Origin of the sequence: Novosphingobium sp. SG751A, from assembly GCF_013149295.1 — a bacterium.
Classification (GTDB): domain Bacteria; phylum Pseudomonadota; class Alphaproteobacteria; order Sphingomonadales; family Sphingomonadaceae; genus Novosphingobium.
Genome location: NZ_JABGCB010000021.1, coordinates 1 through 57,671 on the forward strand (window position 1 = coordinate 1; position 57,671 = coordinate 57,671).

Below are 57,671 nucleotides of genomic sequence, written 5' to 3' on the forward strand. Positions count from 1 at the left end.
CGGATGACCCTTGACGGCAAGGCGCAGAATATTGCGCCCGATGCCGAATATCCCCGGCTCTACGCCCGTTTTGCCAGCCTGATTGATGCGGGGCAGCCACCATTCCCTCCCCCCTTTCGAGTTCTGAGGGAGCAAAACTCCGGCCGATCATCGGCAATGGCGCGCCACGTTCCTTTCATGATTGTGATTCATGACATTATGCCAACTTTAGCGCATAGCGAAGGGAAGCATCATGCCCTAGAGTTCAATCTAGGACATGACAGGAGCGTGCCCGCGCATGATCGCGCAGGCGCGCTTTATGGTGTGGGTGCGCCGGGTTGACGCGCCCGTCGCGCCCAGTTGGAGACTATTTCGATGAATGCCATCGTTCGCTTGGCCTTGGCGCGCCCCTATACGTTCATAGTCATGGCCATGCTCATCACGATTGCAGGCATGCTGGCGGCTCTGCGCACGCCCACAGATATTTTTCCCAATATCCGCATTCCCGTGATCGCGGTGGCCTGGACCTATAACGGCCTTTCGCCCGAGGATATGTCGGGCCGCATCAACCTGCCGTTTCAGCGCGCTTTGACCACTACTGTAAACGATATCGAGCACATCGAAGGACAGTCGCTGACCGGAATCGGCATCACCAAGATCTATTTCCAGCCCAGTGTCGATATCCGCACCGCCAATGCGCAGGTGACGGCGATCTCGCAGACGATCCTTCGCCAAATGCCGCCCGGCGTCAATCCGCCGCTGATCCTGAACTATAACGCCTCAACCGTGCCCATCGTTCAGATCGCGCTGGCCGGGCACGGGCTTAACGAACAGCAACTCTACGACTTCGGTTTCAACTCGATCCGTTCGCGGCTGATTACGGTTCCGGGAGCGGCCATCCCCTTCCCCTTTGGCGGCAAGGTGCGCCAGATCCAGGTCGACCTTGACCCGCGGGCCATGCAGTCGCGCGGCATTACCGCGCAGGACGTGGGGGCCGCTCTGGCCAGCCAGACCCAGATCACGCCCGCAGGCTTCGTCAAGATGGGCGAGTTTCAGTATAATTTCCGGCTGAACAACGCGCCTTCCTCGATCGAACAGCTCAACGATCTGCCCATCCGCACCATCAATGGCGCGGTCATCCGCATGCGCGATGTGGCCCATGTGCGCGATGGTTCGGCGCCCCAACAGAACGTCGTCCATGTCAACGGCCAGCGTTCGGCCCTGCTTACCGTGCTGAAATCAGGCGCGACTTCGACCATTTCGGTGGTCGAGGGCATCAAGGCGATGCTGCCTCAGGTGATGACCGGTCTGCCCCCGGCGTTGACCGCCACGCCGGTCAACGATCAGTCGATCTTTGTGAAGGCCGCCGTAACGGGGGTGATGCATGAGGGCCTGATCGCGGCTGTGCTGACCAGCCTGATGATCCTGCTGTTTCTGGGTTCGTGGCGCTCGACGCTGATCGTGGCCACCTCGATCCCGCTTTCGGTACTGGGGGCACTGGCCGCGCTCTCAATGTTTGACCAGACGCTCAACGTGATGACGCTGGGCGGGCTGGCGCTGGCGGTCGGCATTCTGGTCGATATGGCCACGGTGACCATCGAGAATATCGAATCCCATCTGGAAATGGGCAAGAGCGTGCGCGGCGCCATTCTGGACGGTTCGCGCCAGATCATCATGCCCGCCTTCCTCTCGCTGGTCTGCATCTGCATCGTGTTCGTGCCGATGTTCTATCTGCCGGGCGTGTCGGGCTATCTGTTCGTGCCGATGGCGCTCTCGGTCATCTTTGCGATGATCATGTCCTATATTCTCTCCTTCACCCTTGTGCCGACGATGGCCATGTCGTTGCTGCGCCAGCATGCTCCGGATGACCATGCGCCCAAGGCACCGCCGCGCCTGCTGGCCCCGCTGGTCGCGTTTCAGGCCGGGTTTGAGCGCCGCTTTGCTTCCTTCCGCGACCGCTATGGCCGGGCGCTGACCGCCATTCTCAACCATCGCCACATGTTTGCCACGGGCTTCCTCTGCTTTGCTCTGGCCAGTCTGGCACTGATCCCCTTCCTTGGCCGCAACTTCTTCCCGCTGATCGATGGCGGCTCGATCACGCTGCATGTCCGCGCGCCCACCGGCACGCGCATCGAGGAAACCTCGTCCCTGTTCCAGCAGGTGGCCAAGGCGATCCGTCAGGAAATCCCGGCCAGCGATCTTGAAGCCATCGCGGATAATATCGGCCTGCCTACCAGCTCGATCAACGTGGTCTATAACGCCACCGGCACCATCGGCCCGCAGGATGGCGACATCATCGTCACGTTGAAGGAAGGCCACCGCCCGACCGAAGGCTATATCCGCGCCCTGCGCGCCAAACTGCCGCGCCTGTTTCCTCAGGCCGGCTTTGCCTTTCTGCCTTCCGACATCACCAGCCAGATCCTCAATTTTGGCGCGCCCGCCCCGCTCGACATTCAGGTGACGGGCCGCAAGCCCGCCGAAGTGCGCGCCCATGCCGAACGCATCCTGCGCGCGATCCACGGGATCGACGGGCTGGTCGATGCGCGCATTCAGCAGCCCGCTTCCTATCCCGAATTGCGCTTTGATGTGGACCGCACCCGGATCAACCAGCTTGGCATGACCGAGGCCGACATCACAACCAGCGTGGCCACCTCAATCGCCGGTTCCTCGCAGGCCGCGCCGGTATTCTGGCTGAACCCGGAAAACCGCGTGACCTATCCGGTGGCGATCCAGATGCCCGAATATCGCGTCAATTCGCTTCAGGATATCGCGGGCCTGCCGATCCGAACGCGGACGACCACCCCGCAAGTGCTGGGCGCGCTGGGCACGATCAGCCGGGGCACCACTACGGCGGTTGAAAGCCAGTATGACATCCTGCCGCTGATCAACGTCTATGCCGGGGCCGACGGGCGGGATCTGGGCGCGGTGGCGGGCGATGTGCAAAAGGCGCTGGCAAGTCTTGAAAAGGACAAGCCCAAGACCGTCACCGTCACCGTGCGCGGCCAGTATCAGTCGATGAACACCGCTTTCACCGGCATGGGCTTTGGCCTGCTGGCGGCGGTGGTGCTGATCTATCTGCTCATCGTCATCAATTTCCAGAGCTGGGTCGATCCTTTCATCATCGTCTCGGCGCTGCCCGCCGCTTTGGCGGGCATCTGCTGGATGCTCTTTGCCAGCGCAACGCCGCTCTCGGTGCCCGCGCTGACGGGGGCCATCATGTGCATGGGCGTTGCCACGGCCAATTCCATTCTTGTGGTCAGCTTTGCCCGAGAGCGGCTGGAGGAGCATGGCGATGCGATCAAGGCCGCGATGGAAGCGGGGGTTTCGCGCCTGCGCCCGGTGCTGATGACGGCGCTGGCCATGATCATCGGCATGGCGCCCATGGCGCTGGGCCTTGGCGAAGGCGGCGAACAGAACGCCCCGCTGGGTCGCGCGGTGGTGGGCGGTCTGGCCTTTGCCACCTGCGCCTCACTGCTTTTCGTCCCCACCCTGTTTGCCATTATCCACGGAGCGCGCGCGCATCGCAGCGATGCTTCGAAGGGAGTGTCTGCTCATGTCTGATTTCGCCTCCAGCTCCCCTTCGTTTCGCAAGCCGCTGCTGGCCGGGGGCGCGGTCTTTGCGCTGATCCTCGTGGCGGGCACGGCCTACCGGTTGCAGCAGCGTTCGGGCCTTCATGAACAGAGTGAGGCCGCCGCGATCCCTTCGGTCGACGTGATCCATCCGGGCGGAGAGGCCAGCAACACACTGGTCCTGCCGGGACGGTTGCAGGCATGGTTTCAGGCGCCGGTCTATGCGCGCACGAATGGCTATCTGCGCCGCTGGTATGTCGATATCGGCCAACCGGTGCAGGCAGGGCAGGTTTTGGCCGAGATCGACACGCCCGATGTGGATCAACAGCTTTCCGCCGCCCGCGCCGCGTTGGCCACCGCCAATGCCCAGCGCAGTCTGGCCCAGACCACGTCGAACCGCTGGGACCGACTGGTCGCGCAAAACGCCGTGTCGCAGCAGGATGCCGACGAAAGGCGCGGCAATTTCGCCGCCCGCGAAGCGATGCGCAACGAAGCATCGGCCAATGTTCAGCGCTTGCAGACGGTTTCGGGGTTCAAGCGGATTGTGGCGCCGTTTAACGGCATCGTCACCAGCCGTTCGACCGATATTGGCGCGCTGATCGTGGCGGGCACATCGACAACGCAGCCCTTGTTCACCGTGTCGGACGTCACGCGCCTGCGCATCTATGTCAACCTGCCGCAGGCCTATGTCGCCCGGCTGCGCGACAATACGACCGCAGAATTTACTGTGCCCGATCAGCCGGGCAAAACCTTCCAAGCGCAACTGGCCCGTTCGTCGGGCTCGGTCGATCCTGAATCCGGCGCGATGCTGGTGCAGCTTGTCTATGACAATCACGCGGGCCTGCTGAAACCGGGCGCCTATGCGCAGGTCACTTTCGATTTCGGCAAGGGGCAGCCTTCGGCAGCGGGCGCGGTGCGTATTCCGGTCAGCAGCCTGCTGTTCCGGCATGAAGGATCGGCGGTCGCACTGGTCGATGCGCAGGGCCGCGTGAGGATCAAACCCGTCACCATCACCACCGATTTCGGCAATGAACTGGAGGTGATCGGCCTGCAACCGAACGATCAGGTGATCGACAATCCGGCCGATGATATTCGCACCGGCGACAGGGTCAAGGCCACGCTCCAGCGGAACAATACCCATGCGTAAGCCCCGGTTTCTGGCAGCGTTGATGGCGGCTTCGGCGTTGACAGGGGGCTGTTCGATGGCGCCCCGTGCCGGAACGCCGCCGGTTGCGCCCCCGCCCGCCGCGTTCAAGGAAACCGGCCTGTGGACCCCGGCCATGCCCGCCGATGCCGCGCCGCGCGGGGCGTGGTGGCGCATCCTGCCCGATCCGGTGCTGGATGGGCTGGAACAGCGGATCGAAAAGGACAGCCCCCGTCTGGCCGCCGCCCTTGCCCGCTATGATCAGGCCCGCGCGCTGACCCGTCAGGCCCGCGCCGATCTGTTGCCACGCGTGGATGCCAGCGGCCGGGCCATGAGCGCGCGCGCTATGTCGCCCGCCACGGGCGTCCATTACGAATATGACGATTATGCCGTAGGCGGATCAGCACTTTACGAAGTCGATCTGTGGGGCCGCATCCGCAATCAGGTCTCCGCCAGTCAGGCCGAGGCGCAGGCCAGCGAGGCCGATCTGGCCGGCGCGCGCCTGAGCCTTCAGGCAGAGTTGGCCGATAATTATATCCAATTGCGCAAGCTCGATGCCCAACTCGACCTGCTGCGCCAGACCAAGACGGCCTATGCGGCCGCCGTCGATCTGACCACCAAGCGCTTTGCAGGCGGGGCGGCCAATGAGGCGGATGTGACCCGCGCGCGCACCCAGTTCAAATCGGTGCAATCCGAAATGGCCCAGCGCAGCGCTGATCGGGCCATCCTCGAACATGCCATTGCCGCGCTGGTGGGTGAGCAGGCTTCGGGCTTTGCGATTGCGCCCGTGCCGGTCATGCTCGCCCCGCCGCAGGTGCCCGTTTCCGCGCCTTCGATGCTGTTGCAGCGCCGCCCCGATGTCGCCGCAGCGGCCCGGCGCGCGGCGGGGGCCAATGCCAAAATCGGCGTAGCGCGGGCGGCTTTCTTTCCTCAGGTCACACTGGGCGCATCGGGCGGATTTGAAACGACGGCTGCCTCGCTGTTGACCGCAGGCAGCAGCGTTTGGGCGCTGGGGCCGGTGCTGGCGGCTATGCCGATCTTTGATGGCGGGCGCAGGCGAGCAGGCGTTGCCTATGCCCGCGCGCAATTTGCCGAGGCTTCGGCCAATTACCGTCAGGCCACGCTCAACGCCTTCCGCGAGGTTGAGGACCAGCTCGCTCTGGTCAATCGCCTTGCCGAGGCATCGGCACAGCAGAGCGAGGCCGTGGTGGCCGCCATGCGCACCAACCAACTGGCCAATATCCAGTATCGCGAAGGGGCCGTCGATTACCTTCAGGTGGTCACCGCGCAGGCTGCTGAGTTGCAGGCCCGAGAGGATCAACTGGCGCTGGAAAGCCGCCGCCTGATTGCCAGCATCGGCCTGATCCGGGCGATGGGGGGCGACTGGCGCGGGTCCTAGGTCGGGTGATTATGGAGCGTTTTTTCAAGGCTCTGCCGCAGCCTTAAGAGGCGGATATCGTTGATGGCGGGCTGGTCGAGTTGCCTCAGAGCGGTTTGCGCCGCCTCGCGCGTGCCCAGCGCCAGCGCGCTTTGGGCCAGCACCAGCGCGTCGCGCGGCTCTTTCATCCCTCCCCAATTGGCCAGAGCGAGGCGATAGGCCGGGCCGGGCTTATGCTTGAGTTCCAGCAGAAAGCGCGCCTCCTCGCCCCGGTGGGGCACTTCGCCGCGTGCGCGCACCGCATCGAAACGCGCGGCCAGGCTCGCCTGAAGCCGGGCGCCCTTTTCCGCCGGGCAGCCATGACCCGACAGATGCGCGCAGGCGATGGCAAGCCGCAGCAGCAACCCATCGGAGGACTGACGCGTGTCGAGTAAGGCGATGACCTCACGATCACGGCGATGGTCGAGCAGGAAATCGGCATAGGCACCCAAAGCATAGGCATCAGGCCCGTCCGGCATGGTGGCAAGCGCGGAACGGAACCATGCCCCCGCCTTTGCCGCATCATCGGAGCGTTCATATAGCCCGGCCATCACCAACCGGCTCCACGCCAGCAAGGCGGGCGTGGCCAGATGGCCCACGCGCCTTGCGGTTTCAAAACCGATAGCTCGCTCCAGCCCCGCGCGCGCCGGGGCGGCATTGCCGCCAAGGCCCTGAATTTCCGCGGCGCAGGTCAGGGCGGGCAATTGGTTGGGCTGGGCCAACAGGTTCTGACAATAGCGCATCGCCTGCCCATAATCGCCGCGTATCCTCAGGATCGAGGCGGTCAGCAGGTCCACCTGAGGATCGTCATAGCCCGCCCGCCCCAACGTTTCGAGATCGGTCAGCGCGCCGTCGAAGTCATGATAGAACTGGCGAATGGTCGCGCGGCGCAGGATGATTTCAGGCGGGGGATCGGAACGGGCCGACCATGGGGCGATGGCGAACTGGGCATAGGCATAAAAGCGCGGATCGGCCTCTTTGCGGCCAAGGCGCAGATAGGCATCAGCCAGTTGCAGCGCGCCATCGAGATCGCCGCGCCCACGCAATTGTGACAATTGCTTGCGCTGGGCCGCGATCCCGCCCGGCAACCGTTCGAGCACCACATTAGGATCGGCGGGGCGGCGGGGAGCGGCGCGGGCCACATTAGCCCACATACCAAAGAAGCTCAACGCCAGCATCGAGCATCGAGCAAGTATCGCCAAGCGAGATACGTTTTTAAACGTAGCATTTCCTGCCGATACCTGCATCCAGTACCTTCATTAAAATAATGTTATCGAAATGTTTTAGCAAAAATCATGGACAAAGTACAATGATTGTGTGATGAAGAAGCCAACAGGATTCGATAAAACAATAAAATCTTTCACTCGCCTTTTAGGCGACGTGTAAAAATGCGCTTATTTTAGGTGGGGACCGAAAATGCGCAGTATCATAAAAATGCTTATATGCTTGTGCTTTACATTGGCGGCAACACCTATGGGCGCGTCGGATCATGCCGATCCGGCATGGCTGTCAAACGGCAGGCAGGAAGCTAATCTGACCGGGCTGTTCTTTTATCCCAAAGATGATCGCTATATCATCATTCTGGATACACGGCCCACATTGACCGCGGCCCCACCTTATAATCTGGCGCCCTATGTTTTTACGGTCAATATCGACACACATTCGCAAATACGCTTTAAATCCAGCGAAGATTTTCAATGTAATGTCATGCCGCCCAGCCGCGGTAATGCAGATGTTCAATTGCAAAACGGAAATTACTGTCGCTATGGCGGAACAGTGGTCGAACCCACCGGAATCCGGCCCGATATTTCCTTTGTGATGGCGCTGGACAACAGCGCACGGTTTTTTCCCGATGCGATGCAAACGGGCAAGCTGAAGATCGTCGGCGCGGGGTTTGACCACACGCTGCCGGTGCAGATTTTTGACGACAACACCTTGGGCAGACAGGCCCGCGATCCCAATGCGGTCTGGGTCTATGCCGGGGTGCGCGATGACCCCTTCATTTTTCCCAAGTTCTTCAACGCCAATATCATCACCATGGTCATCAGTCTGCCCAAGACGGCCATCTTGAGCCGCCACCCGGACTGGCTGCTCTGGGCCAATTCGAAATATGCCGGCAATGGCGAGCAGATCGACCATGTGGGCCGGTCCAACCGCACACAGCTGGGCCGGTTCGACATACTCAACACCAAGGAACCCAGCCAGCATCTGCGCGCCCTGCACGAGGCGCAGCGCGGGCGCGAACAGGTGCAGGATTTCTTCAAGGAAGTGGCCCGCCCGCTGGGCAATCTCAATCAGTTGAGCGGCTTTGTCCTGCGCAGCTATGACTTTGCGCCCGATGTGATGATCTTCACCACGCGCTATCCCCCCGGCTTTCCCAACGGGCGGCGGCTGGAGGATGATGTGGCGGAAACCACATGCCAGTGGGGCGATTGCCCGCTGCATGAAAATTCATACATCGACAGTTCCACGTTCCAGCGTGCCATCGTGAACGACAAGCCGTTTCTGGAGGATTTCCCCTATCTGGCCGAACATTGGCCATGGCGGCCCCAGCCCTTTGTCGGCTCGCCGTGGCACTGGTTCCGCACGCATCTGCTCTGGCCGATCGTGGTGCTGTTGGTGGGCCTCTATCTGCTGCGCCGGGCGTGGCGTCTGGCATGTGTGCGGCTGAGGGCGAAGAGATCGGATTGAACGATACGGACGTCATAATTCAACGTATTGAATAGCGGAGAATTTTCTCATGCCATCATTGCGCTTTGGACGGTATCGCTGGCTGCTGGCTCTGCTGGCCGTGGTGGGGATCATCTGGATCTATTACGCATGGACCGCGCCCTCAGTGCCCGCCTGGCGCAAGGCCTGCGGCAAGAGCAGCGGCAAGGTGGTGGACGAAGCGGTCTGCGCCTATCGGCAGAGCACAGAGTATAAACCGGCCGAAGGCAAGAAGACCGATGCCGATCTGGTCGCGGCCAGCTGGAAACCGGCCGACGAGGATTACTTCGCCGATATGGACCGCGCGGCGACCAAGGATCCGGCCGTGCTGCAAAAGGATCTGGCGCCCTTCGTGCCCGGCATAACGCCCGAGAATGCCCATAAGGCCGCCGTGATCGGGCGCAACAACTGGATCGTCTGGACCGCAGGCAATGATCGGTTCTGGGACGTGCTGGCCACCAAGAGCTTTGGCAATGTCGATCTGCTCAAGACGGTTTCAAGCTTTCCGGGGGCCAAATTCGGGCGCGACAATCGCTGGGAATATCTCGGACTGGTCAACGAACCATGCTTTGAAAAGGCGCCCGGCCCCGACCCGGCGCGCTTTGGCCTCTATCTGGACAGGCGCAAGCCGGGGTGTCAGGCCGATCCTTTTGAGAATGAAACGAAATACCCCGGCGTAAAACTGGGCGCGCGCGGCCAGACGATCGACAAGGACGGCACCAAACTGCCAGTCGGATCGCTCTATGGCTGGGCCTCGGGCGTGGTGGGATTGCGACTGTTTCCCAATCCCGATTTCGATGCGGCGGCCAAGGCCAAGTGGGACTGGCGGCGCTATTACACCGACCCGGCCTATTACAATGACAAGAACCTGATCCGCCCCTACCGCGTGGGCATGGCCTGCGCGTTCTGCCATGTGGGGCCCAGCCCGACCAACCCGCCCAAGGACCCGGAAAATCCCGAATGGGCCAACCTCAATTCCAATCCCGGGGCGCAATATTTCTGGATCGACCGCATCTTCGGCTTCGATCAGGACTATTCCAATTACATCTTTCAGCTTTATCACACATCGCGCCCCGGCGCGCTGGATACGTCGCTGGTTTCCAGCGATTTCATCAACAATCCGCGCACCATGAACGCAATTTACGCGGTGGGCACCCGCGCCCGGATCACCCTGCATTGGGGCAAGGAAAAGATCGCGGGCGCCGAAAAGGGCAACCGCCAGTTCAACGAATATCTGCCCGCCAATTCGCCGCTCAACGCTTTCTACAAGGCGCCCGATACGGTCTTTACCCCGCGTGTGTTGAAGGACGGGTCGGATTCGGTGGGCATGTTGGGGGCGCTCAACCGGGTTTACGTCAACATCGGCCTGTTCAGCGAGGAATGGATCACCCATTTCAACCCGGTCGTGGGCGGCACGGGCATTTCGCCGATCAGCATCGCGGTGGGGCGCAAGAATTCGGCCTATTGGGTGGCCAATGAAAGCCAGACGCCCGAAGTCGCCCTGTTCTTCCTTGCCACAGCCAAGCCTGATTATCTCTCGCTGGCGCCCGGCGGCTCGGCCTATCTGTCAACGGACAAGGCGGGCATCGAACATGGTAAGGAGATCTTTGCCGGCAATTGCGCGGCCTGCCATTCCAGCAAGCTGCCTGCCAAGGCGCAGAGCTTCTTTCCCGACAATGGCTGCAACGGCAAGAATTACCTGACCTGTTGGAACAATTACTGGCGCTATACGCGCACCGATCCGCAATTCCGGTCAGAGATGACGCAAATCGTCAAAAGCCCGGATTTTCTGGACGACAATTTCCTCTCCACCGACCAGCGCGTGCCCGTGACCTTGCTAGAAACCAATATCTGTTCGCCGATTGCCACCAATGCGATCAAGGACAATATCTGGGACAATTACTCCTCGGCCAGTTACAAGGAACTGCCCTCGGTGGGCGAAATGGATCTGCACGATCCCTATACCGGACAGGTCAGCCAAAAGTTCACGCTGCCTGGCGGCGGGCGCGGTTTCACCCGGCCTGCCTCGCTGATCAGCCTGTGGTCGACCGCGCCCTTTTTGCAGAACAACACGGTGGGCCCGTTCAACCCCAGCCCCTCGCTGGAGGCGCGCAATGCGGTGTTCGATGTCTCGATCCGCCAGATGCTGTGGCCGGAAAAGCGCGGCGGCAATGTGATGTTCCGCACCGCATCGGGGGCCATGCTGCCCGGACAGGTCGATGTGACCACCAAAGTCAGCTATATCCGGCTGCCCAACGGCTATCTGCCCCGCTTTGCCGCCGATGCGCTGAACTGGTTTGCGGGCACCCATTTCATCACCGATCAGGGACTGCGTATCGGGCCTATCCCTGCGGGTACGCCGGTCAATCTCTTCTCGAACCTCGATTTGGATGTTCCCGAGGGTTTCTGGGCCAAGATCTCACATTTCTTCAGCACCGCTTGGACTGTGCTGCGCCTGACATGGACGCTGCACCAGATCGACGCCGATGATCCGCCCGCGGTTCAGAGCGCCACCTTCCGCAAGGTCGCACCCCGGTTGATTTCGGCCAGCAAGTGCCCGGATTATATCGTCAATCGCGGCCATTACTTCGGCACGCAATATCTGCATGACCCGGCAGGCGCCCCGGTGGTGGGCCTGAGCGATGCGGAAAAGGAAGACCTTATCAAATTCCTCAAAACCATGTGAACAACCAGTCGCAAGGCGATCTGGGGGGCATGAATGATCGAGAAGGGTTGAGCATGAGCGAGGAAACCCATAATTTTATTGATAGTTTTGACTATATCGTGGTCGGTTCGGGCGCAGGAGGCGGCACGCTTGCCGCGCGTCTGGCCGAGGGCGGCGCGCGGGTGCTGGTGCTGGAGGCAGGATCCGACCCCAAGAACCCGCCCCCGGGCACAGGCACGACCGACTGGCCCTTTCCCAAATCCGACCGCCTGCCCGATGATTATGACGTACCCACCTTTCACGCGCTTTCTACCGAAAACGAAGCGATGAAATGGGACTATTACATCCGCCATTTCAGCGATCAGGCAACGCAGGAGAGGGACGACAAATTCGTCGCCCGCGAAAATGGCATCCTTTATCCACGTGCGGGCTGTCTTGGCGGATGTACCGCGCATAATGCTATGATCACGGTCTATCCCCACAATGCCGACTGGGACAATATCGCCCAGTTGACCGGCGACAGCACATGGCGCGCGGGCCATATGCGGCGCTATTTCGAAAAGCTGGAGCATTGCAACCAGCGCGCGGCGCCCTATCGCTGGTTGGCGCGGATCGGCATCAATCTGACCCGGCATGGCTGGGACGGATGGCTGCATACCGAAAAATCGCTGCCGGTCTGGGATTTGCTGCATGACAAACGCCTGGTGCTGACCATCACGATTTTCGTACTCAAAGCCTTCTGGCTGCTGCCAGGCAAGTTCATCCGCTTCTGGTGGTTTCTCATCGCGCGACTTGATCCCAATGACTGGCGGCTGGTCCGGGCCAATGCCTACGGTCTCCATTATCCACCGCTGGCCACGCGCCATCATCGTCGCACGTCCACACGCGAAAGGCTGCTCGACACTCAGGCCAATTATCCCGATAAATTGCGCATCGAACTCAATGCGCTGGTGACGCGCGTATTGTTTGACGACCATAACCGCGCCATCGGGGTGGAATATGAACGCGGCAGCCGGTTGTATCAGGCCCATGCCAACCCTAACCCCGATCCCGCCCCCAGGGTCAAGGTGGCTGCCAGACGCGAGGTCATCCTGTCGGGCGGTGCGTTCAACACGCCGCAAATGCTGCAATTGTCCGGAATCGGCCCCAAGGAGGTCCTGGAGGAGCATGGCATAAAGCTGCGTGTCGATCTGCCCGGCGTGGGCCGTAATCTACAGGACCGCTACGAGGTCTGTGTGGTCAATGAAATGGACTTTCCCGCGTGGAAAGCATTGGAAGGCGCCACCTTTACCCGCGACGATCCCCATTATCGGGAATGGCTCAACGAGGCACAGGGCGTCTATACCGGCAATGGCGCAGTGATCGCCGCAATCCGGCGCTCCTTGCCCGAACGCCCCTTGCCCGATCTGTTCTGCTTTGCGGTTTTGGCCGAATTTTACGGCTATTTCCCCGGCTATTCCCAGCTTGTCGTCGATCATCTCAACCGGATGAGCTGGGCCGTTCTGAAAGCTCATACCAACAATCGCGGCGGATGGGTGCGGATCCGATCCGACAATCCGCGCGAACGACCCGAGATCAACTTTCGCTATTTCGAGGAAGGCACGCCGGGCTATGAGGAGGATCTGGCCTCGGTGGTGGCGGGACTGCGTTTTGTTCGCGAATTGACCAAGCCGCTGTTTCGCCTTGGCATTGCCAAACGGGAATTGCGCCCCGGACCCGAGGTTGAGACCGACGAACAACTGACCGATTATGCCCGCACACAGAGCTGGGGCCATCATGCCTCCTGCACCTGCGCCATCGGCAGCGATCATGATCCCAATGCGGTGCTGGATGGGAATTTCCGTGTGCGGGGCGTGGGCGGGCTGCGGGTGGTGGACGCCTCGGTTTTTCCCCGCATCCCCGGCTTTTTCATCGTCAGCGCGATCTACATGATCGCGGAAAAGGCTGCCGATGTGATCCTTGCCGATTTCCACGCCGACGATCCCCCCATCCCTGAAGCATCATGGTGGGAGAAAGTGTTGCGGTTTTGCCTGTTTTGCCGCTCCTGATCCGGGGCCTGATGTTGGCCATGCTCGCGCTGGCCCCTGCAGGGGCATTGGCCCATAAGGCCAGCGATGCCTATCTGACGCTGCGTTTGCGGGGGGCCGATGTCTCGGCGCAATGGGATATTGCACTGCGCGACCTCGACTTCGTGCTGCAACTGGACGGGGATGGCGATGGCGCGATCCGCTGGGGCGAGGTGACGGCCCAGCGCGCGACCATCGAGGCCTATGCCCTTGGCCACCTGCGCGTGGCGGGTGATGGGCGGGCCTGCCCCCTTGCGGCACATGACCTGTTGATCGACGATCACAGCGACGGGGCCTATGCGGTGCTGATGCTGGCGGGCCGATGCGCCACACCGCCGCAAAGGCTCGATCTGGATTACACCCTGTTCGACCAGACCGACCCGCTGCATCGCGGCCTCGTCCGGCTGGAAGCGGGCCAGACCAAGGCCACGCTCATTTTGGGCGGCGACGGGCCGCACAGGAGCATCGCCTTGCAGGGCCGGCTCGACAGAGATCAAGGCCCCTTCACCCAGATCCGCGATTTCATCGAAAGCGGCATCTGGCACATCTGGACCGGCTTTGACCATCTGCTGTTCCTGATCTCGCTGCTGCTGCCTGCGGTCCTCCGGCGCGAGGGGCGGCACTGGGTGGTTCAGGAGAGTTTTCAGGCTGCCCTCATCGATATCATCAAGATCGTCAGCGCCTTCACCCTTGCCCATTCGCTGACCCTCGCCATGGCGGCGCTGGGCGTCATTTCGCTGCCCTCGCGGCTCACAGAGAGCATGATTGCGGCCTCGGTCGTGCTGGCCTCCCTCAACAATGTTTGGCCGATGGTCACCGCGCGCCTGTGGGCGGTCGCGTTTCTGTTCGGGCTGATCCATGGGTTTGGCTTTGCCAATGTGCTGCGCGATATGGCGCTGGGCCGGGGCGGACTGCTGCTCACACTCTTCTCCTTCAATCTGGGGGTGGAACTGGGACAGATCGCGGTGGTCGCGGCGGTCATGCCGCTGGCGTGGATGATGCGGGCGCGGCCTGTTTACCGGCGCGGGGTGATGCTGGCCGGGTCCGGCGCCATCGCGGCGGTGGCCATGATGTGGCTGATCGAACGCGCCTTTGATGTGTTGATCGTGTGATGGAGCCTTGCCCATGAGTTTTGAGATCGGCCTGTCGTGCTCGGGCGGCGTGTCTGCCGGGGCCTATATCGCGGGTGTGCTGGATTTCCTGTTTCAGGCGCTGGATGAATGGGAGAAAGCCAAGAGCGATCCTCATGTCGATGTCCCCCGTCACAGCGTCACCATCAAGGTGCTGACCGGCGCATCGGCCGGGGCCATCTCGGCGGCGGTCAGCACGATGGCCATTGCGCGCGGCGATGCGCCCCGCGCCTTTGCCGCGCCCCAGCCCGGCAAACAGGCCTATCAGGCGTGGGCGCCGCTGCTGTATGAAACCTGGGTCGTGTGGCCCCGACTGGTCGCACCGCCCACGGTCGATCCCGATATTGCCGCGATGCGTAACCCGCCCGTACCGCCCTCATTGCAGAACATAGACTTTCTGACCGACAGCGACCTTACATCGGCAGCAGGCAAGGGCAGCCTTGCCGTCTCGCTGCTCAATTGCCAGTTGCTCAACTATATCGCCGCGCGCGCGGTCCAGCCGTTGGGCGCCGCACCGCGTGTGCGGGCCTATCTGCCGCAAGACCTGCACATCTATCTGACCACCACCAACAATCGCGGCATCCCCTTTGCGCTCAAGCTGCAAAATGGCGACTATCCCATGGTCAATCATGCCGACCGGGCGCATTACCGCTTTTCCGGTCTGGGCACGGCGGCCACGGTTTCGGAATTTGGCCAAAGAGATCCCGCGCAATCGCTCTATGCGGCGCAATTGACCGGCCCCGTCCAGACGCAATTGCCGGTGGAAAGCCTGTTGCTGCCGCCGGGATCGCCATGGGCGGACTGGTATCGGTTCGGCAATACAATTTTGGCCTCGGCGGCCTTTCCCATTGGGCTGGCGCCGCGCTCCATCGCGGCCACGCGGGGCGATTATGCCGGGCGGCTCTTTCCCCAGATGAGCCTGCGCTCCAGCCTTATCGCCCCCGTTTTCCCACCGCCCGATCAGAACGCCGACTACATCGCCTCCGATGGCGGGGTGATCGACAATGATCCGATCGAGTATGCGATCGCCGCCCTGCCCGCCCCCGATCAGCCGCCATCGGCCAATGATCTGGCCCATGCCACCCAGGCCGTCATCATGATCGCGCCCTTTCCCGATGCGCCCACCTATCCGGCATCCGACGCGCAGAAATCCGATATTCTCCACCTGGCCGGTCAGTTCTTCACCTCGCTGCGCCAGCATGTGCGCTTCAAGCCGGACCTGCTGCTGGCGGCAGCGGATGAAAATGTCGGCAATCGCTTTATGGTCGCCCCGCGCCGAACCGCGCCCGGCGCCGATAAGGCCGAACCCTTTCCTCTGGCCAGCGGGGTCCTGGGCGGCTTTGGCGGCTTTATCCACCGGGCCTATCGCGATCATGACTTCCAGCTTGGGCGGCGCAATTGTCAAAAGTTTCTGATGACATCATTTATGCTCAAAGCGGAAAACCCGGTGTTCGAACCGGTCGCGGGGGCGGCGGAACGCTGCATCATTCCCCTTTGCGGCAGCGCCAATGATGAGGTGCCCTTGCCGGTCTGGCCCAAGATCACGCCGACCGAGTTTGACACGCTCAAAGGCCGGATCGACGGACGTATCGGCGCGCTGCGTGGGAATATCGCGGGCAATCTGGGCGGCAACTGGCTGCAACGGCAGGGCATTTCCGGTTTCATCAGGATCTTGCAGGCGCTGTTCATGGACAAACTGTTTCGCGGTATCGAAAGCGGCCTGAAGGATCGCGGCCAGCTTTAAAGCGCATGGGGGAGGCTTAGGGAAGCCCTGCGCTAGCCCCGACACCTCCTTCCATGATCGCCCCGCCCCCGCTTAAAAACAGATAGGTACGTGTTTCAAAGACCTCCGTCCGGTGGGCGCTCCTTCGCGCGCCCTTGCTTGACATGGCGACGCCAATTCTACAAATGTAGATGTCAAATGAAGAATCAAAGGCGAGCCACAATCGCCAGCGAAAACGGAGGGAGAGATTTCATGGGATTCAGCACATTACGGGCCGGCCTGATGCTGGGATGCGCGCTGACAGGGGTACAGGCGGCCCACGCGCAGTCCGCTTCGGACAGCCCGCCGCAGGCCGGTTTGCAGGATATTGTCGTCACCGCCCAGCGCCGGATCGAAAGCGTGCAAAAGGCGGCCGTGGCCATCACGGCGGTTTCGGGCACCGATCTGATCCGCACCGGGATTTCCGATACAACCAACCTGCAAAGGCTTGCCCCCGCCCTCTCGGTTCAGCCGTCGGGCGGCACCACCAGTATCTATGTGCGCGGCGTGGGCACGCAAGCGGGCAATTCCTATGCCGAAAATGCGGTGGGCTTTAATTTCAACGGCGTGTTCATTGCTCGCCCCACCGCGCCTTCGGGCGTCTATTACGATCTTCAGCGCGTCGAAGTGGTAAAGGGCCCTCAGGGCACGCTTTACGGCCGCAATGCCACGGGGGGCGCGATCAATGTGCTCCCCAACCGCCCCAAGCTGGGCGAAGTGAGCGGCGATGTGAATGTGGAACTGGGCAATTATCAGGCCCGCAAGGCCTCGGCATCAATCAATCTGCCGCTTGGCCCGATCATGGCGCTGCGTCTCGCCGGTCAGGTGGTTGATCGCAATGGCTATCTTTCGGATGGCTATGACGATGACAAGGGTGAGGCGGGCCGCGCCTCGCTGCTGATCAAGCCTTCGTCGGATTGGTCGATGACCTTGGTGGCCGATTATTATCACCAGCATGGCAAGGGCTCCGGCAATGTGCTGCTGCCCAGTTCGGTGGCCAATGCTCCAGCTTTGTCGGCGCGCATCGGCGGGTCCGATCCGCGTTCGGTCGCCGCGCTGCAATCCTATGCCACCGGTGTTGCCGGTCCGCCCTTCTGCGGCGGAATGGGGCAACTGATTACCAGCGGATGCGTGATGGCGCCGCGCGGCGATGGCTATATGGACGGCGATTTCTGGGGCATCAGCGCCCAGACCGAGGGCGACCTCGGCTTTGCCACGCTGACCGTTATCCCGGCCTATCGCAGCAGTTCGTCCAATTACCGCTCCTACCTCCCCGGCTTCATGCTTCAGGTCAGCGATCGGGCAAAGCAGATGTCGCTGGAAACCCGGCTTGCCTCGAAGGACGCAGGCTCGCTGCGCTATGTCCTTGGCGGTTTTTACTTTTCCGAGGATCAAAGCGCGACCAACTATTTCTCGCAAGGAAATCTTTCCACCACGCTGTTCAACCCGCAATTGCGCACCCAAAGCATCGCCGGTTTCGGGCAACTGACCTATCTCGTCACGCCGCGTTTCCGGCTGGTGGCGGGGGGCCGCTATACGCATGAGGCCAAGCGCCAGACCACCTCGCTGGCCGCAGGCGGCCTGCCCAATGCTGTCAATCCGCCGCTGGGGGCGGCCTTTACCGGCAATCTGTCCTTTAACAAGGCGACGTGGAAGGCGGGCGTGGAATTCGACGCCGGGCCGCGTTCGCTGGTCTATGCCAACGTCTCGACCGGCTTCAAGGCAGGCGGCTTCTTCGTGGCCGCCCCGCCCAACAACACGTTCGCGCCGGAAATGCTGACCGCCTATACGCTGGGCAGCAAGAACCGCTTTATGGGCAACCGGCTTCAACTCAACTTTGAAGGGTTTTACTGGGATTACAAGGACCAGCAGATCTCCTTCGTCGGCGGCGTCCCCTCCTCCAGCGGGCTTTACACGCAGGGCGGCGTGACCGTGAACGCGGGCAAGTCGCGCATTTACGGCACGGAAATCGAGCTGCGCTTCGCTCCGGGCAAGAGCGACCAGTTCGGCGCCACGCTGCAATATCTCAATGGCCGCTATAACAGCCTCAAGACCGCGGTATTTTCCAATACCGGGGCCCCCGTGCCCACGGGATGCACGGTAACGGGCAGCCGCCTTGCCAATCCCGGCGTCAATGCTGCGCGCTTCTATGACACCGATTGTTCGGGCAAGCCCACCGTCTATTCGCCCAAATGGACGCTCAATCTGGATTATGCCCATACGTTCGCGTTGAAAAACGGCATGAAACTGGTGGCGGGCGCGCGCACGGCGATCAAGTCCGACTTCTATCTCAACGTCAATTTTCAGGAGAATGAGAAGCAGGCCGCCTATCGCATGTCCGATGCCTATCTGACGCTGGAAGGCACGGATCGGCGTTGGGAATTGACCGGCTTTATCAACAATATCGAGGATCGCGCGGTTCTGGTCCGGGCGGGCAACCGGCCCATTCTCAACGTGTCCTATGGCACGCTGGCCCCACCGCGCACCTATGGCATGCGCTTTGCCTATCATTTCTAAGTAAGCGAGAGGGATGGTCGAGGCCGCAATGCCTCGACCATCCTTTGGATCAGAAGTTAAAGCCCAGTTGCAGGCCGATCGTGCGGAACGAATTCATGCCATAGCGCTGGGTTACCGTGGCGATGCCCGAATTGCCATCGCCCGATTCCAGCCCCAACGAGCCGGGCACGCGCTGATCGCTGCAATTCTTGCAGAAGATCGAGGCGCGCCAATTATCCGCCTTCAGGCCGATGGTGCCGCCCCAGATGTTGCTCTGGCCATAGGTCGTGCCCGGATAGGGCTGGGTGGTGAAGTTCATTGAGGAGCGATGATAGAAATTGGCTCCGATGAAGGGGCGAACCGTATGGGCGGTGTTGAATTCATAGTTCACATCCACCGTGCCGGTGAATTTGGGCGCCAGCGGGGTTGCGCGCCCGGCGGCGTTGAACGTGCTGCATCCCTGTCCCGGATAGCATTGCGCGCCGGGGAAATTGCCGAATTTGGAATCGAGCAGCGTGGCATTCGCGCTGATCGTCAGGCCGGGAACAGGACGCGCCGTGACGCTCAGTTCTGCCCCTTTGCTCTTCACCGTGGCGGCATTCTGCGTGACAAAGGACGAGGTGGTCAGGTCGAAGGACTGGACCTGATAGTTGCTGAAATTCGAGCTGAAGGCCGAGATATTGACCGTCAGCCTGCGCGCCAGCCAGCTTGTCTTGATGCCGATCTCGACATTCTCGTTGGTTTCCGGCTTGATCGCCAGCGATGCGCTGGTGCTCACCTCATTATTGTTGAAACCGGGCCCCTTATAGCCGCGCCCATAGGTGCCATAGGCCATCAGATCGCGGCTAAGGTTATATTGCGCGCCCAGCTTGTAGCTGAAATTGGTGTTGGCCACGCGCTCGCTGCGGCCCGGTTCGACCACGCCGAAGGGCACGAAATAGTGCTGCTGGTTCTGCACCAACCGGATCGACACGATATCGCGCGTGACGCGCGCGCCGCCGATAAATTGCAGCGCATCGGTCACCTTATAAGTCAACTGACCAAAGCCGGCGAGGCCGTCATTGGTCTGGCGCACCACACGGTCAAAGCCGAGGAAGTAATTGTTGCTGACCGAGCAGGTGGGGGGGAAAGCCCCCGAAACCGCCGTTGCCCCCACGCAGAAGGGATAAGAGGGCAGCAGGAAGGAGGGGAAATAATTGTTGCCCGCAATCTGCCCGGTTTCCTTGAGGGTCGAGCGGAAGACATAAAGCCCCGCCTGCCCGCTCAGCCGGTTTTCGCCCGGCAGCGCAATGCGCAATTCGTTGCTGTACTGGTTAAAACTGGTCGAACTGGCGTTGATGTCGGCCCCGTTCGATCCGGTGCCGTCGGTGTCAAGCTGTTGCTTGCGGGTAAAGCCCTTCCACGCGGCGATATTGCTGATCTCGATGCCATTATCGAAGAGATAGCTGGCCTTGGCCTGCAAGCCATTGCGGTCCAGATCGCGGTAATAGCCCCTATTGCCCGCCAGCGTGAGATTGCCGGGGCTGGCAGTAATGCCGGTAGCGGCCAGCGGGGCGGCATTAAGGCTGCCCGCGCCAAGGCTGCGATAGGTGGTGTCGAACAGGCCCAGCACGCCACGATCCTGCCCTACGTCGCCCAGAACGTAGAGCGAGAAGGCCTCGTTGGGCTTGAACAACAGGCTGGCGCGCAGGCCAAAGCGGCGCAGGTTCAATTCATTGCCGACGCCGGGATTCAACGGCCCGCTGAAATTGACCAGCGGCGTCTGATATTCATTGAAACCGGCCAGACGCAAGGCCACCGTCTGGCCCAGCGGAACATTAATCGCCCCGCGCGCCACGATGCCATAAGAATCATTGGCCGCCGTGGGCCTGCGGTCCAGTTCCAGATCGAATTGGCCGCTGGTCTTGCCCAATTGCGCCTTGGCGCTGCTGACATTGACCAAACCGGCCGAGGCGTTGCGCCCAAACAGCAGCCCTTGCGGCCCGTTGAGCACCTCGACCTGCGCCAGATCGAAGAAGCTGTACACCAGACCCGCATTGGTCAGATTGACCTCATCCTGAGCATAGGCAACGCTGGATTCGATCGAGTTCGAGAACGCCGAAGTGCCAACCCCGCGCACCGAGAAATTGTTGTCCGCTCCCGATTGCAGGCTGGGTGCGGCCAGCACCATCTGCGTCAGATCATTCAGGCCGCGCGATTTGAGGATGTCCGAAGACACCGCCGTCACGCTGACCGGCACGTTTTGCAGGCGCTCGGGGCGGCGCTGGGCGGTGACGATGATTTCGCCGCTGTTATCTTGCGCATGAACCACAGCAGGCGCGGCAAGCGCCACTGCAGACAGGCTTGCGCCCGCCAGAATCGACCAGATCTTCATGGAAATCCTCCCTCAAGGAATGTTTCGTTGGGCGATGCAGCTATCCGTCAACTTACATTCAGTCAAGAACGCATGTTAGTTCATAGCTGGATGTTAGTTCACCCTTGCATGCTTCTTGTCATCTGTGCTTTTCATGCATCAGCAAAGGATGGAGCAATGACCCAGCAAGCCCGAACCCGCCGCAGCCAGGAAGAGCGGACCGCCGAAACCCGAGAGGCGCTGATCGATGCGGCCATCGCGACGATCCATGAACAGGGCTATACGGCGGCCAGCACCACGCTGATCGCGGAAAGAGCCGGGGTCAGCCGCGGTGCAATCCTGCACCAGTTTGGCACGCGCGCCGCGCTGATGGCCGAGGTGGTGGCCGAAGTCTATCGGCGGGAAATGGCCATTTACACCAGGCTGGTCAAGCAGGAGCAGCAGGGCCAGAACATCTATGACTGGCCAAGAATCCTGATGGAGGTGCTGGGGATGCCTTCGGGCATTGCTGTGCTGGAAATCCTGCTGGCCAGCCAGAGCGACAAGGACCTGACCGAAACGGTGCGCAACCGCCAGGCCGAGGTCGAAGAGGCAGCGCTGGAAACCATGCGGGCCGATCTGGGCGGCAAAGCGGAATCGGCCATGGCGGTCAAACGGCTGATGGTATGGGCGGTGCGGGGCATCTCCATCGCCAATCGCATTATCCCCGGCGGGATCGACACCGCCGCCCCCATCGGCCTGCTCAGCGAGCTTTTGAAACTGGCGGCGCCCGGCGGGCAGGTCGACGAACTGGAAGAGCTGATCGCCAGAGGAAAGGGGTAAAATCTACTCCTTTTGGAAGTGTGATGTATTGGCAAAGCCCTCATTGGCCTTTGTCATCTTCATCAACTTGCGCAGACAGGCCTTGACCTCACGTTCAAACCGGCGCTCGCTGTAAACGCCGGTTCGATTATATTCATCGCGGTCCAGCACGGTTTTCAGATATTTACCGAAATCCGCCTGATCCCCGGTCGATGGATGGCGCAGCGCCTGACGGCAAACCCATTCCTCGGCCGCCGCCTTGTCGTAATCGTCCTCATAGTCGCGCCCGGCCCGCTCTGCACGAACCTGATCGGTCTGCGATGCGGAAATTCGGCGCTCCAGCCAGCCTCGCACGGCATCACCATTCCATTCCCCATCCGCCATGCTCAATTGCCCCCTGTGCTTTCCTGCCGCCAGCGACGATAGCCCAGCACCGCCAGCCCTACCATCGCCCCATATAGCCCTGCCGTCAGCCACAGGTCCTTGAATACGAACATGCCCACATACAGTACATCGACCGCGATCCACAGCAGCCAGTTGGCCGCCTGTCGCCGCGCGGTCCAATATTGCGCGACAAGGCTGAAACTGCTGAGTGCGGCATCCATCCACGGCAGGGCCGCATCGGTATAATGGCTGGTAAACCAGCCGATGGCCACCGCGCCCAGCGCACCTGCTGCCAGCCCTGCCGCCGCCTCCGCCATGGGCAAGGGCCGCACGACCACCCGGCCATCATCGCCCCGCCCGCGCGCCCATGCGAACCATCCATAGATGATCGCCATGCCGAACAGCCCCTGAAGCACCATGTCTGAATAGAGACGCACGTCGAGGAACAGTTTGAAATAGAGCGCGCAGGCCAACAGATTGACAGGCCAGCACAGCATCGCGCGCCGGGCCGTCAGCCAGATGCCGAGAAAGCTGATCGCCACCGCGACGATTTCGAGCGCCGACATCAGGCCCCCGCCCCCCGGCGCAGATCCTCCAGAAACGCTTGCCCTGCCGCCGAAGAGAACCAGCGCGCATGGCCGATCAGATAGCCTTCCCAAGCCAACGTGGCCTGCGCCGGATCATTCAGCAAGCCTGCAAAATAATCGACTTCGGACAGGGCAAATTCGACATGGACCAGCGGCAGAAGGCCGATCAGCGTGTCAATATCGACCAGGCTCAGCGGCAGTACTTCACGATAGGCGCTGATAAGCCCAAGGGCGGCTTGCGCGTCGCCCTTGATCGCCGCGCCATCCTGCATCTCCAGCCATGGGATGGCGCTGCGTTCCAACGCAGTGGCCAGATCGTGCAGCGCGCAGCTTTGCGTGGCCAGCCCGAAATCGAAAATAGTCGCGACCTCTCCTTCCGGCGTCCAGAGCAGGTTTGACGGGTGCCAGTCATTATGGGTCCACAGGGGGGGCAGTTCAACTAAGCCCGGCGGAACAGCACAAAGCAACGCGGCCAGTTCCTCCTGCCATGGCCGATCCTGCAGAAATTGCGCCAGCGCGGGCCTTGCCGTCACATAGGCCTGCACCGCCGCCATCGGATCGGGTGCGGGCAGGATGGTCCAGCCCGCGATCAGCGGATCGGTCCCTCGCGGCGGGGCGGCATAATCGCGCGCGGCCAGATGCAGGCGAGCCAAGGCCCGCCCCGCCGCACTGGCATGGCCGACCGAGAGAAAGCCCGTCCACGAGTGCCGCTCGCGATACAGGTCCAGACCGGGCGAAAGACGGTGCAACTCATAGGTCCACTCGCCCCGCGCGATGGCGGTGCAGCCTTCGGCCTCCATCACCTCGGGTACATTCACCCTCGCAGTGCGCAGATGGGCGATGAAGCCATGCTCCTGCATCAAGGCATCGAGCGAGCGCAGATCCCTGTGGTGCCGCTTGAGGATAAACCTTCCCCCTTCAGCCTCCACCAGCGTGGCCGCCGAAAAGGGGCGCGGCGAATGCCAGTGCAGCGCGATCAGACGCCCCGCCTGCGCGAAATGGCCCAGCACCGCGCCCGCCTCCTCAGGCGTGATCGCGGGCCAGACGGGGGCCTCCAACTCGGTCCCCATGCCGTGGACAAGATGCGCCGCGCCACTCATGCCATCAGAACGCGCGCGCCAGCGTCACCACGAAAGCGCGCCCGCTGCCGATGTAATAGGCAGGCGCCGCGCCGGAAATGACCGTGCCATTGCGCCCTATCGTATCCTGCGCATTCAGGCCCACGCTCTGCACACCCGAGAGAACACGCGGATTGGTGATGTTGATCGCATTCACCCGCAGGTCGGTCCGCTTGCCATCGATCCATTCAGCCAGATGCATACCCACCGACAGGTCGAGCGTGGCATAGGCCGAGATGCTCTCGTCATTCATGAAGGTGGAATATTGGCGGCCCACATATTTCAGCGCGGTGCTGCCGAACAGACGCCCGTCATCATAGGTGCTGCCCACGCCGAACTGGAAGCTGGGGCTGGACACAGCCTGCTTGCCCCTGGTCGGCAGCCAGTCATTGCCCACGGCCAGATCGCTGTCGATCCGCGTGTGCAGATATTCGCCCGAGAGATAGAGGCTTACTCCCTTGGCCGGGCGCCAGTCGATCTCGCCGTCTAGGCCATAGGAAGTCTGGCTGCCCGCGTTGATCGTGGAATAGACCAGCGCACCGCCGCTGTCGATCACGGTGGACAATTGGCGGTTGCGGAAATGGTAATGGAAGCCCGTCAGCGAGAAGGACAGGTTCGGCCCGATATAGCGATAGCCCAGTTCCTGCGACACCGAATATTCATTCTTCAGCGCAGTCGTGCCCTGCGTACTGATCTCACCATAATCATAGGTGTTGTAGAGCGTATATTCATTGGGCGCGCGAAAATTGGTGGTAATATTGGCGAACATCTGCTGCCGCTCGTCGATCCGGTAATGCAGCGCGGCGCGGGGCAGCGCGGCGAAACTGTCGAAATGCACGCCCGATTGCGGACCGGGCAGGAAATTGCGCCCGCTGTGCAGCACATCGACGCCCTTGAAGCCCACATCAGCGGTCAGCCGGTCGGTGAGCGCGATGCTGTCGGCAAGGAAGAAGGCTTTGGAAATGGTCAGCGTCCGCGCATTCTCATAGGCGAGCAGGCGGCCATCGGCGGTGCGGATGGCCTTGTCCTGATAGCCCCATTCGTCGGCCACCTGCCCATCGGCGCCCACCGAGGTGTAAGACTGTATCACGCGGTCATTGCCGTAATCGAACCAAACTCCCGCGGTCAGACGATGGGCGCCTGTCTGCAAGGTCAGCTTGGTCACATTGCCCCCGCGAAACTGGTTGCCGGTCCAGTTGCCCAGCACCGTGGCCACGCCATTGACATCCGCACCGGGCAGCGTGATCGGCTGGGTCAGCGCCTCGGTGCCAAGGTAATTGCCAGTGGCGGCCAGTTGGGTGCCATAGGGCGAATTGCCATAGCCCCATTGCAGATAGGTGGTGGTGTCGAGGCTAAGCCGGTCATTGAAGCGCAGATGGACCGGAGCCGAGAGATAGATGTTGCGGAAAGGGGCGCGATAGAAACGCCAGTAATTGGTGTCGCCGGTCGTGTAATTCTTCTCGAAATTATACCCGCGCCCATAGGTCTGCCAATCGGCCAGCGTCGGGCCGGGATAGGCCGAGGTCTTGGCCGAATTGAACGAGACAGCCAGGCTGGCCCGGTTGCCCTCGCCCCATTCCTTCAACAGCTTGGCGTCAACATGGTTGCGCAGGTCATAGCCCGCCCCCCGCCAGTTATCGGCCCGGTTGTTCGAATAGGAAACAAAGGCGCGCACTCCGCTGTTGCCGATCAGGCCGGTGTCAAACCGGACAAAGGCGCGCCGCTCTTTATAGGAACCCAGCGAGAAATCGACCAAAGCGCCGCGCTTTTTCGCCGGATCATCAAGGCTGAGCGAGAGCAGTCCGCCCGCCGTGCCCAGCACCGGCGAATCCAGATCGACCGCGCCCTGCGCCAATGCCACCTGCCGCACATTCTCGGCATCGGCGAATTGCGAAGGATAGGCATAGTAATAGCCGATGTCATTCTGCGGCGCACCTTCCATCAGCACCCCGATCTCATCCTGCCCCAACCCGCGCATGGTCAGGCTGGAACTGGTTGAGAGGCCATAGGGATCGCTGGAGGACACATTCGCGCCCGGCAGCAGGTTGACCAGTTGAAAGGCGTTGAGCGTGGGCGCCTGCTTGCTGATAAAGGCGGTGGAAATGGCGCTGATCGCCTTAGGCATGCTCTGATCGGGCAGAAGGCCTTCGGGGTCGGGATGGCCGATGACGCGGATAGCATTGGCATCGGCGGGCGTTTCGGCGGCTTTAGCCTGCGTCGCAAAACCGGCCATGGCCAGCGCCAGCGCGCTGCAACCCATCAAACGCATACGGATCATATCGGGCATCATTGTCTCTCGCACTCCATGGGGAGAGACAACGGACCTGCCGCCAACCCTCCCTACGCCGGTATCAACCGGATCAGGTTCAGCGGGTCGTGGTCTGCTGACCACCTCTCAGCCGCGCATAGCGGCCCCCCGGGGATGAGCGCCCTCTAGGCCTTCTTAGCGCCGGTGAAAAGACCTGTTGCGCAGGAAAAGCCGCAACCCGAGCCACTGGCGGGCTGGACGGGCAGGCCATATAGTTCGGGCATGACACAGACACCCCGCTTTCATCGCATCGGTATTCTGGGCACAGGCCGCGTGGCGCGCGCGCTGGCGTTGGGATTGACGGAATGGTCGGAGCTGCCGCTGATGGTCTGGGGCCGCTTGCGCGAGCATGTCGGGCGGATGGGCGGCGAGGAAGCGCAGAGTGTGGCGCAACTGGCCGAAGACTGCGATGTGATCGCGCTGGCCGTGTCGGATGATGCGCTGAACAGCGTCACGGCCGAACTGGCTGCCGTGTGGCCGGAAAATGGCGCGGGCTTCGTCTTCCATGTCAGCGGGCGCTCTGGTTTGGCCTCGCTCGAACCGCTTGCCTTGCGCGGCGCGAGGACAGCGGCGATCCATCCGGCGATGACCTTTACCGGCGATGCTCCTGCGGAACTGCGCCGCATGGCGGGCGCCCGTTTTGCCGTGACCACCGCCGAGCGCGATGCCGCCGCCATCGCCCACCGGCTGGTTGCAGCGCTGGGCGGCGTGGCGGTCGATATTGCCGAGGCGCAACGCCCGCTTTACCACGCCGCGCTGTGCCATGCGGCCAATCATCTGGTCACGCTGATGGCCGGGTCGATGGATGCGCTGGCTTTTGCCGGGGTGGACGATGGGGCGGCGCTGTTGGCCCCGCTGGTGCGGGCGGCACTGGATAACAGTCTGGCCATGGGTTTCGATGCGCTGTCGGGGCCGCTGCTGCGCGGCGACGGCGAGACGATCGGCGGCCATATAACGGCGCTGGAGCGGGATTGCCCGGAGATGCTGCCTGCCTATCGGGCCATGGCCCGCGCGACGCTTGATAAGCTGGAACGAGTTGGGGCGCCTCCCTCCGTCAAACTGCGCCGAGCTATCGACGGGTGATGGGTTCTCAGACCTGATCTTGATCCTGTTTCGTGTGAAGCTCAGGTGGGCGAAATCCGGCCGCCGAAGAGAAGGCGATCCGGGGGCGGGGATGCCGCTGATCGCGGAGGGTGGCGCAAGAATAATCCTATACTACTGATATTAAATAATAATTTAAGGTTTAAAAAATTCCTTTGACGACCAAGCCCGCCTGAGGCAAATAGATAAAACAAATTGCTTTAATGAGTCTCCAAAAAGGCTCGCCCCAGGAGAGGAATCCCCATGCGATCAAAGGCCAACCGGTCTGGTGTTTTGTCCTGCGCCGTTTCCGCGCTTGCCATTGCCCTGCCCACCTTCATGCCCGGAACCGCGCTTGCGGCCGACGCCCCGGCCCCAGCCGCCGCTGCTCCTGACCCGGACGCCCCCGGCATCATCGTGACCGGTATCCGCGCCTCCATCGAGCGCGCGGTCAGCATCAAGCGCAATGCCACCAGCATTGTCGATGCGATCTCGGCGCAGGATATCGGCAAGCTGCCCGACGCCACCATCTCGGACTCGCTCCAGCGCATTCCCGGCGTTCAGATCCGCCGCGATGCGGGCGAAGGCAGCACGGTCAACGTGCGCGGCCTGCCGCAGGTGGTCACGCTGATGAATGGCGAAGCCTTCCTTGGCGCCGGGTCGATCACCTCGGTCCAGCCCAATTTCACCGACATCCCCTCGCAGCTTTTCTCTGGCGCCAGCGTCATCAAAAGCTCGACCGGATCGATGCTCTCGGCGGGCATTTCCGGCACCATCGACCTCAAGACGCGCCGCCCCTTTGATCTGAAATCCGGCGTGCATGGCGCGATTTCTGTCGATGGCGGATCGGGTTCGAACACCAAGAAATTCGATCCCCATTTCAACGGGCTGGTGTCCTGGCGCAATGATAATGTCGGCTTCATGCTCTCGGCGGCCTATTCCAAGGACCATCTGGGCAATTCCTATTCGGGTATCCAGCGCGACTATGGCGGGCGTCTGGCCGATGAATCGCTGGCCAACGCCACCGGCTATGGCGGTTTCCGCTTCGACAATCCCAATCGCGGCACCAACGTGCCCGGCGGCATCGATGTCAACGGCAATGGCACCGCCACCGACTCCTTCTTCTCGCCCCAGGCCCATACCGGCTGGAACCGCGTGACGGAACGCGAGCGCATCGGCGTCAACGGATCGTTTCAGGCGCATCTGAGCGATACGCTCGAATTCGTGGCCGATGGTTTCTATACCAAGCAAAACCAGTACACCGGCACCTCTGGTTTCCAGATGCAGGGCGTCAACTGGCAGGCCGCCGATTTCGTGCCGGGGCAGAGCCGCGACACCGGATCGCTGATCAACGGCTTCCATTTCAACACGACGCAAAAGTACAATTACACGCTGCAGAATTTCGACAGCTATTCCGAACTCAACCGCGCCATTTCGGACTCGACCAATCTCAACGCCGAATTGCGTTATAAGGGCGAGAAGCTGAAGCTGACGCTGCGCGGCGTGTATGGAAAGGCCAATTACAAGCTCGACAACAGCTATGCGCAATTCTCGCTGTCGGACGGTACGCAATGGTTCAACGGCGTAGGCACTTATCCGGCCTCGCTGGGCGGCAATCGCACCTTCAACCCTCTGGGCTATACCTATAATACCCTGCCCGCGACGGTTGATTATACCGGATCCTCGGTCAATTTCGCGCTGCCCAGCCAGTTGACCAACGAATTGGGCAACAAGAGCGCCTATGCGCTCAAGACGATTTCGTCGGAAGGCAACCAGCGTTCGAATGCGGACATGAAGGTCCTGCGTCTGGACGGCGCCTATGAATTCAACAACAGCTTCAACGTCGAATTCGGCCTGCGCTATGGCGACCGCAGCGCGCAGCAGACCGTGTTCGACCGCGCTGCTCCGCTTTATGGCGGCAATGGCGCGTCAAACCCGGCCGGTTGCTATGTCAAGTGGAAGGCCTTCGACGTTCAGATGAACGATCCTTCCTGCTATGCCACCAATGGTTCGGGCCAGTATCTGACCGCCGGGCTGACCCGCCTTGCCACCGATCCCAGCTTGTCGGGCCTGCTTACGCAATCCAGCCTGCCGGTTGGCGGGGTCGGCTCGATCTATACGATCAACCCCATGGCGATGCGCGACCCGCTGGCTTTCCAGAACAGCTTCTATCCGGGCAACAAGGAATTCGTGCAGCCGGGCCAGACCTTCTCGGTCGGGTTCAAGCAATGGTCGGGCTTTGCCCAGCTCAATTATGCCGGTGAGATCGGCTCGATGGGTTTCCACGCCAATGGCGGCCTGCGCATCATCAACACGCGCCTGCATGTCATCCAGCATCTGGCCGGTTCGCCCCAGCCCTATGGCCTGCCCAACACCGATGCGGGCACGCTGATCACGGATCGTTCCTTCACCGATTTCCTGCCCGCCTTCAACGCCTCGCTTGATGTGACGAGCAAGCTGCGGGTGCGCGCGGCGGTGGCCAAGAACATGACCCCGCTCAACCTCGACCAGTGGGGCGGCGGGCTTAACCTGAACTATGCTATTGATACCACGACCAATCCGCCGGTATTCCATGTGGCGGGCGGCAGCTCGAACGGCAACCCGCAGCTCGATCCGTGGCGCTCGACGAATTATGACGTGTCGCTGGAATATTATCTTGGCCGCACCAGCGTGATCAGTCTTGCGCTGTTCCGCATCGACGTAAAGAGCTTTATCCAGAGCGCTACGGTGATGCGCAACAACATCCCCGATCTCGACGGCGTCGTACGCTCGACCGTGCCCATCACCACAAATGTGCAAGGCAAGGGCGGCAAGCTGCAAGGCGTTGAAGTGGGAGGCAAATATGGCTTCGACTTCCTGCCGGGCTGGCTGGGTGGTTTTGGCATCGACGCCAATTACACCTATTCGGACTCCTCCTCGGGCAATTACGACCTGTCGGGCGCCAAGGAACCGTTCCACGACAACTCCAAGCATCAGATCAACGCAGCCGTCTGGTATGAAAAATATGGCCTTCAGGCGCGCGTGGCATGGAACTATCGCTCCAAGCGCGCCGAACAGTCCGATTTTGCCGGTATCGCGGGCATGACACTGTATCAGGCGCCGACCAATTACATCGACGCCTCGGTGTCCTATGATGTGAACAAGCAGGTGACGATCTTTGCGCAAGGATCGAACCTGACCAAGGAATCGGAACATTACTTCCTCGTCTGGCCGGATCTGAAGGCCTTTAACAACCTCTACGAACGCCGCTTCCAGATCGGCGCCCGCGCAAGGTTCTAACGCTCTCCACCCTCCAACCCCTCCCCTTCGGGCGGCCTTGCAGCGCCGTATAGGCCACGCAAAGCCGCCCGTTTTTTTTGAGGCCCGGTTTTTAGGAGCGCCGCGATGCCAGACTTCGATCATCAGAACGCCCCTCCCGGCGCAATCCGCTCGGTAGTGGTGGCGGGCGGCGGCACGGCGGGCTGGATGGCGGCCATTTATCTGGCCGCAAGGCTGGAAGGCCGGGGAATTGCCGTCACGGTCATTGAATCCAGCGCCATCGGCACAATCGGCGTGGGCGAGGCAACCGTTCCGGCCATCCGCGATTTCTTCAAAGTGATTGGTCTGCATGACTTCGATGTGCTGCGCGCGACCGCAGGCACGCCCAAACTGGGCATAGACTTCGCCGGATGGGCGGGCGAGGATACGCGCTTTTTCCACCCTTTCGGTCTTTACGGTCTACCCTCGCGCGGGGTGCCTTTTCACCACTACTGGCTCAAGCTGGCCCATGCCGGGCTGGGGCGCGATCTGGGCGATTACAGTCTTTGCACCGAAATGGCCCGCAACGGCGCCTTCATGCTGCCGGTGGACAATCCGGTCAATGATCTGGCCGTGTTCGACTGGGCCGTCCATTTCGACGCCTCACGCTTTGCCGCCATGCTGCGCGATCTGGGCCGTCAGCGCGGGGTCCGGCTGATCGACGATGTGATTACACGCACGGTGATCGACCCACAGAGCGGCCATATCGCTTCGCTCGAAACCCAGAGCGGCCTTTCCATCACCGGCGATTTGTTCATCGACTGCACCGGTTTCCGCTCGCTCCTGCTGGGCGAAGCCATGGGCAGTTCATGGGTGGACTGGACCGACATGCTCCCCTGCGACCGGGCGGTGGCCATGCCCTGCGCAGCCGCGGGCGGCTTTGACCGACCCTATACTACCAGCACCGCGCGCAAGGCGGGCTGGCAATGGCGTATTCCCCTGCAACACCGCGTGGGCAATGGCTATGTCTATTCCTCGGCCCATATCAGCGATGATGAAGCCGTTGCCACTTTGCGCGCCAATCTTGAAGGCGAGGCCCTGGCCGAACCCAACCTGATCCGCTTTGGCGCAGGGCACAGGCGGGACTTCTGGCGGGGCAATTGCGTTGGCGTCGGGCTGGCAGCGGGCTTTCTTGAACCGCTGGAATCCACGTCGATCACGCTCATTCAAACCGCGCTGGAAAAGCTCGTCGATCTGTTTCCCGACCGGACCTGCGCCCCTGCGCTGGCGGATGAATTCAACCGCGCCACCACGCTGGAATATGAGCGCATCCGCGACTTTCTCATCCTGCATTACCACGCCAATCGCCGCCATGGCGAACCGCTGTGGGACCATATGCGCGGCGCGCCGTTGCCTGAAAAGCTGACCCATAAGCTGTCCCTCTGGCGCGCGCGTGGCAAACTGGTGCGCTATGAATGGGAAGCCTTTTTCGATCCAAGCTGGCTGAGCATGTATGCCGGTTTCGGCATGATGCCTGCCGCGCATGATCCGATGGCCGATTATTTCAACGATGCGCAGGTCGTCGAAGCCCTCGACCATATGCGCGAGGCGATCAGGGCGGCTGCCGCCCATGCCCGCCCTGCCCGCGATTTTCTAGCCCGGCTTGCCCCACAGACAGCCCGCGCCGCCGCGCCCTTCGGCGTTGGCTGACCACACTTATCCCCTTGGAGAATACCTTATGACACTTCGCATTGCCGGCATTGAACTGGGCGGCACGAAATGCGTTGCCACACTCGGCGATGGCGAAGGGCATGTGCTGGAACAGACCACCGTGCCCACCACGCAGCCCGACAACACTTTGCCCGCGCTCTCCGCCATTTTGGCCGGTTGGGCGGGAAAGGCCCCGTTTGACGCGCTGGGCATCGGCTCATTCGGCCCGGTGGGCCTGACGCCGGGCACGCCCGATTTCGGCCATATCACCGCCACCGCCAAGCCGGGCTGGCGCGACACCGATGTGCTTCATACGCTTTGCGCGCCTTACGACGTGCCATGCCATTTCGACACCGATGTTAATGCCGCCGCTCTGGCCGAACAGCGCTGGGGCGCGGCGCAGGGGCTGCAGGATTTCGCCTATGTCACCGTGGGCACCGGGGTGGGGGTCGGCCTGATCGTGAATGGTCATGCCACGCGCGGGTTGGGCCATTGCGAGATGGGCCATATCCGCGTCCCCCGTTTGGCTGGCGACACATGGCCGGGCCATTGCCCCTATCACGGCGATTGCGTCGAAGGTCTGGCCGCAGGGCCTGCCATCAAGGCACGGCTGGGCCAGGATCATGTGCATGACATCCCTGCCGACGATCCCCTGTGGGACAGCGTGGCCCATGCGCTGGCGCAAATGTGCCACGCCATGCTGATGACCACCGGCCCGCGCCGAATCCTGATCGGCGGCGGCGTGGCCAATGGCCAGCCCCATCTGCGCGCGATGATCGAACGCCATGTCCGCGACAGCGTGGCAGGCTATATTCCGCTGCCGAAGGAAACCTTCATTCTGGCTCCCGGTCTTGGCGATCAGGCCGGCCCCTTGGGGGCCATCGCGCTGGGCCTCAACGCGATGGAGGAGCAGGCGCGCTGACGGCGCCTGTTATCCTTCCGTCGATCCCTTCCACAAGGCCGTGGCCTTGGGCAACAGGAAATGGCTGAAGGGCAGGACAGCAGCCCCGACCGAAGGCGCCTCCTCGGCCAGTCGGGCCTTCATCACCGGGGCCAGCACAGGGACATGATGGCGATGGCTTTCCAGTCTTGTGTTGAGCGCATGGACCAGATCCTCGATCCAGCCACCCGGCAGGCGCCCGCCGATAATGACCGCCGCCGGGTTGATCAGACAACTGACCGCCACCAGCGGTTCGACCAGTTGATCGCTGGCCATATCAATCCAGCGGCGGCGCACCTGCATCAGCGCGGCCTCATCGCCGCGCAGATCGGCGGGCTTCAGCCCCTCGCCCGCCATCAAACGATAGACGCCCGACAGCGAGACGAGATTCTGGATCTGCTCGCCTGTGCCTCGTTCGAGCAGGAAACCGATTTCGCCGCTGCGCCCCTGCGCGCCCCGAATATAGTTGCCGTCGATCACCAGCCCCCCGCCAAGGCCGGAAGAGATCAGCAGATAAAAGAAGCTGGCCGCTTTCAGCCCATGGCCAAGCTGTTGTTCCCCCATGGCCGCCGCCGCCGCGTCATTTTCTACAAACACCGGCAGGCCAAAGGGCTCGACAAGCAGCGAGGCAATATCCGTGCTTTCCCAGAGCGCGAAATCCTCGGGTCGTCCGGGCAAGTCGATCAGCCCGAAATCATCGGGCATGGCCACCCCCACGCCCACCAGCAATGCCGGATCGATCCCGGCCTGCGCCACCAGTTCGGCGGCCGACACACGGTAATGATCGCGCACATCTTCAGGCTTGGGAAAGGCGATATCGCGCGTAGCCTGCGCCATCACTTCGCCCGCGAAATCGACCAGCACGATGGTGATATGATCGCGGTCGATATTGACGCCCAGCGAATAGCAGGCCGCCTTGTTGACCACCAACTTGGTGGCCGGTTGGCCGCGTCCACCCCGGATCTGCCCGGCGTCCTCGATCAGGCCTTCAGCGGCCAGACGCTTGGTAATATTGGCAATGGAGGGCGCCGTCAGGCCGGTGATCCGCGCCAGATCGACCCGCGTGATCGGGCCGTTCACGCGGATGGCATGCAGGGTCACACGCTGATTATGGTCGGCGGCGCGTTCCAGATTGGTGCCGGACAGGCGGATCGGACTATGCGTCATCAGGCAGGCCATCCATTTGAAAAGATACGAGCAAGCCCAGCCATCATCCAAAAATCCTTTCAAGGCAGCGCGATCGCCACGCCCATGCGCCCCGCATTCATCATGTCCGCTTTGCCACAGGCAAAGGCCAGCCACAAAATATTAATTCAAACATTTTTCTTTATGGGAGATCCTTCATGTTCCGCTTGAAGTCAGGCCTTGCCCTGCCGCTTTCCGCGCTGTGTCTGGCAAGCACCAACGCCGCCGCTCAGGATCAGATCACGACCCCGCCTGCGGCCACGGCCCATCCTTCGCTCTGGCCCGCCGCCCACTGGCCTTGGCGCAGTGATCCGGCAATGGAAGCGCGAATCCGCTCGCTTCTGGCGTCGATGAGCATCGAGGAAAAGGTCGGTCAGATCCTTCAGGCCGATATTGCCAGCGTCACCCCCCAGGATGTGCGGCGCTATCATCTCGGCTCGGTGCTGAACGGGGGCAATGCCGGGCCGGGTGGCGACGATTACGCCCCGCCCGCGCAATGGCTCAAGCTGGCCGACACCTTTTATGACGCCTCGATGGACACTTCGGCCGGAGGTCACGCCATTCCGGTGATGTGGGGAACCGATGCCGTCCATGGCCATTCAAACATCATCGGGGCCACCTTGTTCCCTCACAATTCCGCGCTGGGCGCCGCCCATGATCCCGCGCTGATCCGCCGCATTGCGGCCGCGACCGCCATCGAAGTGCGTGCAACCGGTATCGACTGGACCTTTGCCCCCACCATCACCGTGCCGCAGGACACCCGCTGGGGCCGCGCCTTTGAAGGCTATTCCTCTGATCCCGCGCTGGTGGCCAGCTATGCCGGGCCTTTCATCGAGGGATTGCAGGGCAAGCCGAACAGCGGCCCCATTCTGGCCGGTCCGCATGTGATCGCCACGGCCAAACATTTTCTGGCCGATGGCGGCACGGCGCAGGGCCGCGATCAGGGCGATGCGCAGATCAGCGAGGAAAAACTGCGCGACATCCACGGCACGCCTTATGTCGCGGCCATCAATGCGGGCGTCCTCTCGATCATGGCCAGTTTTTCAAGCTGGAACGGCGAGAAGATGACCGGAAACCACGGTATGCTGACCGATGTGCTCAAGCAACGGATGGGCTTCGGCGGGCTGGTGGTCAGCGATTGGAACGCCCATGGGCAAGTAGCCGGATGCAGCAATGCCAGTTGTCCGCGCGCGATCACCGCAGGTATAGACATGCTGATGGCACCCGATAGTTGGAAGGCGCTCTATACCAGCCTCAACGCGCAGGCACGCGACGGCACCCTGCCGATGGCGCGGCTTGATGAAGCAGTCGCCAGCGTGCTGCGGGTCAAAATGCGCGCGGGCTTGTTCGAGGCCGGGCGCCCCTCCTCGCGCCCCTATGCCGGGCGTTTCGACCTGTTGGGCGCGTCAGACCATCGCGCCATCGCCCGCGAGGCGGTGCGCAAATCGCTGGTTCTGCTCAAGAATGCCGGAAACATTCTTCCCCTTGCCCCCGGTTCGCGCATTCTGGTGGCGGGCGATGGGGCCGATGATGTCGCGCGCCAATCGGGCGGATGGACTCTTTCATGGCAGGGCACCGGCTTAAGCCCCGCCATGTTCCCCGGCGCAACCACCCTTTGGCAAGGCCTGCGCCAAGCCGCCGCCGATGCGGGCGGACAAGCAACATTTTCACCCGATGGCCGCTTCACCGGGCCGCGCCCCGATGCCGCCATCGTCGTCTTTGGCGAAGCGCCCTATGCCGAATTTCAGGGCGACATTTCCACTCTGCGCCTGAAACCTGATCAGCGCACGCCTTTGGAAACGATGCGGCGGCTCAAAGCTCAGGGGATTCCGGTGATCGCGGTAATGCTGACCGGGCGTCCGCTCTGGACGAACCCCGAACTCAACACCGCCGATGCCTTTGTCGTGGCATGGCTGCCCGGTTCGGAAGGCGGCGGCGTGGCCGATATGCTGCTGCGCCCGGCGCAGGGGCCAGCCAGAAATTTCATCGGGCGACTGCCCTTTGCCTGGCCTGCCACGGCGCGGCCCGATGGCCCGCTGCTTTTTCCGCTGGGCTATGGCCTGACCGGCAAAGAACCGGGTAGCCTCAAAAAACTGAGTGAGGAAGCCGGGGTAGCCGAGGATACAGCCAGCGCGGACATTTATCTGAACAAAGGCATCGCCGGACCGGGCTGGTCGCTGGAAATGCGCGAGTCTGCGGGCAGCACAAGGATCACTACGGTGCCCGCCGTTTCGGCGGGCGGGCGCGTGACTGTCGCGGCCACCGACCACATCGTACAGGAAGGCGCACGGCGTTTCACCATCACCGGGCAAGGCGCCGCCTCGGTCGCGATCACCAGTCAGGCCGCCGCCGACCTCTCGCGCCAAACCAATGGCGAAATGCTGCTGGTGGCAACTGTGCGCGTCGATCAGGCCCCGGCCATGCCGGTACGGATCGCCATGGGTTCGGTTGCGAGCATGGCCTATGTTGATGCCGGCAAATTGGAAGGAATGCCCATCGGCCAATGGCGGCGCATCGGCGTGCCGCTCAAATGTTTCCGCGCGGGCGGGGCCGATCTGGCAAAGGTCAACATGCCCTTCGCTCTCGAAACCTCCGGCCCCGCCAGCCTCAGCCTTGCCGAGGTGAAGCTGGGGATGGAAGCCGATACGATCCTCGCCTGCGCGAAGGATTAAGCGGTCTAACCGGCAAGGCGCCTCGCCAGATCATCGAGCGAGGCGCCACGCGTTTCGGGAAACCAGCGCCAGACTACAAAAACCTGCACCGCCATGGCTAGTGTAAAACCCGCAAAAGGCAGCGCCGGGCCTTGCGCGGCCAGCACCGGAAAGATGAAACTGATCGCCCCATTGAACACCCAGTGAGTGCTGCTGCCCAGCGCCTGACCGCGCGCGCGAACGGCGGTGGGGAAGAGTTCGGACAGATACACCCAGATGACCGCCCCTTGCGAGACGGCGAAAAAGCCGATGAACATCACCAGCAGCGGCAACAGCCATTCCCGGCCCTGACCGCCGGCAAAAATCATCGTCACCCCGACCAGCGCGGCAAAAGTACCCAGCGCCCCCGCCAGCAGCAACGGACGCCGCCCCAGCCTGTCGATCATCGCCATGCCCGCCAGCGTCGCCAGCAGATTGGCCAGGCCGACCGCCACGGCCTGTGTGTCGGCGGAAAAGCCGGAAAAACCGGCAGCGGCAAATATGTCATTGAGATAATAAAGGATCGCGTTGATCCCCGAGAGTTGGTTGAACGCCCCGATCGCCAGCGCCAGCAGGATCGGTTTGCGATGCAGCCGCCATGACAGACGCTCGTCCTGCATCACCGGTGCGGCCGGTTCCAGCACGAGCCGAAGCCGATCGGCCGCCGCCTGTGCATTGCGCCCGCGTGCCTGCAACCAGCGCGGGCTGTCGGGCAACCATGGCGCCAGCACAGCAAAGCACAGTGCGGGCACACCGGCCAGCCCCAGCTTGATCCGCCACTCCATCGCGCCAAACCCGCCCCGCGCCACCAGCGCATTCGAGAGATAGGCCAGCAAAATTCCCGAAACAATCGCGCATTGGAACATGCCCACTCTCCGCCCGCGCACCGCAGGGGCGCTGATCTCGGAAATGTAAACCGGGGCCACAACCGAAGATGCGCCGATTGCCAGGCCGCCAAGCAGCCGAAACAGGCAAAAACTCACCAGCCCATTGGCCAGCGCCGTCCCCAGAGCCGAGACAACATAGAGCCAACCGACCCACAACAGCAGACGACGACTGCCCAGGGCGTCACCCGCCCGTCCCGCAAGGGCCGCCCCGACCAGCGTGCCCCACAAAGCCGCCGACACCGCCAACCCCAGATCCTGCGGGCTGAGGGCAAAGACTTTTTGCAACGCCTGAGTGACGCCGGAAATGACAGCTGTATCAATGCCAAACAACAGTCCGGCCATGCTGGCCAGCATCGCGCAGCGCGCGGCCATCGAAGGCCCGGATCGGGGGAAGGAGAAAAGGGGCATAAGGCAGGCATCCTTTTATTATTTCAATTTGCATTAATAAATAAATTCGCTAGGCTTGCAAGCGTGATGCCCATCGGGACAGATGGCGTCCGGATCGCCGCGCCAGGCGCGGGGACATGGGAGAGTAATATGGTTTTGCGTAGATTCGGCCGGAAAAGGGCTGGCAGCGTCGCTCTTTGCGCGATTGTTTCTTCTCTGCCCGCGATTGTCCAGCCTGCTATGGCCGATGTGACCATAGCCGCATCGGCCCAACCGCTCGGCCCCTATAATGCGACATTCCTGCAAGGTGGTATCGGCATTGACCGCGAATGGCCGCCTTCGGATCTGCAGGCCGGCGGATCGAACATGACGATATCGACCTGGGTCAATGCTGCCGAAATCGAACACGGCACCGTGGGCCTGATCGTGCTGGGCAAGCTTTCCGAGGCGACGCGCAGCCTTATGCTGATCGACGGACGTCCAGCGCTGCAATCGGACGATGCGTCGCATCGGCTGCTGGCCGCCCAACCGCTCGCCAAAGGCCAGTGGCATCATATCGCCGCCACGCTGAGCGCCGATGGCACCCAGCTTTATGTCGATGGCCAGATGGTCGCCTCGGGGCCGCTGCCGGTGCAACCCGTTGCCGGACAAATTCATATCGCCCCGGTGCAAAACGGCCAGATCCATTTCAACGGATCGCTCGTCTCCGCCCAAGTCACGCCCTGGGTAGCCAGCGCCAAAACCATCGCCGCACAGGCCGCCGCCCGCCCCGCCTTTGACCTCGTTCATATGTGGCAAGTGGGCGTGGGCTGGGAATTTCAGAAGACCGCCAACACCGGCTATTGGCGCCCGCAGGACCCTTGGACACTGCCCATGGCCAAGGCCGAAGGCACCGCGCCTATCGCCAAACCTGTCACTCCCCGCCCCTCGATGGAGCCCATCGCCCCCGACCGCTGGCGGCTCAATGGCTGGCAACTGGCCGCCGCGCCCGATGTGGCGCAGGATGGCGCGGCCCTGTCGCGCCCCGGCAAGCCCGCAGGCATCTGGCGCGCGGCGACCGTTCCCGGCACAGTGCTGACCACGCTGATCGATCGCGGCGTCTATCCCGATCCCTATTTCGGCCTCAACAATCTGAAAATCCCGGAAAGCCTTGCCCGGCAGGATTACTGGTATCGCGCCAGCTTCACCTTGCCCGCCGCAGCCAGCGGCAAGCGCCTTGCACTTGCCCTCAACGGGGTGAATTACGCAAGCGAGGTCTATATCAACGGCGCGCGCGCAGGGGGCACGAAGGGCGCTTTCACACGGGGCCAATTCACCTTCGACGCGGTGGCGGGCGAAAATGCCGTAGCCATTCGCGTGTCCCCGCCTCCGCATCCCGGCACGCCGCATGAACAATCGATCAGCGCGGGCGTAGGCGAAAACGGAGGGCAACTGGCCATCGACGGCCCAACCTTCATCGCCACCGAGGGCTGGGACTGGATTCCCGGCATCCGCGACCGCGACACCGGCCTGTGGCAGGATGTCGAAATTCAGGCCACCGGCCCGGTACGCCTTGGCGATCCGCAGATCATCACCGATCTTCCCCTGCCGCGCACCGATGCGGCCGACATTTCCATCACCGTGCCGGTCATCAACGACAATGCGGAACCCCGCCGCGTCACCATCTCCGCCAGTTTCGACGATGTGCGCGTCAGCCGCGAGATCACCGCCCCATCCGGCCAGAGTGAGGCACGCTTTGCACCGTCCGAATTTGCCGCGCTCCATGTCAAAAATCCGCGCCTGTGGTGGCCCAATGGCTATGGCGATCCGGCGCTCCACACGCTCCATCTCGAAGCCAGTGTGGATGGGCAAAGTGCCGATACCAAAACAACCCGCTTTGGCATACGCGAAGTGTCCTATGACCTCTCACTGATGGACAGTGCGGGCCATCTGCGTCGTGTCAATGTACAACCCACCGATGGGCGACAGGCGGGCGTCAAGCTGATCGATGTGCGCCACGAAGCGATCAAAGAAAGCCCCAAGGGCTGGGTGGAATCGCTGACGACGGCAGGTGAGACATCCCCGGCGGTACGCGATCTGGGGGCGGAGGATACGATGCCGGAACCGCATCTGACCCTGCGCGTCAACGGCGTAAAGATCGCCGCGCGGGGTGGCAGTTGGGGCATGGATGACGCGCTCAAGCGCCATGACCGCGCCCGGCTGGAGCCCTATTTCCGCCTGCACAAGGATGCCCATCTCAACATCATCCGCAACTGGATGGGCAACAACACCGAGGACGAATTTTTCGACCTTGCTGACGAATATGGCATGATGGTGCTCAACGACTTCTGGCAATCGACCCAGAATTTTCAGGTCGAGCCGCAAGATCCCGCGCTGTTTCTGGCCAATGCCGAGGATACGGTGAAGCGCTATCGCAACCATCCCTCCATCGTGGTGTGGTTCGGGCGGAACGAGGGCGTGCCCTATCCGATGCTGAATGAAGGGCTGGACGATCTGCTCTTCCGCCTCGACGGCACGCGCTGGTTCACGGGCAGCTCGAACACGGTAAACCTGCAAGGCTCCGGTCCCTATAATTACCGTCAGCCCGAGGCCTATTTCACCGATCTGGCCACCGGCTTTTCGGTGGAGACCGGCACGCCTTCGCTGGCCACGCGTGAGGCGATTGCAGCCTACGTGCCTAAGGCGGATCAATGGCCGCTCAGCGACACGCTGGCCTATCACGATTGGCATTTTTCCGGTAATGGCGACACCAAGACCTTCATGGCCAGCCTGAACACCCGTTTCGGCCCGGCCACCAGCTTTGCCGATTTCGAACGCAAGGCGCAGATGATGAACCTTGAAGGCCACAAGGCCATGTTCGAGGGCTTCCTCGGCCATCTCTGGACCAAGAATTCGGGCCGCCTGCTGTGGATGACCCATCCGTCATGGACCTCGAACGCATGGCAGATCTACAGTTCGGATTACGACACCCATGCCGCCTATTACGGCATCGCCAAAGCGTCCGAGCCGGTCCATATACAATTGAACCTGCCCGGCAATGAAGTTGTGGTGATCAACACCACCCGCGAGCCCGCCTCCGGCCTTTTAGCCACCAGCCGTATTCTGGGACTGGATGGCAAGGAGCTTTTCGCCCGCACCGACCGGCTCGATGCTTCGGCCAATGCCGACACGATGCTGGCCCCGTTGCCGCTGGACAAGGTGCTGACCGATCATCCGATGGTGCTGGTGACGCAGAGCCTGAGCGATGCTTCGGGGCGCCTCGTGTCGTCCAATTTCTACTGGCGCGGGCGGGATGAGGCCAGCTATCGCGCTCTGGATGTCATGCCAAAGGTGGCTTTGCGTGCGAAACTGTCCGCGCCCGCCACAATCGGCGACGAGCAGGAATTGCGCGTCGCCATCACCAACCCCGCCGCCACGCCTGCGCTTGCCGCCAAACTCACTCTGCTTGACGCCAAGGGCGAGCGCATCCTGCCCGCCTATTACAGCGACAATTACGTCTCGCTGACCGGCGGACAGAGCCAGACCATCACCATCCGCTATCCCGCGCGCAAAGGCCCTGCGCCGCATGTGGCGCTGCGCGGATGGAATGTGGTTGAGGCCGAGGCGCGCCTGCCATGAGATGGCGCGCCTTATGGCTGGCGGCGCTGCTGGGCGCGGGGAGCGCGCAGGCCGCACCGCCCTCGGTGGCGATTACCGGCGGCGCGGTTCAGGGCAGCACCGACGCCCATGGCACGCAGATCTTCCGAGCCATTCCCTATGCCGCGCCGCCGCTGGACGCGCTGCGCTGGCGCGCGCCCAGCCCGGTCGAACCATGGAAAGGGCTTCGCGATACAGCGAAACCAGGCCCTTCCTGCCTGCAAAATGACTATGGCTGGAACCATGCCGATTATGTCCGCGCGTCTGAGGATTGCCTGACGCTGGACATCGCCACGCCCGCGCTGACAGGCAAGCGTCCGGTCATGGTGTGGATTCATGGGGGCAGCAACCGGGCAGGCTCTGCGGGCGATACGGTGCTGTCGCCTCTGGCGCGGCGCGGGGTGGTGCTGGTGGCGATCCAGTATCGGCTGGGGATCTTCGGCAACTTGCCCCATCGCGCGCTGGCCTTCGAGCAGGGAGGACATGCGGGCAATTATGGGCTGATGGACCAGATCGCCGCACTGCGCTGGGTTCAGACCAATATTGCCCGCTTTGGCGGCGATCCGGCCAATGTGACGATTTTTGGTGAATCTGCCGGGGCGCAGGATGTCGGTCTGCTGCTGGCCGCGCCGGGGGCGCAGGGGCTTTTCGCCCGCGCCATTCTGCAAAGCGGTACGCCCTCCTTCGGCCTGTCATGGCGCCCGCTTCCCGAGGCCCTGCGGCTGGGCGATCAGCTTGACGCCGTGCTGGGCACGGATGGAAGCATGGAACCCCTGCGCGCCGCATCAGCCCATGCGCTGCTGGAGGCGGACAAGGCGCTTCATGATCCGGCGCTGGAGAGCGATGATTTCCTATGGCTGCGCACGACCATCGACGGCATGGTTCTCCCCGATACGCCCGCCGCGCTGCTGGCCCATGCTCCGCCCCGGCCGGTGATTATCGGATCGAACCGCGCCGAATTCGGCCTGCCGGGCGGGCGCCCTCATCGTGATGCGGGCGTTGATGCCGCCTTTGGCCCCAATGCCGAAAAGGCCCGCGCCTTTTACCACCTCGATCAAAGCGAGCCCCCCGCCGATCCACGTCTGGGCAATCGCGACCTGCGCATCGCCACCGACATCCTGTTCCGCTGTCCCGCCGGGCAATGGGCCGATGTCCTCTCACGCTCTGGAGCCAAGGTCTGGCGCTATGAGTTCGATCTGGCCGCGAACGGTGGCCTGTCCTTCCACGGCTCCGACATTCCTTATGTGCTGAGTGATGCGCGTTTCGGCTCGCTCTCGCTGGCCGATTACTGGCTAAACTTTGCCAAGAGCGGCGATCCCAACGATGGCGCCCGCCCGCCATGGCCCGCGTTCGGCCTAATAAACAGACAGCATGTCCTCTTCACCGCCTCGGGCGCGTCGGTCCAGACGCAGGAGGCATCCCCCTGCCAATGGATGATCCAGCCATGACCCCCACCCATCGCCGCGCCATACTCAAAGGTCTGGGCACACTTGCTCCGCTTGGCCTTGCCGCCCCGGCATGGGCACAGTCCGCCCCAGCCGAAAGCCCCGAAGCCGCCCGCGCCCATACCGATTTCGCCTGGCTGGCCCGCTATGGCGAGGACAATCGCCGCCTGCTGGCCGACAGGGCGCCCACACGCATCGTCTTTATGGGCGACAGCATCACGCAGGGCTGGCGCGACAAGAACCCGGAATTCTTCCCTGCCGGACGCGTCAATCGCGGCATCGGCGGACAGACCACGCCGCAAATGCTGCTGCGCATGATGCAGGACGTGATCGCGCTGCGCCCGCGCGCGGTGCATATCATGGCGGGCACCAATGACATCGCGGGCAACACCGGCCCCATGACCGCCCAAATGACCCGCGACAATCTGGACGCGATGGCCACGCTGGCCAAGGCGCATCATATCCGTGTGCTGCTGGCCTCGATACCGCCAGCGGGTAATTTTCCGTGGCGCCCGGGCCTGGAAACCAAAGGCCCGATTGCCGCGCATAATATCTGGCTGCGCGACTATACAAGGGCGCATGGCCATGTGTGGGTCGATTATCACCCGGTCCTTGCCGGGCCCGATGGCGGGATGCGCGAAGGGCTGGCCGTCGATGGCGTCCATCCGACCCTTGCCGGCTATACGGCCATGAACGGCGTGCTGCTTCCCATCCTTGCCAAGCTGGATCTTGCATGACTTTGCTTCAACTTCTGCCGCGCATCGCGGTGGACAAGCCTTGGGGCCGCGTCGATCTGCCCGCGCCCTTTACCCCTGCGCCGGGGGACAAGACCGGCGAAATCTGGTTCGATCCGCCGCCGTCGCTGCGCGAATTGCTGGTGAAATATATCTTCACCAGCGAAAAACTCTCGGTTCAGGTCCATCCCAGCGATGCCCAAGCCCTCGCCAAAGGACTGGGCGCGCAGGGCAAGGAGGAATGCTGGCTGGTCGTCGAGGCGCAGCCCGGCGCAAGACTGGGCATCGGATTGCGCGAAGCCGCCGATGCCGAGACCCTGCGCGCGGCCGCGCTCGACGGCTCGATCGAGACGATGATGGATTGGCATCAGGTCCGGCCCGGCGATTTCTTCTATATCCCGGCGGGCACTATCCATGCCATCGGCGCGGGCGTGACCGTGCTGGAAATCCAGCAGAACAGCGACATCACCTATCGCCTCTATGACTATGGCCGCCCAAGGGCGCTGCATCTGGACGAAGGTCTGGCGGTAGCCCTGCCCGAAACCTATGACATGGCCCGAATGCACAAGGTGCTGCCCGAAAGCGGGAGCCTGTCGCTGGTCGAAGGGCCGCTGTTCCAACTCGATCTGTGCGAAGGGCCGCTCCTGGCCGCCACGCTGGCGGCCTATGGTTCGGAACCCAAGCTCATCATTCCTCTCAACGCAGCTCTCCGCGCGGGTGATTGCCTCGCCAGCCCTGGCGATTGTGCTCTTGTCACCGACCTAAGCGCTCTGGTCATCGCACCCGCCACGCGCTTCCTGATCGCTCAACCGATCCATTCGGGAGAAACCCTGTGAGATCTCTTTGCTTACGTCCCTTTCTCGCCGCGCTGCTGGCCCTTCTTGCCTGTGTGCCCGCCTTTGCACAAAGCGCCACCCCGCTGGCCCAGACTCCACCGATGGGCTGGAACAGTTGGAACCGCTATGGCTGCCGCATTGATGAAAGCCTGATCCGCAGCGTAGCTGATGCAATGGTGGCCAATGGGATGCGCGACGCGGGCTATGCCTACGTCAATATCGACGATTGCTGGCAAGGCGAGCGCGGCAAGGACGGGTTCATTCAGGCCGACCCGGTGCGCTTTCCCTCGGGCATCAAGGCGCTGGCCGATTATGTCCATGCGCGCGGGCTGAAACTGGGCATCTATTCCGACGCGGGCACGAAAACCTGTGGCGGCCGCGCGGGCAGTCAGGGACACGAATTTCAGGACGCCGCGCAATATGCCCGCTGGGGCGTGGATTATCTGAAATATGACTGGTGCAACACCGGCACCGGCGCGGCCCAGCGCAACCCGCGCGAAGCCTATGCCACAATGCGCGCCGCGCTGGATCAGGCAGGCAGGCCCATCGTCTTTTCCATCTGCGAATGGGGCGACAGCAAGCCTTGGGAATGGGCCGCCGGCATCGGCAATCTGTGGCGCACCACGGGCGATATCGCCAATTGCTGGTCCTGCAAACTGGGCCATGGCAGTTGGAACAGTCTGGGCGTGATGGAGATCCTCGACAAGCAGGAAGGCCTGCGCCGCTATGCCGGGCCAGGGCATTGGAACGACCCGGATATGCTGGAGGTCGGCAATCTTGCTGATCTCAACGAAAACCGCTCGCATTTCGCGATGTGGGCGATGCTGGCCGCCCCGTTGATCGTGGGGGCCGATATTGCGGGCCTGAAGCCTGAGATCACCCGCATCCTGACCAACCCGCGCCTTGTCGCCATCGATCAGGACGCGCTGGGCATTCAGGGCTTTGCATGGCAGCGCGGCGCCGAAATGGAAATCTGGGCACGGCCGCTCTCGGGCCATCGCTGGGCCATTGCCGTGCTCAACCGTTCGTCCGTGGCGCAAAGCCATGTGCTGGACTGGACCAAGGAGCCGCTTGGCGACGATCTGAACCAGGCCTTCGCCAAGATCGGAGAACATCATTTCAACCTGATCGACGCCTGGACCGGCAAGCGCGTGGGCGACACGCAAAGTGCCCTGCCTCTGCATGTGGCCCCGCGTGATGCGCAGGTCTTTATCCTCGAACCCAAGCCATAAGGTAGGCCCCCATGGCACTGGCCCCCAATCTGTCCGCCGACCGCGACCTGCGAGCCGAGGAGGCGGAAGGCACCCATGTTGACGCCCCCGAACTGCGCGTCTTCGTCCTTGCGCTGTTCTTCATCTTTGGCGGCATCACCAGCCTCAACGATGTCATCATCCCCAAGCTGAAGGATCTGTTCACGCTCAGCTATACGCAGGCGATGCTGGTGCAGTTCTGCTTCTTCACCGCCTATGCCGTGATGGGCCTTCCAGGCGCGGCGCTGGTCAAGCGGATCGGTTATATGCGGGGAGCGGTGGTGGGGTTGCTGACGATGATGGCCGGTTGCCTGCTCTTCATCCCCGCCTCCCAAAGCGCCACCTATGGCCTGTTTCTCTTCGCGCTCTTCGTGCTGGCCAGCGGCGTGGTGGTGGTGCAGGTGGTCACCAACCCGCTGATCTCGCTGCTCGGCCCGGCGCAGACCGCGCATAGCCGCCTATCCTTTGCGCAGGCCTTCAACAGCCTTGGCACAGTGATATTTCCCGCCGTGGGCGCCAGCCTGATCCTTGGCGATCTCAAGGCGGTCAAAGCCGATGCCCTCACCGGACCCGCGCTGGCGGCCTATCGCATGGCCGAAACCCAAACCGTGGTGCATACTTACACCATGCTGGCGCTGGCGTTGCTGGTGGTGGCGGGAGTGGTCTGGGCCAACCGGCATCGCCTGAGAGAGGAACACCACGAAAGTTCGTCGCTGGCCGCCAGCTTTACCCTGCTTCGCGACAAAAGGTTTGGTCTGGGCGCGCTCTGCATCTTCCTCTATGTCGGGGCTGAGGTGTCGATCGGTTCGCTGGTCGTCAACTATCTCAAACAGCCCAAAGTGCTGGGCCTCGATGATGTCGGGGCGGGCCTTTACATTCCCTATTACTGGGGCGGAGCGCTGGTTGGCCGCTTTATCGGATCGGCGGTGCTGCGGGCGGTGTCTCCGGGCAAGGTACTGGCCTGCAATGCGGTGGGCGCCATCGCATTGATCCTGATTTCGGCCAATGCATCGGGCCATCTGGCCGCCGCCAGCCTGCTGCTGGTCGGGCTGATGAATTCGATCATGTTTCCCACCATCTTCAGCCTCGCCTGCAAAGGACTTGGGCGCCGGGCGGCCGATGGTTCGGGCATCATCAACATCGCCATTTTCGGCGGCGCCGTGGTGCCGATCCTGACCGGGGCGCTGGCCGATGTCACCGCAAGCCTGTCGTTGGCGCTGGCCTTGCCCGCCGCGTGCTATGCGGTCATCGCCTATTTCGGCTATTATACCCATAAGCCGTCAAAAGGCGCCGTTAAGCGCTGAGGTTTCGGCGCGGCGGCGCGCAAAGCGACGCCTGGGCCCGGGGCCGAACATTGTCGTAACCGCTACCCGCAAGGAAACCCGCCTGAAATCGCCCCCGGTAGCTGCCAGTGTGATTGGAGCGACTTTTCACTCTGAACAACATGTCATCACCGCGCGCGATCTGGCAGGCCAAATCCCAGGGCTCTGCACCGCAGCATCGGCAACAACGATCCGATCATCGCCCCCACTGCGGACGCCTATTAGATTCTTCAAATCTAAAAATAAAATAGACCATTATCAATAAGTTAATTGACTTATTTATGAATAATATACAATTTTAAAAATCAATACGTCAAAAATAATATCAAATTATTCGCCGCCAATTCCTTCGGCATGATGCCCTTATCGAAAAAGGGTAATTTCTCGCCACGAAGGAGAACAACATGTCTCTATCTCAAACCCATACTCCCGCCATTCTCGACATCCGCCCGCTGCAACCCACCATCGGCGCTGAAATTCACGGTATCGACCTGTCCCAACCGCTCAGCGATGCCCAGCGCGAGGCGCTGCGGGCCGCAGTGATCCGTCACAAGGTCGTCTTTTTCCGCGACCAGACCCTGACGCCCGAAACGCAGGCCCGCTTCGCCGCACAATTCGGCCCGCTCTACACCCATCCCACCACCACCGCGTCGAAACAGGCCACCCCCGACCTCTCGCCCATCCACAAGATCGCGGCGGAAGAAAATGCCAAATATGACAAGCTGGCCAAGCGGCGCGGGATCAAACCGGGCGAGGCCTATCATTCCGACACCAGTTGGCGCCTTGTGCCGACGTGGGGCGCGGTGCTGGCTGCGGTCGATCTGCCGCCGGTGGGCGGCGATACGGTCTGGGTGGACGCGCATCTGGCCTATCAGGGCCTGCCCGAGGACATCAGGGCAAGGCTGGAACGCGCCTATGCCACCCATGATTTCCGCGCCGCGCTGGAGGCGGCCGGTCATGATTATCCGGTCGTCTCGCATCCCGTCATCCGCACCCATCGCGAAAGCGGCGAGAAGATCCTGTGGGTCAATTTCACCCAGAACCCTCAGATTCTGGGTCTGGATCTGGCCGAAAGCGAGGAATTGCTTGAAGCGGTCCTGCTGCAATACAAGCGGCCCGAATTTCAGGTCCGCTTCAACTGGCGCCCCGGCTCGGTGGCCTTTTGGGACAATCGCGGCGCGGTGCATTACGCGGTGCGCAATTACGGCGATTACCCCCGCCTGCTCAACCGCGTGCTGATCGAGGATGAGCCGCTCTGGGCCGATCTCTGACCGCTTCTTTTCGGCTCCCCCTGTTGCAGGGGGGCCGAAAACAGGTTCTCAGGCTTTCATTTTGGGCAGGGTGAAACAGGCCAGACAGCCACCCGAAGGAACATGGTCGAGCCAAACCTGTCCCCCGTGCGATTCAATGATCGTCCGGCAGATCGACAGGCCCAGTCCCTGATCCGAAGCGCTCGGCTTGCCGCCAAATCCCGCCAGCGCATGGCGGCCGTCGACATGAGGCCCCGGACCATTATCCGTGACCACGGCACGCAGGAAATGGTCATCGTGATCCTTGATGCAGACATCGACATAGGGCGAGTTGCGGCCCGAAACGGCATGGACCGCGTTGCTGATAAGGTTGACCAGAACCTGTGCGATCTGGATCGGATCGACCAGCACGCGCGCCTCGCCCTCATAGGGCGCGGCTTCGACAAACACTTCATGCTCCCTTGCATGGGGCTCGGACAAAGCCAGCGCCTCCATCACGATGGCATCGAGGCGGGCGGGCACTTTTTCGATCTCGCCATGGCGGATAAAGGAGCGCATTTTGCGAATGATATCGCCCGCGCGCGAGGCCAGCAGGGCCACTTCGTCAAGCGAGGCGATCACATCGTCGCGCGTTCCCGACGGCAACAGCGCCCGCGCCGTCTGGCTGTTCAGCAGGATCGCGGCCAGCGGCTGGTTCAGTTCATGGGCAAGCGTGCTGGCCATGGTCTCCATGGCGTTCACTCGCGACAGGTGCGTGACCTGCGCCTGCAAACGCTCCATCGTAGCCTGCGCGGCCAGATGTTCGGTGATATCCTCGACATAAATCGTGTAAGTGGCCCCGCCGCTATAGCGAAACCTGGAAAAGCGTGTGCGGCCGGTAAAGGTCGATCCATCCTTGCGCAGGAATTCGAGCGCGCCGACCTCGATCGTGCCTTCAAAAGGCGTGCCGCGCAAATGATCGTAACGCTGTTTGATCAGCACGCGTGAAAGCTCTGTCAGCAGGATCAGGCCCGATTGCCCGATCAGATCCTGCGCATTCCATCCAAACAACACCTCGGTCTTGCGGCTGACCGCTGTGACAATCCAGTCGTCGTCCACCAGCGTGGTGGCAAAAGGGACGCTTTCAAGGATCGAGGTGTGATAGCGCATATTGACCGTCAGTCGGTCGATCAGCGCCTGTTCCGCCGTCACATCGCGGCCCACCGCAAAGGCGCCGATGATCGTCCCCTCGCCATCGCGCACCGGCCCGATCGTATAACGACCCAGCCATTGCTCGCCCGTGTCGATGCGGCGCATCCGATAATCGGCGCCGCGCGTGGTCTCTCCGGCCAGCGCCCTTTTGACCAACTCATAGCTGTCATTGGGCAATCCCTTGCCCAGCGCGACGCGCTCAATCGGGCCCCAGCCCTCCTGCAGTGCAAGTTTCCATTCCGTCTTGTTTGGAAACCGGTTGAAACGGGCGCAGGCCGAATTGCAATCCACCGCAACCCCATGAACATCGAACACCATCAACGCCTCGTCGACATGCTCGATGGCTTCCTCCATCAGCCTGTGGCGCATGACCTTGTCGTCGCCCAAGGTAACGGGATCATCCATGTGGTTCATCGGCGTAGAATGCCGCTAAAATACATCATGACAGTTATCCGTGCAGACCCGTTCTGTTCTCACGCCAGTCCCGAAGCGCGATTCACGCTCGGGTCCAGCCTTGCCAACCTACTGACAACGCCGCGACTCCCGGCGCTATTCGTAACATTCCCAATAGGGCGCCCGCGCGCCTGCCGGGAAAGCCTGTCAAGAGCCCGCTCAGCGCTCATGAAATACCCCCGATGCCGCCGCCCGCACCGGCGCAAGGCCCCTTTTTGTGGCGATGCGATAAGTCCTCTGCCATGCGTCATCCGACCCCAGACCCGCGGCAAAGGCGATCCGCAGCGTGTCAGCGAAATTGGTCAAATCCAGTTTGCTCATCAGATTGGCGCGGTAAACCTCCACCGTCCTGACGCTGATCCCCAGATCAAAGGCAATGGTCTTGTTGGGATAGCCGCAGGCAAGGCCGTCAAGCACCTGCCGCTCACGCTCGGTCAATCCCGCAATGCGCGTCTTGGCCAGCAGTTGCTGCTCTGCGCGCGTTTCGCGGTCGTGCAGATAGCCAAAACCGGTTCGGATCGCCTGAAGCAGCTTTTCGCGATCGCATGGCTTTTCGAGAAAATCGACCGCCCCGGCCTTCATCGCCCGCACCGAAAGCGGGACATCGCCGTGCCCCGTCAGCATGATCACCGGGAAATCCAGCCCTTCGCGGGCCATGCGCGCCTGCACCTCCAGCCCGTCGATCCCCACCATGCGTATATCGAGCAGGACGCAGCCCCGTGCCTCCCGCGAGACGCCTTTCAGAAAGGTTTCGCCATCGGGCCAGCGTTCGACGGCATATCCGGCGTTGCGCAAGAGAAAATCAAGCGACCGCCGCATGGAATCTTCATCATCTACAACATGAACGATCTGCCTCTCAGTCATCGCTGAACTCCCCTGGACCCCGTATCACCATCGGAACCGTGAAATGAAAGGCGGTTCCCCCGCCCGGCACAGCTTCGTGCCAAAGGTTGCCGCCATGGGCTTCGACAATCGCGCGACAGATCGACAGGCCAAGCCCCATGCCGGTCGATTTGGTTGTGGCGAAAGGATCGAACAGGGCATCGGCAATGTCGGGGGAAATGCCCGGGCCGTTGTCGATCACCGACAAACACATCATGTCCCATTGCTCGGTGGCTTTGACGGTAATCGCGCCGCCCGGCCCCACCGCTTCGACCGCATTGCGCAAGAGATTGACCAGAACCTGCTGGATCTGCACCCGGTCGATCAGCACCGGATTGATATCTGCGGACATATCCACATTGTATCGCACATCGGGACAGGCCCCACCCGGCATCACAAGAGCGCAGGCCTGCCGGGCCAGCACATCGGGCTGCTCGCGGCTCAGCGACAATTCGCCTCGGGCGATGAATTCGCGCAGACGCTGTACGATGGCGCCCGCGCGCAACGCTTCCTGCCCCGCCGCCGCCAGCGCATCGCACATCGCGCCTGCCGCCTCGCTTTCGCCCAGTTTCGCCATCTGGGCGCAAGCCTGGACATAATTGGTGATGGCCGCCAAAGGCTGGTTGAGATCATGGGCCAGCGCCGTGGCCATCGTGCCCACCGCCCAGATCCTCGACAGGCGGGACAGCTCATTCTGCAATTCCCGCAGTTGCGCATCAGCCCGCTCGCGCCGCGTCAGATCGCGCATAAAACCGGTGAACACCCGTCGGTCGGCCAGCCTGGCCTCGCCCACGGCCAGTTCGAGAGGCAGCGTGGAGCCATCCTTGCGCCGCCCGATGACCCGGCGCGGCTGTCCCACGATATGGCCGTTGCCGGGCACGCCAAAACAGGCCGGATCGTCGCCATTGCGGGTCGCTTCGGCATCGACCATCAGCATCGTGACGTCGCGCCCCAGCACTTCGGGCACGCTGTAGCCGAACAGTTTCTCGGCCGCCGCGCTGAAGGACTGGATGGAGCATTTCTCGTCGATCACCACCATCGCATCGGGGATGGTTTCGAGAATGAGGCGCATCTGGGTCTCATTGGCCGCGATCATGCGCCGCCATTCATCCTCGTCGGTGATGTCATGCACAACCCGGCCAAAGCCGATCAGCACGCCATGCTCGTCGCGAATCCGGCTCAGCGTGGCATCGGCCAGAAAGTGGCTGCCATCCTTGCGCAATTGCAGCGAACGATCCCGAAAGGAACCGTCGCGCGCCGCCTTTGCCAACTGATGGCGGGGTCGCCCGGCGGCATTGTCGAGCGCATCGAACAATCGCTCGTAATGACGGCCAAGCATTTCCTCCTCGTCCCAGCCGAAGAGGCGGCGCGCGCCATCATTCCACATCGACACCCGCCCTTCAGGGTCGAGCATGTAGATCGCGTAGTCCTGAACATTGTCGATCAACAGATCGAGCTGCCGCTTGACGGCGCGCGCGCGTTCATCATTCTCGACGATACCGGTCAGCTTCTGGGTAAAAAGCATGACCCCGCCAATGCCGCCTTCGGGCAGACGCCAGGGCACGATTTCCCATTGAACCCAATCGCATGAGCCATCGCCTCGCCGAAAGCGCTCCAGATCGCAATGCTGCGTTTCCCCGGCCAGCGCACGGCGGTGAATATCGCGCCATCGGTCATCGGCATCGGGAAAAAACGCATAGTAAGAGCGACCTATTACCGAAGGGCCATCAAGCGCGTAATCAGTCAGCCAGCGCTGGCTGCACGCGATATAGCACATGTCGCGGTCGAACATCGCAACGGCGGCAGGGACATGTTCAAGAAACAACGCCCATGTCGGTCTTGCAATCTCAAGATTTCCCAAAACCATCCGCTGCCCCCCCCGCTTTTTATTCGAGGCCCGTTTGTCCGGGCTTTTCGAGCAATCTCCACTCGCTATTTCAAAGACGCCGCCCCGACCTGGTGATTGGGCGCCTCCTCAAGCGCCAACCAACCAAATGCGGATATAACCGGTGAAACGCGGAGAGGCGCGTGGCTATCCGTATTATTGCTAGGTAATGACATAATAGCATTAACCATCGAGGTCCAGAGTCATCATTTTGGCTATCCTGTCAGGATCGCAATGAAGCGACGTCTTTCTGACAAATTTTCGGATCGAGACGCAGTTGAATCAATACAATCTCTTATTTTTTATCGCCTTTCTTTCCCCTCGTCATGGCGCAGGATCCTAACGCCATACGCGCAGAAGCCCTTTCCGCCTCTGCACGCCGAGCCATCAGCCCACCCTCAGGAAAAAGACGGATTCCAGCCTCGCGCCCACGCCCGATGCCCCATTCCCGCGCCCCTCGTATGTTTGCGGATCGCTAGGCAGGAAGTGGGCGGGCACATTGCAGGCGGCAGGCAATTCGCATCGCCCCCACCCCCGCCGCCATGCGGATTGCCTGCTACCAAGCGCAATTTGCGCTGTCCGAATTTGACACGGACAGAAGACTGTACATGGCGTTTCCCCCGATGCCGGTTCAGGCGGGACCATGCTTTGCGCATGGTCCCAAAGGAATAATTCGCCGATTTTCAAAAGGCATGAGCAGGCGCTGCGATGCAGGAAGCGGCCCGGTTCCCGAACTTGCGAAAGACGTCATGAAGAATGCTCCTATCGAGATCGAGATCAAACTGAATGCCTCACCCACCATGCTGGCGGCGTTGGAAAGCCATCCTCGCCTTGCGGGAAGCGGCAGGAGCGGCCGTTTCATCACGACCTATTTCGACACGCCGGACCGCTTGCTGGAACAGGCGGGCATCAGTCTGCGCATCCGATCCCGTGCGGGCAAACGAGAACAGACGGTCAAAGTCATGTCGCTGCCCTGCGGCACCGTGCATCGCGAGGAATGGACCACCTCGCTGACCGGCAAGATGCCCCAGATCGAGACATTTCCCACGCCGATCCGCGAAAGATTATGCCGCATTCTGGGCCACAATGATGTCCGCCCCACCTCGATCAGCCGGATTACGCGCCTTACGCGCCATATTCAGGCCGGCGACTCGAGCGTCGAGGTCGACTTTGACAGCGGCACTCTTGCCGCAGGGGATCAGACCGAACAGGTTTGCGAACTGGAACTCGAACTGGTCGAAGGGCGCCTCTGCGATCTGTTGAGGCTTGCGCTAGACCTCCCGCTCGGCCCCAAGCTCCAGTGGTCGGTTGTCAGCAAGTCCAAGCGATGCGCATGGCGGTCCTGTGCGAACGATCATATGGAAAGAGCAGCACAGGAACCGATCCTGTCGGAAGCGATGACTGTGGCCGATGGCTTTCACTCGATCGGCTGGAACTGCCTTTATCAATTGCTGGCCAATTATCCGCTGGTGGTGGCCACCGGCCACCATGAAGCCGTCCACCAATGCCGCATCGCCATTCGGCGGATGCGGGTTGCCTTTGACCTCTTTGGACAGTGCCTGCCGGAAAGTGAAAGGCACCGGCTGAAAGCTGGCATCAAAGCGGTCGGCGGCGTTCTGGGCAAGGCGCGCGATCTCCATGTCCTGCATCTGCGCCTGATGGAGCACGCCGGCGATGGCGGGGCACAGGCCGTGCTGGCCACTATCGACAAGGCTCAGGGCGAAGCGACGCAGGAAGCCGGACGTGTACTGGCCTCCACCTCGTTTCAACGTCTGCTTTTCGAACTGGCGCTGGGCATAGAGACGGGCAATCCGGGCAACAGGGACGGCGATCTGCCTCTGGGCCCTTTTGCCGCGCAATGTCTGTCGCGCAAACGGCACCAATTGGTGTTCGATGGCCCGCGAATCGACGCATTGGGTAAACGCGGGCTCCATCGCCTGCGCATTCGGGCAAAGGATATGCGCTATTCCGCCTGCTTTTTCCGATCCTTATGGCCCAAATCAGCGGGAAAGAGCAGCAAAAAACCCTTTATTTTCTGTCTCGAACGTTTGCAGGACAAGCTGGGCAAGCTCCACGATCATGCGATTACATCGGACCGATTCCCCCCTTTTGCCGATAATCCCGACCCTATCGCGACGGCACAGATCGCAGCGGAGCTAAAAAGATTGCTCTCTTTGCAAAACGGAAATTGCGAAAAGCTAATGCGGCAGACGGACGACGCGCTGGCCGATGTCCGCAGAGCCTCGCGATGGTGGCGGGCGTAATGGAATAGAGGGCCGAGAAAAAGCTGAGGCTTTCGAGATACATATATGCAGAAAATATGATGTAACTATCTGCCCGAGGCGAAAATCAAACCCTGCAACGGGACATTCAGAGCGGATGTCCGGTTAATCTGCCTGCACTTAAATCCTTAACATTACTTAACAATTAGATTTGCAATCGAATGTTTATATGGGAATAGGTGGATGTACAGAGTGTATAGGGTGGATCGGGCGGCGCCTCACCAAACAGAACAATCGGCGCTCCGAGTGGGATGAGGAGAAGGGTGATGCGGCACCCAGAGGTTGCGATAGACGAAAACGAACGGTTGCTGGCGCTGGCCGAATATCAGGTCGACCCGGCCGAAGGTCTGCAAAGTCTGCAGCCCATCGTCGATATGGCCGCCCGTCTGTTCAACTGCGCCGGGGCCGGGGTGAACATGGTGGGGCGCAACAATGTCACCCATGCCGCCAGTTTCGGCATTTGCCCATCGCGCCTTGCCCGTGAAACCAGTTTCTGCGGCCATGCAATCAATCAGGACGGCATCATGTTGGTGCCTGATGCGGCCAAGGACGAACGCTTTCACGACAATCCGCTGGTGATGGCGGGCATGCTGCGCTTTTACGCCGGGATCGCGCTGCGTTCTCCTTCAGGGCATGCGCTGGGCGCGCTATGCCTGCTTGACCCGGCCCCCCGCGCGAACGGCGCCTTCGATGCACAGGACCGCGAAAGGCTGCTGCAACTGGCCGAAATGGTGTCCGACCGGCTGGAATTGCGCCGGATCGCGATCAGCGCAAGCGAAGGCTCGGGCCTGCTTCTGCCCGCGAACCGCGCCACGACGCCCAGCGCGATCCTGAGTTGCGACGAGCGGGGCTTTCTGACCGCCTGCAACCCGGAAGCGGCGCTGATGTTCGGTTGGTCACAAGAAGACATGATCGGCGCGCCCTTCGACCACCTGTTGACCGAGGAACATCGCAGCATCACCCGCGCCGGAATGCGACGCGCCCTGCAAGGCAGTATGCCCGAGGCCGATACGACGATGCTGGTCGCGCGGCGCAAGGACGGCAGCCAGTTTCCCGTCGAATTGCACTGGTCACACTGGCAGGAAGGCGACCAGACCGCCTTTGGCATCATCGTGCGCGACCTGTCTCATGCCTCAACCGATCGCGCCACGCTGAACCGGCTGGTCCATTACGACAATACCACCGGCCTGCCTGACCGCAGCCTGCTGTTCCGCTATATTGACGAGGCGCTGGGGCAGGGAGAAGACCTGTCCATGATCATCACCGATCTGTCGGGGATGAGCGATGTCAACAACACACTGGGCCATGCACTGGGCGATCAGGTGCTGCGCCAGGTGGGCGAGCGCATCCGGGCCAGCGCGCCTGAGGCTGCACTGGTCGCACGCAAGACCGGCAACAAATTCGCCGCCGTGCTGAACACGCGCGACCCGATAGCCTTGGGGCATATCGCAAGGGCGATCAACGCAGCTCTGGCCGAACCCTTTGCCATTGCGGGGCAGGAAATCCTGATCGGCAGCTATTGCGGGATGGCAGTTGCGCCAGAGCGCCTCTCCAATTCCCAAAACACACCGGATCGCGAGTTTTCCTGCAACGATGCGCCGGATCGCGAATTCACCTCCGACGAACTGGTTGGCGATGCGGAACTGGCGCTGCATCAGGCCTATGGGCTGGGGCGCGGCCATGTCTCTTTGTTCATGCCCCAGATGCGGGCACAGGCGGTTACGCGGCGGCAATTCCAGATGGAGCTGCGCCATGCCTTTCTGAACGGGCAGTTCGCGCTGTTCTACCAGCCCCAGATCGATATGGCCGACGAGCGTGTGACCAGCGCCGAGGCCCTGATCCGCTGGCACCATCCGGTGCGCGGCCTGCTGCCGCCCGGCGCCTTTCTCGATGCCCTGGA

General features: G+C 61.9%; 37 protein-coding genes and 1 riboswitch (1 of these 38 running past the window's edge). Of the genes, 26 read left to right on the plus strand and 11 right to left on the minus strand.

The genetic code is table 11. The features are described from left to right. From FHW96_RS21815 to FHW96_RS21830, 4 genes are all read left to right on the plus strand, one after another. The coding region (locus FHW96_RS21815) for a hypothetical protein (RefSeq protein ID WP_216651007.1) at positions 1-321 on the plus strand (321 nt) is incomplete at its 5' end. Positions 322-354: 33 nt separating this feature from the next. Further along, the gene (locus FHW96_RS21820; protein WP_172342684.1) at positions 355-3,540 is read left to right on the plus strand and encodes an efflux RND transporter permease subunit; all 3,186 of its coding nucleotides are present in this window, start codon (positions 355-357) and stop codon (positions 3,538-3,540) included. After that, positions 3,533-4,696, plus strand: a complete 1,164-nt coding sequence (locus FHW96_RS21825; RefSeq protein WP_172342685.1) for an efflux RND transporter periplasmic adaptor subunit — start codon at positions 3,533-3,535, stop codon at positions 4,694-4,696. The genes FHW96_RS21820 and FHW96_RS21825 overlap by 8 nt, the downstream gene beginning before the upstream one ends. Next, a complete protein-coding gene (locus FHW96_RS21830; protein ID WP_172342686.1) occupies positions 4,689-6,092 on the plus strand; it encodes an efflux transporter outer membrane subunit in 1,404 nt (467 codons plus the stop codon). The genes FHW96_RS21825 and FHW96_RS21830 overlap by 8 nt, the downstream gene beginning before the upstream one ends. Here the strand turns inward: FHW96_RS21830 and FHW96_RS21835 are convergent. Then, the gene (locus FHW96_RS21835; protein WP_172342687.1) at positions 6,089-7,312 is read right to left on the minus strand and encodes a hypothetical protein; all 1,224 of its coding nucleotides are present in this window, start codon (positions 7,310-7,312) and stop codon (positions 6,089-6,091) included. The two genes, FHW96_RS21830 and FHW96_RS21835, sit on opposite strands and share 4 nt — an antisense overlap. A 574-nt stretch (positions 7,313-7,886) precedes the next feature. Here FHW96_RS21835 and FHW96_RS21840 point away from each other — a divergent pair. The 6 genes from FHW96_RS21840 to FHW96_RS21865 all read left to right on the plus strand — a co-directional run bounded on the left by FHW96_RS21840 (position 7,887) and on the right by FHW96_RS21865 (position 18,959). Then, entirely contained in the window at positions 7,887-8,801 is a 915-nt protein-coding gene (locus FHW96_RS21840) for a DUF4331 family protein (protein ID WP_172342688.1), read from the plus strand. A 49-nt stretch (positions 8,802-8,850) separates the two neighbouring features. Continuing rightward, complete coding sequence (locus tag FHW96_RS21845) at positions 8,851-11,505, plus strand: cytochrome c (RefSeq protein ID WP_172342689.1); 2,655 nt, start codon at positions 8,851-8,853, stop codon at positions 11,503-11,505. 53 nt (positions 11,506-11,558) lie between these two features. Continuing rightward, positions 11,559-13,532: a GMC family oxidoreductase gene (locus tag FHW96_RS21850; RefSeq protein ID WP_172342690.1), complete on the plus strand. Its 1,974-nt coding sequence runs from the start codon at positions 11,559-11,561 to the stop codon at positions 13,530-13,532. Between the two features lie 11 nt (positions 13,533-13,543). After that, positions 13,544-14,662: a HupE/UreJ family protein gene (locus tag FHW96_RS21855; protein ID WP_216651008.1), complete on the plus strand. Its 1,119-nt coding sequence runs from the start codon at positions 13,544-13,546 to the stop codon at positions 14,660-14,662. 13 nt (positions 14,663-14,675) lie between these two features. After that, complete coding sequence (locus FHW96_RS21860; RefSeq protein WP_172342692.1) at positions 14,676-16,424, plus strand: patatin-like phospholipase family protein; 1,749 nt, start codon at positions 14,676-14,678, stop codon at positions 16,422-16,424. Positions 16,425-16,655: 231 nt separating this feature from the next. Then, complete coding sequence (locus FHW96_RS21865) at positions 16,656-18,959, plus strand: TonB-dependent receptor (protein ID WP_172342693.1); 2,304 nt, start codon at positions 16,656-16,658, stop codon at positions 18,957-18,959. A 49-nt stretch (positions 18,960-19,008) separates the two neighbouring features. On the opposite strand, the gene FHW96_RS21870 is transcribed toward FHW96_RS21865, so the two are convergent. Beyond that, positions 19,009-21,312 carry a TonB-dependent receptor gene (locus FHW96_RS21870; protein ID WP_172342694.1) on the minus strand — a complete coding sequence of 768 codons (2,304 nt, stop codon included), beginning with the start codon at positions 21,310-21,312 and terminating at the stop codon, positions 19,009-19,011. A 156-nt stretch (positions 21,313-21,468) separates the two neighbouring features. Here FHW96_RS21870 and FHW96_RS21875 point away from each other — a divergent pair, with 156 nt between their 5' ends. Further along, positions 21,469-22,113, plus strand: a complete 645-nt coding sequence (locus FHW96_RS21875; RefSeq protein WP_172342695.1) for a TetR/AcrR family transcriptional regulator — start codon at positions 21,469-21,471, stop codon at positions 22,111-22,113. A gap of 3 nt (positions 22,114-22,116) precedes the next feature. Here the strand turns inward: FHW96_RS21875 and FHW96_RS21880 are convergent, their stop codons facing one another. The 4 genes from FHW96_RS21880 to FHW96_RS21895 are packed head-to-tail and all read right to left on the minus strand — an operon-like array spanning position 22,117 to position 26,471. After that, positions 22,117-22,476: a hypothetical protein gene (locus tag FHW96_RS21880; RefSeq protein ID WP_172342696.1), complete on the minus strand. Its 360-nt coding sequence runs from the start codon at positions 22,474-22,476 to the stop codon at positions 22,117-22,119. Positions 22,477-22,478: 2 nt separating this feature from the next. Beyond that, positions 22,479-23,042: a nicotinamide riboside transporter PnuC gene (pnuC, locus tag FHW96_RS21885; protein WP_172342697.1), complete on the minus strand. Its 564-nt coding sequence runs from the start codon at positions 23,040-23,042 to the stop codon at positions 22,479-22,481. Then, entirely contained in the window at positions 23,042-24,163 is a 1,122-nt protein-coding gene (locus tag FHW96_RS21890) for a phosphotransferase enzyme family protein (protein ID WP_172342698.1), read from the minus strand. Before FHW96_RS21890 ends, pnuC begins: the two co-directional genes overlap by 1 nt. A 4-nt stretch (positions 24,164-24,167) precedes the next feature. After that, on the minus strand, positions 24,168-26,471 hold the full coding sequence (locus tag FHW96_RS21895) for a TonB-dependent receptor (protein WP_253951142.1): 2,304 nt from the start codon (positions 26,469-26,471) through the stop codon (positions 24,168-24,170). 30 nt (positions 26,472-26,501) lie between these two features. Next, positions 26,502-26,610: riboswitch (TPP riboswitch) on the minus strand. A 101-nt stretch (positions 26,611-26,711) separates the two neighbouring features. Between FHW96_RS21895 and FHW96_RS21900 the strand changes: the two genes are divergently transcribed. The 4 genes from FHW96_RS21900 to FHW96_RS21915 all read left to right on the plus strand — a co-directional run bounded on the left by FHW96_RS21900 (position 26,712) and on the right by FHW96_RS21915 (position 33,438). Continuing rightward, entirely contained in the window at positions 26,712-27,572 is an 861-nt protein-coding gene (locus FHW96_RS21900; protein WP_172342699.1) for a Rossmann-like and DUF2520 domain-containing protein, read from the plus strand. A 261-nt stretch (positions 27,573-27,833) separates the two neighbouring features. Beyond that, positions 27,834-30,848, plus strand: coding sequence for a TonB-dependent receptor (locus tag FHW96_RS21905; protein ID WP_172342700.1), 3,015 nt, complete (start codon positions 27,834-27,836; stop codon positions 30,846-30,848). 105 nt (positions 30,849-30,953) lie between these two features. After that, positions 30,954-32,516, plus strand: coding sequence for a tryptophan halogenase family protein (locus tag FHW96_RS21910; protein ID WP_172342701.1), 1,563 nt, complete (start codon positions 30,954-30,956; stop codon positions 32,514-32,516). A gap of 28 nt (positions 32,517-32,544) precedes the next feature. After that, positions 32,545-33,438, plus strand: coding sequence for an ROK family protein (locus FHW96_RS21915; protein ID WP_172342702.1), 894 nt, complete (start codon positions 32,545-32,547; stop codon positions 33,436-33,438). Between the two features lie 9 nt (positions 33,439-33,447). Here FHW96_RS21915 and FHW96_RS21920 read toward each other — a convergent pair whose 3' ends face one another. Next, positions 33,448-34,623 (minus strand): ROK family transcriptional regulator, encoded by a 1,176-nt coding sequence (locus FHW96_RS21920; RefSeq protein ID WP_172342703.1) that lies wholly within the window; start codon positions 34,621-34,623, stop codon positions 33,448-33,450. On the opposite strand from FHW96_RS21920, the gene FHW96_RS21925 reads away from it, so the two are divergent. Both FHW96_RS21925 and FHW96_RS21930 read left to right on the plus strand, forming a co-directional pair. Next, entirely contained in the window at positions 34,615-34,812 is a 198-nt protein-coding gene (locus tag FHW96_RS21925) for a hypothetical protein (RefSeq protein WP_172342704.1), read from the plus strand. The two genes, FHW96_RS21920 and FHW96_RS21925, sit on opposite strands and share 9 nt — an antisense overlap. After that, the gene (locus FHW96_RS21930) at positions 34,800-37,313 is read left to right on the plus strand and encodes an exo 1,3/1,4-beta-D-glucan glucohydrolase (protein ID WP_172342705.1); all 2,514 of its coding nucleotides are present in this window, start codon (positions 34,800-34,802) and stop codon (positions 37,311-37,313) included. Before FHW96_RS21925 ends, FHW96_RS21930 begins: the two co-directional genes overlap by 13 nt. A gap of 5 nt (positions 37,314-37,318) precedes the next feature. Here the strand turns inward: FHW96_RS21930 and FHW96_RS21935 are convergent, their stop codons facing one another. After that, positions 37,319-38,590 (minus strand): sugar porter family MFS transporter, encoded by a 1,272-nt coding sequence (locus FHW96_RS21935; protein ID WP_172342706.1) that lies wholly within the window; start codon positions 38,588-38,590, stop codon positions 37,319-37,321. A gap of 165 nt (positions 38,591-38,755) precedes the next feature. Between FHW96_RS21935 and FHW96_RS21940 the strand changes: the two genes are divergently transcribed. The 7 genes from FHW96_RS21940 (at position 38,756) to FHW96_RS21970 (ending at position 49,099) form a co-directional block, all read left to right on the plus strand. Further along, complete coding sequence (locus tag FHW96_RS21940; RefSeq protein ID WP_253951143.1) at positions 38,756-42,223, plus strand: LamG-like jellyroll fold domain-containing protein; 3,468 nt, start codon at positions 38,756-38,758, stop codon at positions 42,221-42,223. After that, complete coding sequence (locus tag FHW96_RS21945; RefSeq protein ID WP_172342707.1) at positions 42,220-43,689, plus strand: carboxylesterase/lipase family protein; 1,470 nt, start codon at positions 42,220-42,222, stop codon at positions 43,687-43,689. The genes FHW96_RS21940 and FHW96_RS21945 overlap by 4 nt, the downstream gene beginning before the upstream one ends. Then, positions 43,686-44,423, plus strand: coding sequence for a GDSL-type esterase/lipase family protein (locus FHW96_RS21950; protein ID WP_172342708.1), 738 nt, complete (start codon positions 43,686-43,688; stop codon positions 44,421-44,423). The genes FHW96_RS21945 and FHW96_RS21950 overlap by 4 nt, the downstream gene beginning before the upstream one ends. After that, positions 44,420-45,256 carry a class I mannose-6-phosphate isomerase gene (locus FHW96_RS21955; RefSeq protein ID WP_216651009.1) on the plus strand — a complete coding sequence of 279 codons (837 nt, stop codon included), beginning with the start codon at positions 44,420-44,422 and terminating at the stop codon, positions 45,254-45,256. The genes FHW96_RS21950 and FHW96_RS21955 overlap by 4 nt, the downstream gene beginning before the upstream one ends. Continuing rightward, the gene (locus FHW96_RS21960) at positions 45,253-46,488 is read left to right on the plus strand and encodes a glycoside hydrolase family 27 protein (RefSeq protein ID WP_216651010.1); all 1,236 of its coding nucleotides are present in this window, start codon (positions 45,253-45,255) and stop codon (positions 46,486-46,488) included. Before FHW96_RS21955 ends, FHW96_RS21960 begins: the two co-directional genes overlap by 4 nt. A gap of 11 nt (positions 46,489-46,499) precedes the next feature. Beyond that, positions 46,500-47,810 carry a sugar MFS transporter gene (locus tag FHW96_RS21965; RefSeq protein ID WP_172342709.1) on the plus strand — a complete coding sequence of 437 codons (1,311 nt, stop codon included), beginning with the start codon at positions 46,500-46,502 and terminating at the stop codon, positions 47,808-47,810. 422 nt (positions 47,811-48,232) lie between these two features. Further along, positions 48,233-49,099, plus strand: coding sequence for a TauD/TfdA family dioxygenase (locus FHW96_RS21970; RefSeq protein WP_172342710.1), 867 nt, complete (start codon positions 48,233-48,235; stop codon positions 49,097-49,099). Positions 49,100-49,147: 48 nt separating this feature from the next. On the opposite strand, the gene FHW96_RS21975 is transcribed toward FHW96_RS21970, so the two are convergent. The 3 genes from FHW96_RS21975 to FHW96_RS21985 form a co-directional block, all read right to left on the minus strand. Then, on the minus strand, positions 49,148-50,674 hold the full coding sequence (locus tag FHW96_RS21975; RefSeq protein WP_172342711.1) for a PAS domain S-box protein: 1,527 nt from the start codon (positions 50,672-50,674) through the stop codon (positions 49,148-49,150). Positions 50,675-50,881: 207 nt separating this feature from the next. Beyond that, positions 50,882-51,586: a response regulator transcription factor gene (locus FHW96_RS21980; RefSeq protein ID WP_172342712.1), complete on the minus strand. Its 705-nt coding sequence runs from the start codon at positions 51,584-51,586 to the stop codon at positions 50,882-50,884. Continuing rightward, positions 51,579-53,429 carry a PAS domain-containing sensor histidine kinase gene (locus FHW96_RS21985; RefSeq protein ID WP_172342713.1) on the minus strand — a complete coding sequence of 617 codons (1,851 nt, stop codon included), beginning with the start codon at positions 53,427-53,429 and terminating at the stop codon, positions 51,579-51,581. The genes FHW96_RS21980 and FHW96_RS21985 overlap by 8 nt, the downstream gene beginning before the upstream one ends. A gap of 809 nt (positions 53,430-54,238) precedes the next feature. On the opposite strand from FHW96_RS21985, the gene FHW96_RS21990 reads away from it, so the two are divergent. Next, complete coding sequence (locus FHW96_RS21990) at positions 54,239-55,753, plus strand: CHAD domain-containing protein (RefSeq protein WP_172342714.1); 1,515 nt, start codon at positions 54,239-54,241, stop codon at positions 55,751-55,753. Positions 55,754-56,037: 284 nt separating this feature from the next. Further along, on the plus strand, positions 56,038-57,671 hold the 5' portion of the coding sequence (locus tag FHW96_RS21995) for a bifunctional diguanylate cyclase/phosphodiesterase (RefSeq protein WP_172342715.1). Its footprint extends 607 nt past the window's final position; the window shows 1,634 of its 2,241 coding nt (coding positions 1-1,634); its start codon is at positions 56,038-56,040; its stop codon lies off the right edge, out of view.

What these genes read in the sequence shown, in the direction of transcription:
- FHW96_RS21820 (WP_172342684.1), top strand. Translation starts at nt 355, where the DNA reads ATGAATGCCATCGTTCGCTTGGCCTTGGCGCGCCCCTATACGTTCATA.
- FHW96_RS21825 (WP_172342685.1), top strand. Translation starts at nt 3,533, where the DNA reads ATGTCTGATTTCGCCTCCAGCTCCCCTTCGTTTCGCAAGCCGCTGCTG.
- FHW96_RS21830 (WP_172342686.1), top strand. Translation starts at nt 4,689, where the DNA reads ATGCGTAAGCCCCGGTTTCTGGCAGCGTTGATGGCGGCTTCGGCGTTG.
- FHW96_RS21845 (WP_172342689.1), top strand. Translation starts at nt 8,851, where the DNA reads ATGCCATCATTGCGCTTTGGACGGTATCGCTGGCTGCTGGCTCTGCTG.
- FHW96_RS21850 (WP_172342690.1), top strand. Translation starts at nt 11,559, where the DNA reads ATGAGCGAGGAAACCCATAATTTTATTGATAGTTTTGACTATATCGTG.
- FHW96_RS21855 (WP_216651008.1), top strand. Translation starts at nt 13,544, where the DNA reads ATGTTGGCCATGCTCGCGCTGGCCCCTGCAGGGGCATTGGCCCATAAG.
- FHW96_RS21860 (WP_172342692.1), top strand. Translation starts at nt 14,676, where the DNA reads ATGAGTTTTGAGATCGGCCTGTCGTGCTCGGGCGGCGTGTCTGCCGGG.
- FHW96_RS21865 (WP_172342693.1), top strand. Translation starts at nt 16,656, where the DNA reads ATGGGATTCAGCACATTACGGGCCGGCCTGATGCTGGGATGCGCGCTG.
- FHW96_RS21870 (WP_172342694.1), bottom strand. Translation starts at nt 21,312, where the DNA reads ATGAAGATCTGGTCGATTCTGGCGGGCGCAAGCCTGTCTGCAGTGGCG.
- FHW96_RS21875 (WP_172342695.1), top strand. Translation starts at nt 21,469, where the DNA reads ATGACCCAGCAAGCCCGAACCCGCCGCAGCCAGGAAGAGCGGACCGCC.
- FHW96_RS21880 (WP_172342696.1), bottom strand. Translation starts at nt 22,476, where the DNA reads ATGGCGGATGGGGAATGGAATGGTGATGCCGTGCGAGGCTGGCTGGAG.
- pnuC (WP_172342697.1), bottom strand. Translation starts at nt 23,042, where the DNA reads ATGTCGGCGCTCGAAATCGTCGCGGTGGCGATCAGCTTTCTCGGCATC.
- FHW96_RS21890 (WP_172342698.1), bottom strand. Translation starts at nt 24,163, where the DNA reads ATGAGTGGCGCGGCGCATCTTGTCCACGGCATGGGGACCGAGTTGGAG.
- FHW96_RS21895 (WP_253951142.1), bottom strand. Translation starts at nt 26,471, where the DNA reads ATGATGCCCGATATGATCCGTATGCGTTTGATGGGTTGCAGCGCGCTG.
- FHW96_RS21900 (WP_172342699.1), top strand. Translation starts at nt 26,712, where the DNA reads ATGACACAGACACCCCGCTTTCATCGCATCGGTATTCTGGGCACAGGC.
- FHW96_RS21905 (WP_172342700.1), top strand. Translation starts at nt 27,834, where the DNA reads ATGCGATCAAAGGCCAACCGGTCTGGTGTTTTGTCCTGCGCCGTTTCC.
- FHW96_RS21910 (WP_172342701.1), top strand. Translation starts at nt 30,954, where the DNA reads ATGCCAGACTTCGATCATCAGAACGCCCCTCCCGGCGCAATCCGCTCG.
- FHW96_RS21915 (WP_172342702.1), top strand. Translation starts at nt 32,545, where the DNA reads ATGACACTTCGCATTGCCGGCATTGAACTGGGCGGCACGAAATGCGTT.
- FHW96_RS21925 (WP_172342704.1), top strand. Translation starts at nt 34,615, where the DNA reads ATGCGTCATCAGGCAGGCCATCCATTTGAAAAGATACGAGCAAGCCCA.
- FHW96_RS21920 (WP_172342703.1), bottom strand. Translation starts at nt 34,623, where the DNA reads ATGACGCATAGTCCGATCCGCCTGTCCGGCACCAATCTGGAACGCGCC.
- FHW96_RS21930 (WP_172342705.1), top strand. Translation starts at nt 34,800, where the DNA reads ATGTTCCGCTTGAAGTCAGGCCTTGCCCTGCCGCTTTCCGCGCTGTGT.
- FHW96_RS21935 (WP_172342706.1), bottom strand. Translation starts at nt 38,590, where the DNA reads ATGGCCGCGCGCTGCGCGATGCTGGCCAGCATGGCCGGACTGTTGTTT.
- FHW96_RS21940 (WP_253951143.1), top strand. Translation starts at nt 38,756, where the DNA reads ATGGTTTTGCGTAGATTCGGCCGGAAAAGGGCTGGCAGCGTCGCTCTT.
- FHW96_RS21945 (WP_172342707.1), top strand. Translation starts at nt 42,220, where the DNA reads ATGAGATGGCGCGCCTTATGGCTGGCGGCGCTGCTGGGCGCGGGGAGC.
- FHW96_RS21950 (WP_172342708.1), top strand. Translation starts at nt 43,686, where the DNA reads ATGACCCCCACCCATCGCCGCGCCATACTCAAAGGTCTGGGCACACTT.
- FHW96_RS21955 (WP_216651009.1), top strand. Translation starts at nt 44,420, where the DNA reads ATGACTTTGCTTCAACTTCTGCCGCGCATCGCGGTGGACAAGCCTTGG.
- FHW96_RS21965 (WP_172342709.1), top strand. Translation starts at nt 46,500, where the DNA reads ATGGCACTGGCCCCCAATCTGTCCGCCGACCGCGACCTGCGAGCCGAG.
- FHW96_RS21970 (WP_172342710.1), top strand. Translation starts at nt 48,233, where the DNA reads ATGTCTCTATCTCAAACCCATACTCCCGCCATTCTCGACATCCGCCCG.
- FHW96_RS21975 (WP_172342711.1), bottom strand. Translation starts at nt 50,674, where the DNA reads ATGGATGATCCCGTTACCTTGGGCGACGACAAGGTCATGCGCCACAGG.
- FHW96_RS21980 (WP_172342712.1), bottom strand. Translation starts at nt 51,586, where the DNA reads ATGACTGAGAGGCAGATCGTTCATGTTGTAGATGATGAAGATTCCATG.
- FHW96_RS21990 (WP_172342714.1), top strand. Translation starts at nt 54,239, where the DNA reads ATGAAGAATGCTCCTATCGAGATCGAGATCAAACTGAATGCCTCACCC.